Origin of the sequence: Streptomyces sp. NPDC048211, assembly GCF_043202315.1 — a bacterium.
In the GTDB taxonomy this organism is placed as follows: domain Bacteria; phylum Actinomycetota; class Actinomycetes; order Streptomycetales; family Streptomycetaceae; genus Streptomyces.
Map to the genome: position 1 here is coordinate 568,799 of NZ_JBIDAD010000004.1, position 57,671 is coordinate 626,469.

Annotated in this window: 46 protein-coding genes (2 of these 46 running past the window's edge); 21 read left to right on the plus strand and 25 right to left on the minus strand. The window is 72.1% G+C overall.

Going from position 1 to position 57,671, the window contains the following annotated elements; genetic code table 11:
- From ACGFZA_RS18850 to ACGFZA_RS18860, 3 genes are all read left to right on the plus strand, one after another.
- A protein-coding gene (locus ACGFZA_RS18850; protein ID WP_393680332.1) for a hypothetical protein crosses the window boundary here: on the plus strand, positions 1-1,042 show its 3' end. Its footprint begins 1,640 nt before the window's first position; the window shows 1,042 of its 2,682 coding nt (coding positions 1,641-2,682); its start codon lies beyond the left edge, outside the window; its stop codon occupies positions 1,040-1,042.
- Between the two features lie 152 nt (positions 1,043-1,194).
- Positions 1,195-2,121, plus strand: coding sequence for a hypothetical protein (locus ACGFZA_RS18855; protein WP_393680334.1), 927 nt, complete (start codon positions 1,195-1,197; stop codon positions 2,119-2,121).
- Positions 2,118-4,634 carry a hypothetical protein gene (locus ACGFZA_RS18860; protein ID WP_393680336.1) on the plus strand — a complete coding sequence of 839 codons (2,517 nt, stop codon included), beginning with the start codon at positions 2,118-2,120 and terminating at the stop codon, positions 4,632-4,634. Before ACGFZA_RS18855 ends, ACGFZA_RS18860 begins: the two co-directional genes overlap by 4 nt.
- Positions 4,635-4,701: 67 nt before the next feature.
- Here the strand turns inward: ACGFZA_RS18860 and ACGFZA_RS18865 are convergent, their stop codons facing one another.
- Positions 4,702-5,493 (minus strand): hypothetical protein, encoded by a 792-nt coding sequence (locus ACGFZA_RS18865; protein WP_393680338.1) that lies wholly within the window; start codon positions 5,491-5,493, stop codon positions 4,702-4,704.
- A 5-nt stretch (positions 5,494-5,498) separates the two neighbouring features.
- On the minus strand, positions 5,499-5,891 hold the full coding sequence (locus tag ACGFZA_RS18870) for a hypothetical protein (RefSeq protein WP_393680340.1): 393 nt from the start codon (positions 5,889-5,891) through the stop codon (positions 5,499-5,501).
- A gap of 95 nt (positions 5,892-5,986) precedes the next feature.
- On the opposite strand from ACGFZA_RS18870, the gene ACGFZA_RS18875 reads away from it, so the two are divergent.
- From ACGFZA_RS18875 to ACGFZA_RS18900, 6 genes are all read left to right on the plus strand, one after another.
- Positions 5,987-10,495, plus strand: coding sequence for a CHAT domain-containing protein (locus tag ACGFZA_RS18875; RefSeq protein ID WP_393680342.1), 4,509 nt, complete (start codon positions 5,987-5,989; stop codon positions 10,493-10,495).
- A gap of 526 nt (positions 10,496-11,021) precedes the next feature.
- A complete protein-coding gene (locus tag ACGFZA_RS18880; RefSeq protein ID WP_385280379.1) occupies positions 11,022-12,743 on the plus strand; it encodes a carbohydrate-binding module family 20 domain-containing protein in 1,722 nt (573 codons plus the stop codon).
- A gap of 86 nt (positions 12,744-12,829) precedes the next feature.
- Positions 12,830-18,142, plus strand: a complete 5,313-nt coding sequence (gene pulA, locus ACGFZA_RS18885) for a pullulanase-type alpha-1,6-glucosidase (RefSeq protein WP_393680345.1) — start codon at positions 12,830-12,832, stop codon at positions 18,140-18,142.
- A 174-nt stretch (positions 18,143-18,316) separates the two neighbouring features.
- Complete coding sequence (locus ACGFZA_RS18890; RefSeq protein WP_393680347.1) at positions 18,317-20,353, plus strand: ATP-binding protein; 2,037 nt, start codon at positions 18,317-18,319, stop codon at positions 20,351-20,353.
- A gap of 104 nt (positions 20,354-20,457) precedes the next feature.
- On the plus strand, positions 20,458-20,808 hold the full coding sequence (locus ACGFZA_RS18895; RefSeq protein ID WP_385280371.1) for a 5-carboxymethyl-2-hydroxymuconate Delta-isomerase: 351 nt from the start codon (positions 20,458-20,460) through the stop codon (positions 20,806-20,808).
- A gap of 81 nt (positions 20,809-20,889) precedes the next feature.
- Entirely contained in the window at positions 20,890-22,164 is a 1,275-nt protein-coding gene (locus tag ACGFZA_RS18900; protein ID WP_393680350.1) for a hypothetical protein, read from the plus strand.
- Between the two features lie 63 nt (positions 22,165-22,227).
- Here the strand turns inward: ACGFZA_RS18900 and ACGFZA_RS18905 are convergent, their stop codons facing one another.
- From ACGFZA_RS18905 to ACGFZA_RS18920, 4 genes are all read right to left on the minus strand, one after another.
- The gene (locus ACGFZA_RS18905; protein WP_385280365.1) at positions 22,228-22,950 is read right to left on the minus strand and encodes a TetR/AcrR family transcriptional regulator; all 723 of its coding nucleotides are present in this window, start codon (positions 22,948-22,950) and stop codon (positions 22,228-22,230) included.
- 37 nt (positions 22,951-22,987) lie between these two features.
- Entirely contained in the window at positions 22,988-24,070 is a 1,083-nt protein-coding gene (locus ACGFZA_RS18910; protein ID WP_385280362.1) for a PDR/VanB family oxidoreductase, read from the minus strand.
- A gap of 2 nt (positions 24,071-24,072) precedes the next feature.
- A complete protein-coding gene (locus ACGFZA_RS18915; RefSeq protein ID WP_393680353.1) occupies positions 24,073-24,978 on the minus strand; it encodes a metal-dependent hydrolase in 906 nt (301 codons plus the stop codon).
- 117 nt (positions 24,979-25,095) lie between these two features.
- Positions 25,096-27,045, minus strand: a complete 1,950-nt coding sequence (locus ACGFZA_RS18920; RefSeq protein ID WP_393680355.1) for a hypothetical protein — start codon at positions 27,043-27,045, stop codon at positions 25,096-25,098.
- Positions 27,046-27,339: 294 nt separating this feature from the next.
- Here ACGFZA_RS18920 and ACGFZA_RS18925 point away from each other — a divergent pair, with 294 nt between their 5' ends.
- Positions 27,340-27,723, plus strand: a complete 384-nt coding sequence (locus ACGFZA_RS18925) for a hypothetical protein (RefSeq protein WP_393680528.1) — start codon at positions 27,340-27,342, stop codon at positions 27,721-27,723.
- Positions 27,724-27,765: 42 nt separating this feature from the next.
- Here ACGFZA_RS18925 and ACGFZA_RS18930 read toward each other — a convergent pair whose 3' ends face one another.
- Together ACGFZA_RS18930 and ACGFZA_RS18935 are read right to left on the minus strand one after the other, a co-directional pair.
- On the minus strand, positions 27,766-29,277 hold the full coding sequence (locus tag ACGFZA_RS18930) for a DUF1996 domain-containing protein (protein ID WP_385280351.1): 1,512 nt from the start codon (positions 29,275-29,277) through the stop codon (positions 27,766-27,768).
- Between the two features lie 106 nt (positions 29,278-29,383).
- Entirely contained in the window at positions 29,384-29,929 is a 546-nt protein-coding gene (locus tag ACGFZA_RS18935) for a carboxymuconolactone decarboxylase family protein (protein ID WP_393680357.1), read from the minus strand.
- A 69-nt stretch (positions 29,930-29,998) separates the two neighbouring features.
- Here ACGFZA_RS18935 and ACGFZA_RS18940 point away from each other — a divergent pair, with 69 nt between their 5' ends.
- Positions 29,999-30,490: a MarR family winged helix-turn-helix transcriptional regulator gene (locus ACGFZA_RS18940; protein ID WP_385280347.1), complete on the plus strand. Its 492-nt coding sequence runs from the start codon at positions 29,999-30,001 to the stop codon at positions 30,488-30,490.
- Positions 30,491-30,634: 144 nt separating this feature from the next.
- Positions 30,635-32,308, plus strand: a complete 1,674-nt coding sequence (locus ACGFZA_RS18945) for an alpha-L-fucosidase (protein WP_393680359.1) — start codon at positions 30,635-30,637, stop codon at positions 32,306-32,308.
- Between the two features lie 99 nt (positions 32,309-32,407).
- Here ACGFZA_RS18945 and ACGFZA_RS18950 read toward each other — a convergent pair whose 3' ends face one another.
- Complete coding sequence (locus ACGFZA_RS18950; protein WP_393680360.1) at positions 32,408-33,055, minus strand: LuxR C-terminal-related transcriptional regulator; 648 nt, start codon at positions 33,053-33,055, stop codon at positions 32,408-32,410.
- Positions 33,040-34,308 (minus strand): sensor histidine kinase, encoded by a 1,269-nt coding sequence (locus ACGFZA_RS18955; RefSeq protein WP_385280340.1) that lies wholly within the window; start codon positions 34,306-34,308, stop codon positions 33,040-33,042. The genes ACGFZA_RS18950 and ACGFZA_RS18955 overlap by 16 nt, the downstream gene beginning before the upstream one ends.
- 237 nt (positions 34,309-34,545) lie before the next feature.
- On the opposite strand from ACGFZA_RS18955, the gene ACGFZA_RS18960 reads away from it, so the two are divergent.
- A complete protein-coding gene (locus ACGFZA_RS18960; RefSeq protein WP_393680361.1) occupies positions 34,546-36,675 on the plus strand; it encodes an MMPL family transporter in 2,130 nt (709 codons plus the stop codon).
- 67 nt (positions 36,676-36,742) lie between these two features.
- On the opposite strand, the gene ACGFZA_RS18965 is transcribed toward ACGFZA_RS18960, so the two are convergent.
- The 3 genes from ACGFZA_RS18965 to glnII all read right to left on the minus strand — a co-directional run bounded on the left by ACGFZA_RS18965 (position 36,743) and on the right by glnII (position 39,767).
- The gene (locus tag ACGFZA_RS18965) at positions 36,743-37,351 is read right to left on the minus strand and encodes a winged helix-turn-helix domain-containing protein (protein WP_385288947.1); all 609 of its coding nucleotides are present in this window, start codon (positions 37,349-37,351) and stop codon (positions 36,743-36,745) included.
- A 318-nt stretch (positions 37,352-37,669) separates the two neighbouring features.
- Positions 37,670-38,581: a DUF6891 domain-containing protein gene (locus ACGFZA_RS18970; RefSeq protein ID WP_393680363.1), complete on the minus strand. Its 912-nt coding sequence runs from the start codon at positions 38,579-38,581 to the stop codon at positions 37,670-37,672.
- A 151-nt stretch (positions 38,582-38,732) separates the two neighbouring features.
- On the minus strand, positions 38,733-39,767 hold the full coding sequence (glnII, locus tag ACGFZA_RS18975; RefSeq protein WP_385288953.1) for a glutamine synthetase: 1,035 nt from the start codon (positions 39,765-39,767) through the stop codon (positions 38,733-38,735).
- Positions 39,768-40,085: 318 nt separating this feature from the next.
- On the opposite strand from glnII, the gene ACGFZA_RS18980 reads away from it, so the two are divergent.
- Entirely contained in the window at positions 40,086-40,994 is a 909-nt protein-coding gene (locus tag ACGFZA_RS18980) for a Gfo/Idh/MocA family protein (RefSeq protein WP_393680365.1), read from the plus strand.
- A 35-nt stretch (positions 40,995-41,029) separates the two neighbouring features.
- Here the strand turns inward: ACGFZA_RS18980 and ACGFZA_RS18985 are convergent, their stop codons facing one another.
- Entirely contained in the window at positions 41,030-41,506 is a 477-nt protein-coding gene (locus ACGFZA_RS18985) for a MarR family winged helix-turn-helix transcriptional regulator (protein ID WP_393680367.1), read from the minus strand.
- A gap of 69 nt (positions 41,507-41,575) precedes the next feature.
- Here ACGFZA_RS18985 and ACGFZA_RS18990 point away from each other — a divergent pair, with 69 nt between their 5' ends.
- Positions 41,576-42,451, plus strand: coding sequence for an alpha/beta fold hydrolase (locus ACGFZA_RS18990; protein ID WP_385288962.1), 876 nt, complete (start codon positions 41,576-41,578; stop codon positions 42,449-42,451).
- A 43-nt stretch (positions 42,452-42,494) separates the two neighbouring features.
- On the opposite strand, the gene ACGFZA_RS18995 is transcribed toward ACGFZA_RS18990, so the two are convergent.
- Positions 42,495-42,854, minus strand: coding sequence for an arsenate reductase family protein (locus tag ACGFZA_RS18995; RefSeq protein WP_385288964.1), 360 nt, complete (start codon positions 42,852-42,854; stop codon positions 42,495-42,497).
- A gap of 119 nt (positions 42,855-42,973) precedes the next feature.
- Between ACGFZA_RS18995 and ACGFZA_RS19000 the strand changes: the two genes are divergently transcribed.
- A complete protein-coding gene (locus ACGFZA_RS19000) occupies positions 42,974-43,243 on the plus strand; it encodes a hypothetical protein (protein ID WP_385288967.1) in 270 nt (89 codons plus the stop codon).
- A 55-nt stretch (positions 43,244-43,298) separates the two neighbouring features.
- Here ACGFZA_RS19000 and ACGFZA_RS19005 read toward each other — a convergent pair whose 3' ends face one another.
- Positions 43,299-43,742, minus strand: coding sequence for a hypothetical protein (locus tag ACGFZA_RS19005; protein WP_393680370.1), 444 nt, complete (start codon positions 43,740-43,742; stop codon positions 43,299-43,301).
- Between the two features lie 136 nt (positions 43,743-43,878).
- On the opposite strand from ACGFZA_RS19005, the gene ACGFZA_RS19010 reads away from it, so the two are divergent.
- The gene (locus ACGFZA_RS19010) at positions 43,879-44,364 is read left to right on the plus strand and encodes a hypothetical protein (protein ID WP_385288973.1); all 486 of its coding nucleotides are present in this window, start codon (positions 43,879-43,881) and stop codon (positions 44,362-44,364) included.
- Between the two features lie 83 nt (positions 44,365-44,447).
- On the plus strand, positions 44,448-44,834 hold the full coding sequence (locus ACGFZA_RS19015; RefSeq protein WP_385288976.1) for a VOC family protein: 387 nt from the start codon (positions 44,448-44,450) through the stop codon (positions 44,832-44,834).
- 146 nt (positions 44,835-44,980) lie between these two features.
- On the opposite strand, the gene glnA is transcribed toward ACGFZA_RS19015, so the two are convergent.
- Positions 44,981-46,390, minus strand: coding sequence for a type I glutamate--ammonia ligase (gene glnA / locus ACGFZA_RS19020; protein WP_326735800.1), 1,410 nt, complete (start codon positions 46,388-46,390; stop codon positions 44,981-44,983).
- 276 nt (positions 46,391-46,666) lie between these two features.
- On the opposite strand from glnA, the gene ACGFZA_RS19025 reads away from it, so the two are divergent.
- Positions 46,667-47,134, plus strand: coding sequence for an RDD family protein (locus ACGFZA_RS19025; protein ID WP_385289203.1), 468 nt, complete (start codon positions 46,667-46,669; stop codon positions 47,132-47,134).
- 195 nt (positions 47,135-47,329) lie between these two features.
- On the opposite strand, the gene ACGFZA_RS19030 is transcribed toward ACGFZA_RS19025, so the two are convergent.
- From ACGFZA_RS19030 to lipB, 4 genes are all read right to left on the minus strand, one after another.
- Positions 47,330-48,040, minus strand: a complete 711-nt coding sequence (locus ACGFZA_RS19030; protein WP_385287975.1) for a DUF4191 domain-containing protein — start codon at positions 48,038-48,040, stop codon at positions 47,330-47,332.
- Positions 48,041-48,059: 19 nt separating this feature from the next.
- Entirely contained in the window at positions 48,060-48,260 is a 201-nt protein-coding gene (locus ACGFZA_RS19035; protein ID WP_136330099.1) for a hypothetical protein, read from the minus strand.
- A gap of 367 nt (positions 48,261-48,627) precedes the next feature.
- Complete coding sequence (gene lipA / locus ACGFZA_RS19040; RefSeq protein ID WP_385287977.1) at positions 48,628-49,593, minus strand: lipoyl synthase; 966 nt, start codon at positions 49,591-49,593, stop codon at positions 48,628-48,630.
- A 132-nt stretch (positions 49,594-49,725) separates the two neighbouring features.
- The gene (lipB, locus tag ACGFZA_RS19045; protein ID WP_385287978.1) at positions 49,726-50,538 is read right to left on the minus strand and encodes a lipoyl(octanoyl) transferase LipB; all 813 of its coding nucleotides are present in this window, start codon (positions 50,536-50,538) and stop codon (positions 49,726-49,728) included.
- A 315-nt stretch (positions 50,539-50,853) separates the two neighbouring features.
- On the opposite strand from lipB, the gene ACGFZA_RS19050 reads away from it, so the two are divergent.
- Positions 50,854-52,548, plus strand: a complete 1,695-nt coding sequence (locus ACGFZA_RS19050) for a regulator (protein WP_385287980.1) — start codon at positions 50,854-50,856, stop codon at positions 52,546-52,548.
- 221 nt (positions 52,549-52,769) lie between these two features.
- Here ACGFZA_RS19050 and ACGFZA_RS19055 read toward each other — a convergent pair whose 3' ends face one another.
- Both ACGFZA_RS19055 and ACGFZA_RS19060 read right to left on the minus strand, forming a co-directional pair.
- Positions 52,770-54,119, minus strand: coding sequence for an NAD(P)/FAD-dependent oxidoreductase (locus ACGFZA_RS19055; protein WP_393680376.1), 1,350 nt, complete (start codon positions 54,117-54,119; stop codon positions 52,770-52,772).
- A gap of 191 nt (positions 54,120-54,310) precedes the next feature.
- Positions 54,311-55,210, minus strand: a complete 900-nt coding sequence (locus ACGFZA_RS19060; protein ID WP_393680378.1) for a TIGR01777 family oxidoreductase — start codon at positions 55,208-55,210, stop codon at positions 54,311-54,313.
- Between the two features lie 55 nt (positions 55,211-55,265).
- Between ACGFZA_RS19060 and ACGFZA_RS19065 the strand changes: the two genes are divergently transcribed.
- Complete coding sequence (locus tag ACGFZA_RS19065) at positions 55,266-55,793, plus strand: GNAT family N-acetyltransferase (RefSeq protein WP_385287986.1); 528 nt, start codon at positions 55,266-55,268, stop codon at positions 55,791-55,793.
- Between the two features lie 21 nt (positions 55,794-55,814).
- Here the strand turns inward: ACGFZA_RS19065 and ACGFZA_RS19070 are convergent, their stop codons facing one another.
- A complete protein-coding gene (locus ACGFZA_RS19070; protein ID WP_385288021.1) occupies positions 55,815-56,336 on the minus strand; it encodes a DUF4240 domain-containing protein in 522 nt (173 codons plus the stop codon).
- A 257-nt stretch (positions 56,337-56,593) separates the two neighbouring features.
- Positions 56,594-57,671 carry the end of a pyruvate dehydrogenase (acetyl-transferring), homodimeric type gene (gene aceE / locus ACGFZA_RS19075; protein ID WP_385287989.1) on the minus strand. Its footprint extends 1,592 nt past the window's final position, so 1,078 of the gene's 2,670 nt are visible here — the last part of the coding sequence; the start codon falls outside the window, past its right edge; its stop codon occupies positions 56,594-56,596.

The window sequence follows — 57,671 nt, forward strand, 5'->3', positions numbered from 1 at the left end:
CAACGGCGTCGCCCACCGCTACCTGGTCCAGGTGCTCTACCTCGAGGACGACGGCACGGTGTCGGCGTCCGAGGGCAGCTGGCTGACCGCGACCCCGCTCGGCCCGCCCGAGCCGGTCACCGACCTCGCGATCATTGCCGTACCCGAGGAACGGTCGCTGTTCGAGGCCCGGTTCGAGCCGCCGCAGGGCGAGGTCCGGCTCTACGCCTTCGACGGGCCGCCACCCTGGCCCGTGGGGCAGCGCCTGCGTCCCCCGGAGCTCGATGTCCAGGGCGTCAGGCTCAGGGCCCGTCCCTTCAGCGGCGGCCTGCGCTTTCGGCCGCCGCACCACAGCAGTGTCGTCCTCGCAGCCACCGTCGCGGGCGACCGGGCCGTGGCCGGTGCGCGCGAACTGGTGGTGGCGGTCCCGGAGCTGAGTGAGGTCACGGCGGCCCGGGGCCCGGGCGAGGCCGTGGTCCACTTCGGCTGGCCGCCGGACGGGCCGACCGAGGTGGAGTTCACCTGGACCGCCGCCGACGGCGCACCGCGTCGGCACGTCGTCACCCGACTCGGCTACCTGCACATGGGCGGGGCCCGGCTCCCGGTCCCCGACGGTGCGGCCGTCGAGATCGAAGTGCGCCCGGTCGGCAGGGTGCGTGGCCTGCGCGCGGTGGGCGCACCGCTGCGGCTCGACCTGCCCGCGCGCATCGAGATCGGCTACACGCTCGCCCTCCGGAGGCTGCCGGGACGGTCGTCGGTGCGGGCGGTCTTCACGTCCACCGCCCCCGTGCGGGTGCCAGGACTGCTGCTCGTCGGCTCGCAGGGCCCTTCCTGGCCGCTCGCCGCCGGCGACGGCGAGACCCTGGCCGAACTCGGCGCCGTGGAGCTGGGACCCGGCACGGCGGCCGTACTCACGGCCAGGCTGCCGCGGGGGCACACCTCCTGGCTGCGCTGCTTCGCCGTCGGCGAGGAGCCCGGCGAGGAGGCGGTCCTCGTCGATCCGCCCACGAGCCGGCTACGGATCGCGGCCGGGCGGGCGGAGCGCAACCGATGGCGATCCTGAACCGCGGCGCGGACAGCTGGGTGTGCCCGTCGTGCCTGCGGCGGATCACTCGCGCCGACCTAGGATTCCGGTGCGTCCGCGGTGGCTGCGGCGGCGGCCGGTCCGCTGCCGGTCCGCTCCTGTCGGCGGGGCTCTGCGACACCTGTGGCCGTATGACCTCACGGCCCCACTGCGGGCGGTGCGGAGAGCGGCTGCCCGAGGGCTACCTCCAGGACCGCGCTCGCGTCGTGGTCCTCGCCGGCCCGGCGGGCAGCGGACTCAGTACCTTCACCGCCGTCGCGCTGCACGAGCTGCGCCACCGCCTCGGCGAGGAACTGGGCATGGCGCTGCTGCCCTGCGACGACCGTACGGCCACCGATGTGCGGCGGTACGAGCAGCCGCTCTACGAGGACGCGCACCTGCTTCCCGCAGCCCTCCCGTCCGGGGCGTCACGCCCGCTCGTCCACCGCCTGAGCCGTCGCACCGGCCGGCGCGAGCGGGCTCTGACGTTCGTGCTGCTGGAGACGTCGGAACGGTGGTCCGCGGGCGGCGATCCGGCCGAGGGCGTGCAGCGGAGCCTGGCCGGGGCGGACGCGATCGTGCTGCTGCTCGACCCGCGGGATCTGACCGGCGCCGTGTCCCGGCCGGCCGGACGGCCGCCGACAGCGGACTCCGCACAGGTGGTGGAACGGGTGCTCGACCGGTTGCGGACGGCGGGAGCCGGGCACCCGGACGGCGGGCGGATTGCTATCCCGGTCGCCGTCGCGGTGGCGAAACTTGACCTGGTCGCCCCGCAACTGCCGCCCAACTCGCCTCTGCACCGGCGGCGTTCCCCCGGCCCCGGGTTCGATGGCGTCGACCGTTCGGCGGTGGACACGGAGCTGCGGGCGCTGCTGACACTGTGGCAGAGCGACGGCATCGACCAGCGGTTGCGTGAAGGCTGCGCGGACTACCAGCTCTTCGCCTTCTCGGCGTTGGGCCGCGCGCCCCGCGGCGATGCGGCACCGCCCGGTGGACCGAGGCCGCACCGGGTCGAGGACCCGCTGCTGTGGCTGCTGTACCGGTTCGGCCTGCTCGATCACGCGGGACGCGAACGGTGAGGAGGCCCGAGCTGCCCGAGCGCGTGCGCGGGACGGCGGCGGGGCTGCGTGCCAAGGCCCGGAAGGCGGGTGAGTGGATCGAGACCGCCCTCGGGGTCCTGGTCATGCCTCTCGCCCTCTTCGCGGTCTGCGTCATGATGCTCCTGTTCCCGGCCCTGGGTTTCGCCTTCTACTACGTCTGCGGAGTGCTGCCGCGACTGATCTGGCGTCATTTCCGCTCCGTGTGGAGGCTGTCCGAGGGCGGCCCGCCCGGAGCGGCGGTCACGGGTGGCGAGCCGGCCGGGGTCCCGTACCTGCACCGGGCCGGCCCGCGAGTGTTCCGGGCTCTGTGGCAGGACGCACGGGAGGAGTACGCCAAGGAAGCGGTGAGCGCGCTCAAGCGCGACTACCAGATGTTCACTGCGAAGGACCGCCCTCGCAGACGCCTCGAGGTCTTCGGAGACCAGTGCCTCGGCCTTCTCGGTTGCATTTATCGCGGCTTCTGGACCCTGGTGGTCGTGCTGGTGACGGCCGTTCTCTTCCTGTCTGCGCTGCTGCTCCACCTCCTGGTCTGGGTTGTGCTGACGGCCGGCTTTCGGGCCTTCTGCGGGCTCTGTCTGGCGGCCGACCGGGCCGGCCGACGGCTGACCGGCACCGCCACCGTGTGCCCGCACCCCGAATGCGGGCGGTTCGTGGCCCTGCCCGTGAGGCTCTGCCCCGGCTGCGGCGCGCGGCACCGGCGGCTCGGGCCCGACCGGAACGGCGCCCTGCACCGCACCTGCCGCTGCGGCATGCGGCTGCCCGCGGCCATCGTGTCCGGCGTCCGGCGGCTGGACGCCCGGTGCCCGCACTGCTCTCGTCCGATGCTGCGGGGGGACGGCCGAACCCATCTGGTCCTGATCGCGGGGGCACCCAATTCCGGGCGCAGCGTCCTGGTCCGCAGCGGTCTGGTGCAACTGGCCCGGCGGGTGAGGTCGCTGGGCGGAAGCGTCGGCGGCGGGGTGCCGGGTGCCGCCGCGACCGGCCTGTTCGGGCTGCGCGGCGGACGCCGTTCCCTCGTCCTGCTCGATCCGCCGGGGTCCGCCTTCGCCGAGCAGTCGCAGGTGGATGCCGTGGACGGTCTGCGCCACGCCCATGGCCTGGTGCTGGTGATCGACGGGCCGGCACTCTCCGCCGTACGGCGTGCCTCGACCGGCGAGGACCGGGAGCGGATCTCCTCGGTGCCGAGGGCCGCACAGGAACCGGGCGAGACCGCCGAACGCGTGCTGCGTAACGTCGCTTCCCTTCCCGCGGACCGCCGCCCGCGGCGCATCGCCGTCGTTCTGACGAAGACGGCCGCGCTCCGCCGTACCTCGGCAGGTGCCGGGCTCGCGGACGGCGACGACGCCGTCCGGCAGTGGCTGGTGAACGCGGGGGCCGGGAACCTGGTCCGTCTGGTGGAGGAGTCCGCGGTCCCCGTACGGTTTCTGGCCGACGAAGCGGGAGCGGACGGGGAGACGGATCTCGGCGGACTGCTGCTGTGGACGGCCGGTGTCCCCAAGGGTTCCCGGCGGCGGCGGGTCGTGCCACGGCTGCGCCTGCCGCGGCCGGTTCGCGGGCGCCGCCCCGCCGCGGCCCGGACCGGGCGCGCACGCTACACGCTGCTGCTCTCTCACGTCGCCGGCTTCGTGGCTCTCCCGTTGACGCTTGTCCTGCTGCAGACCGCGGCTCTTCCGGCCACCGCGCTCTTCGGTCTGCCCGCGGCCTACGACCGGTGGGCCGATCCCTTGCCCGGATTCACTCGCGACCATGACCTGACGGAAATTCACCAAGGCGTCAAATGGCCGACGTTCACGGCCAGCTATGCGGCAGAGGGCACCTCGCCGGCCGGACCGCGGACGGGGGTCATCGGACTCTGGTCGACGGTCGGCAGCCTCAATGCCTCGGACTGGCTGGGGGTCGACTTCGGCTTCCCGCTCCCGGTCTCGCGCGTCGAGCTGGTGCTCGGCGGGGTGGACCCCGGCAGACTGGAGATCCAAACGCCGGACGCCGCCGGCAAGTGGGTGGCGCGGACCGTTGAGCACCATGTCACCGAGCTCGTCCCACGTCTGGCCCAGGACGAGATCGAGGTCGGGCTGACCGCGTCGGCGATCAGGATCGTCGTTCCGGAGACCGACGATCCCACAGGGGTGAGCATCAGCACGCTGCGCGTCTGGTCGCCCTCCAGCCGACTGCTCCGGCTGCGGCCCAGCGGGTCCGGCCTGCTGCTCACCAGCACGGTGAACCGGGCGGTGGCCGTCGACGTCCGCCCGCCGGTGCTGCCACCCGGCTGGCGCGCCGCGTCCGCCGGTGCTCCGCCGCGCCGAGTCCCCGCCGGGGCCACCGTCTCCGCCGGCCCGCGCCTGATCGCCGAAGCCGACGCGCGCGCCGGTCCGGTGCGGTACGCGGTGCGCATCACCGAGGACGGGCACACGGCCACGGCCGTCTGCGTGGCGTGGGTGACTCCGGCGGCCTCGGGGCCGAGGGCGGAGCCGATCGTCTGCGACGGCGGCTGACGCCGCCCGATGGGGCGGTCGGCGGGACGAGCACCGGTGACCGGGCCGCCACCGCACACCGGCCCGCTCAGGCGTTCCGGGCGCGCACGACGGCCTCCGTGGTGCTCCCGAGTACGTCACCCGCGTGCCGCAGCCACCGCCAGGAGGCCAGCCAGGCCAGGGCGCCCACGACCGCGGCGGGCCACCAGCACACGCTCAGGGCCAGGTAGGCAAGGCTCCAGACCATCGCCTCGCACGCGCCGTCGTAACCTTCGCGCGCTTCGACGAGGGCGGCGCGGGATGAATCCGACAGGTCCAGCAACAGGTCGACCCACGATGTCTCGACGTCCAGGCCGCGCAGCTCGCGCACCCGGTCCGCGGTGGACCGAAGCCGGTCGCCCGTCCACGTGGGGGTCTTCGGGGCGATCCTCGCGCTCGCCGCCGCGCGCGCCTCCAGCCTGGCGGCCCGCAGGACCTCCCCGCGGCCCCGGCTGCGAAGGGCGTCGTCGCGCAGCTCGTCCGGCGACCGCCAGCGCCGCACGCGCAGTGCCCGGACGCGCTCGCTCAGGGGCGCGAGCCACCACGGCCACGCACCTGCGGCCAGGACGCTCACGACCTGCGCCGCCACGGGGACGGCGAACGCGCCCGCGGCCACCGTGATCGCGTAGAGCAGCAGGGCCGTCGTGGTGTGCGCCGGGGCGCCGCCCTCCGTGCCGAGGTACCGCTCCAGCCTGCGGGCGGCGAGCCCGGCGTCGTACCAACGGGACTGGCCGAGTCCGCCGACGAGATACGCGACCGCGACGAAGAGGGCGGACGGCAGCAGCCGTCTGAGGAACCAGCGGTCCGGGATACGGCTCTGGAGTGCGAGCAGCAGGCCCATGCCGCTCAGTCCGTCACGAAGCGCATCGCCCGTCCCAGCAGAGCGCACTCCGGGGCGGGCGGCTGTTCGCCGCCTCCCTCGAAGCGCTGCACGCGTGAGCAGGAGTGGTCGGGGCACACCCAGCCGGTGACGCGGCGCCCGGTGACCGGCCACTCCTGGGCGCCCATGGGTGTGGTCAGGCCGAGGCCGCCGGGGATGCCCGCTTCCTCGACGGCCTCGTGCAGGAGCCGGACGGCGGCGTACCAGCTCTCCGTGTGCGGTTCACCGGAGGTGACCGACTCGACCGCCCGCGCCCAGTCCGGGCCGCCGAGGTGTTCGTCCAAGGAGGCGAACTCGACGCACAGGTACTCGACCGCGTCCTCGTAGGCCTGGCGCCGCCGGCGCTCCTGTTTGCTCACCTGCCACGCCCCGCCGTGAGCACGCCGTGCCCCCTGATCCCGAACTCCACTGGAAAATCACTCCTCTGAGGAATCGTCAGAATATGATACGTGCCATGTCCGACGACGAGCTGGCCGAGTTGGCAGGTCGGGTGGGCTCCCGGCTCAGCGAGGCCGAGCAGGCACAGGACCTCGGAGTACTGCTGGGTGAAGACGCCGCAACTGATGCGCTGAGACTGCTCGCCGGGGCGGCACCCGCACCTGACGTGGAGGTCCCCTTCGGCCCCCTCCTGCTCGTCTGCTGGACGTACTGGTACCGGGCGAGCGCCGGTGACCGGAATCCGGCGGCGGACGAGGAAGCGGTGTTCGCCCTCGCTCTGCGCAACCTCCTGCGTCCGCTGCTGCCCGATCCGAGTGTGCTGCCGGATCTGCCCCCGGAGATCGCGGAGTCGGAGGCCGACAGGTTCGTACGCCTGTCAGGTTTCGCCTGCATCATGGGCTCCGTCTGCGGCGGCCTGGCCCTGCGGGCGATGGAGGACGGCGGCGCGGCCGCGGCCACCCCGCTGTTCGATCAGGCGCTTGCCTGGCTGTTCGACGCGCTCGTCGTCATGCCCCCTGACCACGAGGGCTTCGGCGACGTCTCCATCACGCTCGTCGTCGTACGCATGCAGCGCTTCGAGGCGCTGGCCGAGCCCGATTCGCTCACGGCCGCTGCACGGACCGCCGCCAAGGCGTGCGTTCTGGTGCCGGCCGGTCATCCCCGCCAGGGCGGCATGCTGCCGCTCATGCTCGATGTGGTCGTCCGGGCCGCGGTACTGCTCGGCGAGCCGTCCCCGGGCCGGGTCGAGGAGCTGTGGCGTACGTGCGGGATCACGCCGACATCCGAAACAGTCGAAAGAATGGAGCAGTTGAGGGAACTGTGGCGCGCCGCCCGGCATGACCCCGCGGAGCTGCACGCCGGGACCGGGCTGCTGCTCAGCGTGGCGGCCACCGAGAGCGGCGAACTGTCCACCCTGGCCTGCGCGGCCGTCCGTGTCCGGGCCGCGCTCGCCACGCTGCCGCCGGACCACTCGTCGCGCGGCGCGTTGGCCGCGACGCTGCACACGGTCCTCGGCCGGCTCGGGCAGGATGCCGAGGGGGCTCCCGGGCCTGCCGCGCAGGTACGGGAGCGGATCGAGTCGGCGATCCTGCGGTACTTCGGCCTGCAGAGCAGGGAGGAAGGTCACCGGGCCGGTGAGATGAACGCGCTGCTCAACCGGATCCTTCCGCTGGCGGAGGAGTTGGCCCTCGACCACGGCCTGCCCGGCCTGCCCGCCGACCTCCACGCTGCCATCGCCTTCGCGGACTGCCTCGGCGACCCGGCCGCCGACGACCCCACGGACCAGCCGCTGGAACGCCTCGGCCGTTACCGCCGCGCATTCGACGCGCTCGCACCGGACGACGCGGCACGCCCCGTGTACGGGGTCGTCCTGGCGGCCGCGGCCCGGGGCTGCGCCGGGACCATGGGGGATGACTCGGCGCAGGAAGCGGCACAGTTGGGTGCGCTGGCCACCGCGGTCACCGCGGAAACGGCGGCCTGCGCACCGGTCGGCTTCGAACCCCTCTCCTGGCTTCGGGCCGGGCAGTTGACCGAGGCGGCGGTGGGCGCGCTGTGCACGCTGACGGAGCCGGTGTGGTCGGCGGAGGCGGAGCACGCGCTGGACCTCATGGGCTGCGAGGCGCTGCGGGGGCTGGCCGATTTGCTCACGCAGGCCGGGGCATGGATCAGGCAGGAGCTGGGGGGCGACCTCGCGGGAATCAGGGCGATGGTCAACCTCGTGGGACCGGAGGGCAGCGAGCAGCCCGGCCTGGACTCGATGGTCCAGGACCTCCGGACCGCGTTCGACCGGCTGGGCGGGGACAAGGACCTGCGCGAGGCGGGGGGCGACCTGCTGAGCGCGACCCTGGGCACGGTCAGCCCGGACGACGTGGACGTGCGGACCCTCACGGAGGCGGTCGGACTGCTGCGGCAGGTCTACGAGCAGTCGGACCGGCCCTCTGCGGCAGTGGCCACCCGGCTGCGCGAACTGCTCACGCTGCTGGGTCTGGTGACCAGCGATCCGGACCTCGTCATGGAAGCGGCGGCCATCCAGGAGGACATGGCGCAGTCCGGACGGGGCAGTGAGCCGGGGAGTGCCGAGGAGACCTTCAGGGCCGCGTATTTCACGGCGCTGAACGGACTCATCGGCTATGTCCTCAGCCATGATCAGGATCAGCTGGAACGTGTCCGGGAGCTGCTTCCGGACCTCATCGAGCTGGGCGAACGGGCGGACGCCTGCCAGGAACCCGGCATGGGCGAGCAGCGTATCCAGGCCGAGAGCCTGAGGGACCTGATCGGACTGGTCGGCCCGGGCGGCGGCCCCGCGACCGGCACCACGGACGAGGAGGTCGAGCAGTGCCGCCGGAGCCTCTCCGCGGCTCCTCCGGGGCAGCGCAGGGGGTTCGCGGGAATGACGCTGGTCAGAGCGCTGATCCAGCGGTCCATGGCCGTGCGTGCCGACGACCCGGACCGTGGCACCCGGCTCGTCGACGAAGCCGACACCGTCATCGGGATGATCACGGGCGAAGTGGAGGCGAACATGATCGCGCTGATGCGCGTGATGATCGCCCTGCAGCGCATCCGGCCCGGCGACCCGATCGACCTCGGTGATCTTCCGCCGGTACCCGATACCGGCCGAGAGCGCTCCGGGACGCTGTCCGACCTGATGGAGGACGTCGTGTCCCCCCTGCTGGGCTCCCTCCGTACCGAGGACCGGCTGGAACGGAACATCGAGACGCTGCGCAGTCCGCTCCAATCGGTCTGGATACGTGCTCACGCCGGCATCGCCGCCGCGGTGAGGTGCGCCGACACGGTCACGTCGGACGTCGATCTCGCTCTGTCGCTGGGGGCGGAGACCGTGGGTCTGCTGGAACGGGTGACCGACCGGGGCGGTCCGCGGCCCGCGGCCGAGCACGGCCTCCTGGGATTCGACGGCGATGTACGCGGACTCACCGCGATGATCGCGGCCAATCTCCTGCACCGCCGCGGCACGGCCCAGCTGGAAGTGCTGCGAAGGCGACTGCGAGAGGCGGCGGAGCGCGCCGGTCGCGGCGGCGCGGACGAGGGCGGGAGCAGGCGTGACGGCGACACCGTGGATGACAGCGGGAGTGGGGACGACGAGGACGCCCTCCTGGCGGGGTTTCCGGCCGGGGGGCTCATCCGTACCGTCCGCGGCCCCCGCATCGACGCGGCCGTCGCGCTGCACGAACGCGGCCGCGGCCTGCTGCTTGCCCGCCGGCTCGAATCCCGTACGGACATCGGCGCACTTGCCGAGGCGCATCCCGCTCTCGCCTCCCGGTTCACCCAGCTGACCGCGCAGTTGGAGGAGGGCGCCCCCAGTGGGGCCGGCCGGGCCCGTCTGGCGGGCCGGCGGGCCTCGGCGGAACTGGACCGGCTCATCGAGCGGATCCGGACGGAACCGGGGTTCGAGGACTTCCTGGGGCCACTCCCGCCGGACCGCCTGCGCGAGCTCACGGCCGAGGGGCCGGTCGTCGTCCTCAACCACGCGCGCGGCCTGTCGTGCATCGCGTTCGTCGTCACTCCCCAAGGGGCGACCGCCCTTCGTCTCGATGCCACGGCGCAGGAGGTCACCGACGCGGCGGAGCAGTTCCGCGCGGCGATCGAGTCGGTCTACGCACGGGGCAGCCGGCGGCTGCCGCCGTCTCAGTTGATCGCGGCCCGGGACACGGTCCACCGCCTCCTCGGATGGATCTGGCACTCCGTGGTGGAACCCGTACTCGACGTCCTGCGCCGCGACAGGGCGGCGGGGCCCGACGAGGCCGGCCCCCCGCGCATCTGGTGGGTGCCGACCGGGCCGTTCACGGCGCTCCCGTTGCATGCGGCACAGTGCCTCTCCGGGGACTGCGAGAAGGGCCGCTGCGGCAGCGCGCTCGACACGGTGGTGTCCTCCTACATCCCGGGATTCCAGACGCTGGCCCACGCCCGTTCCCGGGCCGCCCGGCGCCAGGGCTCGGGGGCGGAGCACGCGCTGATCGTCGCGGAATCGGACGAGGTGCTGCCCGGCTCCGTGGCCGCCGCACGCCTCACGGCGGATGCGCTCGACCGTCCCAACCTGCTCATCGGAGAGGCCGCCACCCGCACCGACGTCCTCGCCGCCCTGGAGAGTGCGCAGTGGGTGCAGTTCGGCTGTCACGCCCACAGCCCTCCCGAGGAACCGACGGGCAGCTGGATCCAGTTGCCGTCGGGGGAGGCATTGTCGGTGGTGGACATCTGCCGTATCCGGCCCGGGTCCACCCGGCTCGCCGTGCTCACCGCCTGCGGCACGGCACGTAGCTCGACCCGGCTCACCGATGAGGCCGTGCAGGTCTCCAGCGCGTTTCTGCTGGCCGGATACCCCGAGGCCGTCGGCACCCTGTGGGAGGTGGAGAGCACTCGGATCGGTGCGTTCCTGAGCGCCTTCTACGGCCGGGCGCCGGCCGGAGGACCGACCGCCGCCCACGCGGTGCACTATGCGGTCAGGGAGCTCCGCGACCTTGCGCCGGACCGGCCGTACGAGTGGGCCGCGTACATCCACGCGGGAGCCTGAGCGCCGAAGCCGCCGGTTGCCCTGTGGGCGGCGAGGCTCTCGTCCCCTGCGGTCCATCGGCGCACGTCGCCGCCCCGGTGTCCACCGGATGCTGCAGGAGGGGCACCAGGAGTCGGCCCGGACGGGCCGGCGGGGAGGTGACTCCTGGTGCCCCTCTTGTCGGTGACCGGCCCGGCCGGCCGGGCGCGTGGGGCCCGTGGGTGACGGGACCCCCGGCCGACCGGACCGGAGTCGGGAGAAACGTAACAGCGCTGCAATGTCTTGCGTAAGACCTTGCAGGAAGAAATCTCCAGTATTTCGCGGATGTGAGCAGCTCATGTCCAAAGGGTTGACCGGAACCTGACGGGCTCGTACGGTCTCCCCGCGGCAAGGTTTGCATTCTTGCAGCAAGAACATTCAGGAGCCTTGAGGGCAGGGCGCGTTGCCGTATGAGGCTGCGAGGTTTCGGCTCACCCGGCCGCCCGGCCGGAGGCAGTCCGAGGCCTCGGTACCGTCACCCGCATTTCCCCCACCGCAGGAGGAAACAATGGCCAGCAGACCCCTGTCTGCCGCGCTCGCCCTGATAGCGGGCGCCGCCGCACTCGTGGTCCCCGCCACGGACGCACAGGCCTCCGCCCCGGGCACCAAGGACGTCACCGCCGTTCTCTTCGAGTGGAAGTTCGACTCCGTCGCCAAGGCGTGTACCGACTCCCTCGGCCCGGCCGGCTACGGCTTCGTACAGGTCTCGCCGCCCCAGGAGCACATCCAGGGCGGGCAGTGGTGGACCTCGTACCAGCCGGTCAGCTACAGGATCGCCGGACGGCTCGGCGACCGCACCTCCTTCGCCAACATGGTCAGCACCTGCCACAGCGCGGGCGTCAAGGTCGTGGCGGACTCGGTCATCAACCACATGTCGTCCGGCTCCGGCACGGGGACCGGAGGGTCCTCGTACACCAAGTACGACTACCCCGGCCTGTACTCGGTCAACGACATGAACGACTGCCAGGCGCAGATCAGCAACTACGGCGACCGCGCCAACGTCCAGAACTGCGAGCTCGTGGGCCTCGCCGACCTGGACACCGGTGAGGACTACGTCCGCGGCAAGATCGCCGGCTATCTGAACGACCTGCTCTCGCTCGGCGTCGACGGGTTCCGCATCGACGCGGCCAAGCACATGCCCGCCGCCGACCTCGCCAACATCAAGTCCCGGCTGACCAACTCCGGCGCCTACTGGAAGCAGGAGGCGATCTACGGCGCGGGCGAGGCCGTCTCGCCCGACGAGTACGCCGGCACCGGGGACGTCCAGGAGTTCCGCTACGCCCGCAGCCTCAAGCAGGTCTTCAACAACGAGAACCTCGCCAACCTGAAGAACTTCGGCGAGGGCTGGGGCTTCATGTCCTCCTCGAAGGCCGCCGTCTTCGTCGACAACCACGACACCGAGCGCAACGGCGAGACGCTGAACTACAAGGACGGCGCCAACTACACGCTCGCCAGCGTGTTCATGCTGGCCTGGCCCTACGGCTCGCCCGACGTCCACTCCGGCTACGAGTGGTCCGACAAGGACGCAGGTCCGCCGAACGGCGGCACGGTGAACGCCTGCTACAGCGACGGCTGGAAGTGCCAGCACGCCTGGCGCGAGATCTCCTCCATGGTCGGCTTCCGCAACACCGCGCGCGGTGAGTCCGTCACCAACTGGTGGGACAACGGCGGCGACCAGATCGCCTTCGGCCGCGGTTCCAAGGCCTACGTGGCGATCAACCACGAGGGCTCCTCGCTGACCCGTACGTTCCAGACCTCGCTGCCCGCCGGCGACTACTGCGACATCCAGTCCGGCAACGGCGTCACGGTCAACGGCTCCGGCCAGTTCACCGCCACCCTCGGCGCCAACACCGCCCTCGCCCTCCAGACCGGCGCCCGCACCTGCACCGGCGGCGGCACCGGCCCGACGGACCCGACCGATCCCGGCACGGGCACGTCCGGCGCCTCCTTCGGCGTCAACGCCACCACCGTGCCCGGCCAGAACATCTACGTCACCGGCAACCAGTCCGCCCTCGGCAACTGGGACCCGGCGTCCGCACCGAAGCTCGACCCCGCCACGTACCCCGTCTGGAAGCTCGATGTGAGCCTGCCCGCCGGTACGTCGTTCGAGTACAAGTACGTCCGCAAGGACGCGAGCGGCAACGTCACCTGGGAGAGCGGTGCCAACCGCACGGCCACGGTGCCGTCCTCCGGCAAGGTCGCCCTGACCGCCGACGTCTGGCGCAGCTGACCCCTTCCTCCCGTCCGTGTGCCGCGCCGGAGCTCCCGGCGCGGCACACGGTGCACCCCCGTCCCTCATCCAAGGAGACCCCGCCCGTGTTCCGTTCCACCCTGAGACGGGGAGCCGTCGCCGCGTTGTGCACGGCGCTGCTCCCGCTCGTCCCGGCGGCCTCCGCGTCCGCCGCGCCCAGGCCGCCGAGCCCGCCGTCGGACGCCCAGCTGGCGGCTCAGCCCGCGCGCCAGGACCTGACGCGCGAGCAGTTCTACTTCGTCATGCCCGACCGCTTCGCCAACGGCGACACCGGCAACGACAGGGGCGGGCTGACCGGCTCGCGGCTGGAGACCGGGTACGACCCCACCGACAAGGGGTTCTACCAGGGCGGCGACCTCAAGGGGATGACCAGCCGCCTCGACTACATCAAGGGGCTCGGCACCACCGCCATCTGGCTCGCCCCGATCTTCAAGAACCGGCCCGTCCAAGGCGCCGGCAAGGACGCGTCGGCCGGCTACCACGGCTACTGGATCACCGACTTCACCCAGGTCGACCCGCACTTCGGCACCAACGCCGACCTGACGAAGCTGATCGAACAGGCCCACCGCAAGGGCATGAAGGTCTTCTTCGACGTCATCACCAACCACACCGCCGACACCGTCGACTACGCGGAGAAGACCTACGGCTACAAGCCCAAGGGCGCCTACCCGTACCTCGACCGCAACGGCCGGCCGTTCGACGACGCCGCCGGCATGGCGAAGACGGACGCGGACTCGTTCCCGTACAAGCCGGTCACCACCGGCGGCAAGACGCCGTCCTGGCTCAACGACCCCACGATGTACCACAACCGCGGTGACTCGACCTATGCCGGCGAGTCCACCACGTACGGCGACTTCTCCGGGCTCGACGACCTGTGGACCGAGCGGCCCGAGGTCGTCTCCGGCATGGAGAAGATCTACGAGAAGTGGGTCCGCGACTTCGACATCGACGGCTTCCGGATCGACACCGTCAAACACGTCGACCTGGACTTCTGGACCCAGTGGGCGACCGCGCTCGACGCGTACGCCGCCCGGCACGGCCGCAAGGACTTCTTCATGTTCGGCGAGGTCTACTCCGCCGACACCGCGATCACCTCGCCCTACGTCACCCGGGGCAGGCTGGACGCGACGCTCGACTTCCCCTTCCAGGAGGCGGCCCGCCAGTACGCCTCGCAGGGAGCCCCGGCCTCGAAGCTCGCCGCCGTCTTCGGCGACGACTACCGGTACACCACCGACAAGGCCAACGCCTACGAGCAGGTGACCTTCCTCGGCAACCACGACATGGGCCGCATCGGCACCTTCCTGAAGCAGGACAACCCGAAGGCCGATGACGCCGAGCTGGTCAAGCGCGCCGAGCTCGCCAACGAGCTGATGTTCCTCAGCCGCGGCAACCCCGTCGTCTACTACGGCGACGAGCAGGGCTTCACGGGCGCCGGCGGCGACAAGGACGCCCGGCAGACCATGTTCGCCTCGAAGACCGCGGACTACCTCGACGACGACGAACTGGGCACGGACCGCACGCACGCCTCCGACGCGTACGACACGAGCCACCCGCTCTACCGGTCCATCGCCGCGCTCTCCGAGCTGACGGCGAAGAACCCGGCGCTGCGCGACGGCGTCCAGACCGAGCGCTACGCCGAGGGCTCCGTCTACGCCTTCTCCCGTACGGACCCCGAGCGCGGCAACGAGTACGTCGTCGCCACGAACAACGGCACCGCGGCGAAGACCGTCGAGCTGTCCACCGAGTCCGCCGGCATGGACTTCCGCACGCTGTACGGCGGTTCCGGCACCGTCCGCAGCGGCGCCGACAAGAAGATCACCGTCACCGTCCCGGCGCTGTCCAGCATCGTGCTCCGCGCCGCGAAGACGCTGACCACCCACGCGGCCGAGCCCTCGGTCACGCTGAAGGCTCCGGCCGCCGGCGCCACCGGCACCGTCGAGCTCACCGCCGACGTCGACGGCGGCTCCCTCAACCGGGTCGTCTTCGCCGCCCAGACCGGCAACGGCAGGTGGACCACCCTCGGCACCGCCGACCACGCCCCGTACAAGGTCACCCAGACCATCGCCGACGCGACCGCCGCCGGAACGCCGCTGCGCTACAAGGCCGTCGTCGTCGACCGCACCGGACGCACGGCGAGCACCGTCGCCGCGTCGACCGCCGGCCAGGCACCGGCCCCGGCGAAGCCCGTCGCCGTCGAACGCGACTACGCCGTCATCCACTACAAGCGTGCCGACGGCGACTACGACGGCTGGCAGGCCGGATCCGGCGACACCACCGCCGCCTTCACCGGACGGGACGCCTACGGCGCCTTCGCCTGGATCAAGGTGCCGGAGGGCGCCTCCTCGGTCCCGTACACCGTCGAGAAGTCCGGCACCGCCGACGGGCCCGAGCGCACCGTCGACCTCGCGAAGACCGGACAGGTCTGGATCGAACAGGGCAAGGACGGCCAGGCCGACACCGCCCCCGACGGCGCCTACCCCGCCCCGGACACCACCAAGGCGGTCCTGCACTACTACCGCGCCGACGGCGACTACGACGGCTGGGGCCTGCACACCTGGACCGGCGCCAAGGAGCCGACCGACTGGTCCAAGCCGCTCCAGCCGGTGAAGAAGGACGCCTCCGGCCTCACCTTCGAGGTCCCGCTCGCCGACGGGGCCACCTCGCTCAGCTACATCCTGCACCGCGGCGACGAGAAGGACCTGCCCAGCGACCAGTCGCTCGACATCGCGAGCTACGGCCACGAGGTCTGGATGCTCGGCGGGACGGCCGGCTACCTTCTGCCGCAGACCGGTGGCGTGCCCACTCCCGACCTCACCAAGGCCGAGGCCCAGTGGATCGACTCCGACACCGTCGTCTGGAAGGTGAAGGCCACCGACGCCACCAGCCAGCAGCTCGTCTACGCGGCGAACGGCGGCATCTCCGTCCTCGACGGTGCTCTGAGTGATGAGGGCCAGTGGCTGAGGCTCACCCCGTCCGCGCTGAGCGACGCGCAGAAGGCGAAGTACCCGCACCTCAAGGACTACCCGGCCTTCACCGTCGACGCTCGTGACCGGGACAGGATCCGCGAGGCCCTGCGCGGCCAGCTGATCGCCACCCAGCGCGCCGCCAACGGCGCCCTCCTCTCCGCCACCGGCGTCCAGAGCGCCGGGGTGCTCGACGACCTGTACGGGACCAGGGCGAGCGGCGCCTCGCTCGGCCCGGTCTTCCACCGCGGCACGCCCACCCTCTCGGTCTGGGCGCCCACCGCCCGTACCGTCGCGCTCGAACTCGACGGGAAGACCGTTCCGATGCGGCGCGACGACCGCACCGGCGTCTGGTCCGTCACCGGGAAGCGGAGCTGGAACGGCAAGCCGTACCGCTACGCCGTGAACGTCTGGGCGCCCACCGTCCAGAAGCTCGTCACCAACAAGGTCACCGACCCCTACTCCACCGCCCTGACCGCCGACTCCGCCCGGAGCCTCGTGGTCGACCTCGACGACAGCGGGCTCGCGCCCAAGGGCTGGAGCACCCTGGCCAAGCCCGCCGCCGTGCCGCTGCGCGACGCGCAGATCCAGGAACTCCAGATCCGCGACTTCTCGATCGCGGACCCCACGTCCAGGCACCCCGGCGAGTACCTCGCCTTCACCGACACCCGCTCGGACGGGATGAAGCACCTCAAGGAGCTCGCCGGCTCGGGCACCAACTACGTCCACCTGCTGCCCGCCTTCGACATCGGCACCATCCCCGAGAAGAAGAAGGACCAGCAGAAGCCGGCCTGCGACCTGTCCGTCTACGCCCCCGACTCCGAGGAGCAGCAGGCCTGCGTGGCGAAGGCCGCCGCGAAGGACGCCTTCAACTGGGGCTACGACCCGCTGCACTACACCGTCCCCGAAGGCAGCTACGCCTCAGACCCCGACGGCACGAAGCGCACGGTCGAGTTCCGGCAGATGGTGCAGGGCCTGAACGGGGCCGGACTGCGGACCGTCATGGACGTCGTCTACAACCACACCGTCGCCTCCGGCCAGGACGACAAGTCCGTCCTCGACCGGATCGTGCCCGGCTACTACCAGCGCCTCCTGGAGGACGGCACCGTCGCCACCTCCACCTGCTGCGCCAACACCGCGCCCGAGAACACCATGATGGGCAAGCTCGTCGTGGACTCGATCGTCACCTGGGCCAAGGAGTACAAGGTCGACGGCTTCCGCTTCGACCTGATGGGCCACCACCCCAAGGCCAACATCCTGGCCGTGCGCAAGGCGCTCGACGCGCTGACCGTGGCCAAGGACGGCGTCGACGGGAAGAAGATCATCCTGTACGGGGAGGGCTGGAACTTCGGTGAGATCGCCGACGACGCCCGCTTCGTCCAGGCCACCCAGAAGAACATGGCCGGCACCGGCATCGCCACCTTCTCCGACCGGGCCCGCGACGCCGTGCGCGGCGGCTCCCCGTTCGACGAGGACCCCGGCGTGCAGGGCTTCGCCACCGGCCTCTACACCGACCCCAACACCTCCACCCACAACGGCACCGAGGCCGAGCAGAAGGCACGGCTGCTCCACTACCAGGACCTGATCAAGGTCGGACTCACCGGCAACCTCGCCGACTACACCTTCACCGACACCAACGGCACCACGGTCAAGGGCTCGGGCGTCGACTACAACGGCGCCCCGGCCGGCTACGCCGCCGCCCCCGGTGACGCCCTCGCCTACGCCGACGCCCACGACAACGAGACCCTGTACGACGCGCTCGCCTTCAAGCTCCCGGCGGGCACCTCGGCAGCCGACCGGGCCCGCATGCAGGTCCTGGCCATGGCGACGGCCACCCTCTCCCAGGGCCCTTCGCTCTCCCAGGCCGGCACGGACCTGCTGCGCTCCAAGTCGCTGGACCGCAACTCCTTCGACAGCGGTGACTGGTTCAACGCCCTGCACTGGGACTGCCGCGCGGGCAACGGCTTCGGCCGCGGACTGCCGCCGGCGGCCGACAACGCGGCCAAGTGGTCCTACGCCGGGCCGCTGCTCGCCAACGCGGCGATCAGCCCCGGCTGCGCACAGATCGACGGCGCCTCGGCCGCGTACCAGGACCTGCTCACCATCCGGTCCACGGAGAAGGACTTCGACCTCTCCACCGCCGGACAGGTGCAGTCCACGCTCTCCTTCCCGCTCTCCGGCAAGGACGAGACGCCCGGTGTGATCACCATGCGGCTCGGCAAGCTGGTCGTCGTCCTCAACGCGGCACCCGGCACCACCACCCAGAAGGTCGCGGCCCTGGCCGGAAAGAACTACGCCCTGCACCCCGTGCAGGCGGCGGGCGCGGATTCTACCGTCAAGAAGGCTGCGTACGAGCGGAGTTCGGGCAGCTTCACCGTTCCGGGACGCACGGTGGCGGTGTTCTCGCTGCGCTGACCTACCGTATGGGCAGCCGCCGGGGAGAGCCGCAGCACCACGCTCCCGGGCGCGCCCTTCCACTCCACCCGGCCGGTCCTGGCCCCCTCCCGTACGCATCGGCGTCCTCACCCGCCGGTGCGCACGGGGCCGGGGGCCGGGACCGGCCGCTCCACCTGGTCAGCGACGGTGACGATGGCGAGCAACATTCCCGAGGAGACCACGAGTTTCGTCGGACGCGAGGCGGAACTCGACCGGATCGAACGCTCCCTCGCCACCGGCCGGCTGACCACCCTCACCGGCACCGGCGGAGTCGGCAAGACCCGCCTGGCCCTCCGCGCGGCCGGACGTGCGGAGTCCCGGTACCGCGACGGCGTCCGGTGGGCCGACCTCTCGCCGCTCCAGGGCGACGAACTGCTCCTGGCCACCGTCTCCGACGCGGTCGGGCTGATCTACCACACCCTGCGGATGCCCACCGACGTGCTGTGCGAATGGCTCGCCGACAAAGAGCTCCTGCTCGTCCTGGACTCCTGCGAACACCTGCGCCCCGCCTGCGCGCACCTCCTCGGCGAGATCCTCACCACCTCGCCCGGCCTCACCGTCCTCGCGACCAGCAGACAGCCCCTGAACATCAAGGGCGAGCGGACCGTGGACGTGGAACCGCTGCCCGTCGACGGTACGGCCGACGCCCTCACCCTGTTCCGGGAGCGCGCGGCGGCCGCCGCCCCCGGCACCTGCCTCGACGAGCCCGGCACCGTCGCGGCAGCCGACGAGATCTGCCGGCGCCTCGACGGCATCCCCCTCGCCATCGAACTCGCCGCCGCGGGCATCGGACGCCAGAGCGCCCAGGAGATCGCCGGCCGGCTCGCCTCCCGCCTCGACGCGTTCGCCGACGCCACGCTCAGACCGCAGCGCCACCGCACCCTGCGCACCACCATCGGCTGGTCCCACGAACTGTGCACCCCGCTGGAACGGCTTCTCTGGGCCCGGCTGGCCGTGCTGCGCGGCGACTTCGACGAGGAGACGGCCGTCGCCGTCTGCGCCGGGGGACCGCTCACCGCGGACGCGGTACCGGCCGCCCTGCGCGCCCTCGTCGCCCAGTCCGTCGTCGCCCGCGACGGCGAACGCCACCGCATGCTCGACACCCTGCGCGAGTACGGCCGGATGTGGCTCGCCGAACTCGGCGAGGAGCGCGCCGGCGCCGACCGGCACGCCGCCCGCTTCCTGCAACTGGCCCGCGGCGCCCACGCGGGCTGGACCGGCGACGACCAGATCCTCTGGTACCACCGCATCGCCGAATCGCACGCCGACCTGTGCGCCGCACTCGACCACCTGCTCGCCCACGACCCCGCCGCCGCCCAGGAGATGGCCGGCCGGATCGGCTTCTTCTGGTGCTGCTGCGGCCACCTCCCGCAGAACCGGGGCTATGCCCAGCGGGCCCTGGACGCCGGCCCGGCCACCGGCCCCCATCGCACCCGGGTCCTGTGGGTGCTCGGCATCTGCGTCCTGCTCCAGGGCGACTACGCGGCCGCCGAGCGGATCGGCGAGGAGTGCGTACGGGCGGCGGCGGACGACGGCACCGACGAGGGGATCCTCGCCGCCGCCTATCTGCGCGGCCTCACCCATCTGATGACGGGCGAACCGGAGAAGGGACTGCGCGAGGCGGACCGGGTCCTGCGCACCACCGGAATCGACACTCCGCTGGAAACCGCCTACCGGCTGCGCTGCCACCTGATCACCGTCTTCGCCCTGACCGGCCTCGGCCGTCTGGACGAGGCAGCCGAGGCCGCCGTCGTCCTGCGCGCGGCCTGCCTGGCCAGGGACGAGTGCTGGACCCTGAGCTACGTCGACTACCAACTCGCCCTGATCGCGCTGCTCCAGGGTCGCGCCGAGACCGCCGCCGCGCACGCCCGGTCCATGCTCGCGGGCAAGCACCGCCTCCGTGACAGCTTCGGCATCGCGCTCGGCCTGGACCTCCTGGCCGCCGCGTTCGCCGCCCAGGGCGAGGGCGCCCGCGCCGCCCGGGTGTACGGCACGGGACAGGTCTACTGGCGGATGGTCGGCCACCCCCAGCGCGGCACTCCGGAACTGGGCCCCCTGCGCGAGGCCTGCGAACGCCAGGCCCGCGCGGCCGTGGGCGACGCCGCCTATCTGCGTGCCTTTGAGCGGGGCCGCTCCGACAGCGCGGAGGCGGGTCTGGCCCAGGCGCTCCACGGCGAGTTGCTCAGATAGTGAATCCGGCTTGTGCGGCCTCCCCGGGCCGGGGAAAGCTGGGGGCAGCCCCCCAGGGGTGATCTCTTCCGTATCCCTCGTCCCGCGCCAGCCAGGAGTCCGCCATGCCGCAGATCACCGTCGACTACTCCGCCGAACTCGACGACACCTTCGACCGCACCGGCTTCACGGGGGCACTGCACCCGCTGATCGCCGAGACGGTCAGCACCAAGATCGCCGCCTGCAAGACCCGCTTCCGGCGGATCAGCGAGACCGTGGTGGCCGACGCACCCGGCGGCGACGCGATCGTGCACATCGACATCTCGCTGCTGCGCGGCCGTACCCCCGAGGTCAAGGCCCTGCTCACGGAGTCCGTACTGCAACTGCTGGCCGGCCACGTCCGGCCGGCCGGCGAGCTGACCCTGCACCTCTCGGTCGAGGCGCGCGACCTCGACGGCTCCTACCGGAAGATCTGACGCGGCAGAATCACGCAGGGCCGCAACCTGCCGCGGGGACCGAGGCACTTACCGGGTGAGACCGTCTCCGGAAGGAACCCTGTGCCGAAGTCCAGCCGTCGTCGTTCACTGCTCCGGGCCGCCGTGGCCACGGCTGCCCTGTCCGTGGCCCTGTCCCTCTCCTGGCCGGCGTCCGCGCTGGACGGGACCGCCGGCCCCGCGCGCACCTGGGCGAGCGAGGCGGTGCCGTTCAGCGACGCCAATCTCGTGGACGCCGTGCACATGGGAGGGGGGAGGACCTGGGCAGCGGGATTCGCCCTGCACAGCGAGGGCAAGGTGACCCGCTTCCAGCCCGTCGTCGCCGAGCGCCCCGGGCCCGGCGGGGCGTGGACGCCCGTGACCTCGGCCATGGCTGCCGCCGGAGAGGTGAGCAGCCGGGTCAACGCCGTCGACGCGAACGGCAGCCACGATGTGTGGCTCGTGGGCGACGACGCCTCCGCCCTCGACGGCCGGGTCTACACCCAGCACTTCGACGGCACGCGGTGGCAGGTCGTGCCGGCGGAGCTGCCGGAGAAGGCACAGGCGGCGTCCCTGCTGGACGTGGACGCACGTCCGGGAGGCGCCTGGGCCGTGGGAGCTGCACAGATCGAGGTCTCGCGCACCTGGAACGAGGAGAAGGGGATCTGGGTCATCGAGTCCCGGCAGGCCGGGATCGCCCGGCACTTCGACGGGACCGCGTGGCGTGACGTACCGCTCCCGGAGGTTCCCGGTGACTTCTGGTACCTGAACTCGGTACGCGCCGTCTCCGCCGATGACGTCTGGGCTGCCGGTTTCGACGGCGGCAGCCCGCTGCTGATGCACTACGACGGCTCCTCCTGGAAGCGGGTCGGCGCTCCCGGCGTCACGGACCTGCCCGGACAGGCACAGAAGCTCGCCGTGACCGAGGCGGGCGACGTGTGGGCGGTGGGCGAGGACTGGTCCCCGGAGGACGGGTCCACCCGCGCCCTGGTCGCCCGCCACGACGGCACGGGGTGGCACAGGGGCGCGGTACCGGACGTGCCCGCGCGGCTCTTCGGCCTGACCGTGCGGCCGGGTGGCGGGATCGCCGTCGTGGGCCAGACACTCGGCGCGCGGCGGGACGCGCTGGCCTGGGCGTGGAAGCCGCTGGACCCGGACGCCACCGGTACCGGTGCGGTTCGGGGACGCTGGAAGGACCTGGGGCTCCCGCAGCCCACGCCGGCCGATCCCCCGGTGCCGGTGGAGGGAGCGGCGAGCGGGGTGATCGGCGGCCGCGACGGTCTGACGGTGCTCGGAACCTCGACCGCCGGGGGCGCCGAGCCCCAGCCGTTCGTGTCCGTGCGGACCGGCGGGCACTGAGTCGCGTGGGGTCTCCGGCACATCCGCCGTGCCGGAGACCCGGCGGATCGAGCGCCGCTGCCGCTATCGCAACCGCTGCACGGGCACGGCCGGCACGGCGGGCGCCAGCGAGGAGAGCCGCACCAGCAGTTCCCCGAACGGCCCGTCGGCCGGCTCCTGCGCGAGGACACGCAGCACGACGCCCGCCATCTCCTCGTTGTACGCGGCGCTCACGGCGGCCAGCGCGGCGAAGTCGTGCACCAGTTGCAACTCCAGCTCCGCACGCGGAATCCTCCGGCCGTCCAGCCAGATCAGGGCCGTCGACTCGGCGAGAGAGACCCAGGACCGGACGATCAACTCCAGCCGGGGCGGCGGGTCCTCGACGCCCAGATGGGCCAGGATCTGCGCGCAGGCCTCCTGGCGGACCTCGTCGATCATCGCGTTCGCCGTCGAGGAACCCACCGCCGGGCCGCCCCGCATCAGCGCCGCGAACCCGGGACCGTGGTCGTCGACGAAGTCGAAGAACCGCCCCATCACCCGCAACAGCCGTGCGCCCAGGGGGCCTTCGCGGGGTTCCTGGAACCGGTTCGCCAGCTCGTCGGCCGCCCGCCGCAGCGCCGCCTCGTACAGGCTCTGCTTGCCCGGGAAGTAGTGGTAGACCAGCGGCCGGGAGATCCCGGCGGCTGCGGCGATCTCGTCGATCGACACCTCGTCCGGGGACCGGTGACTGAACAACTCCAGCGCGACACCGATCAACTGCTGTCTGCGCTCCTCGACGCCCATCCTGCGCCGTACCCCGGTCGTCATGGAGGACAGCGTACCGACCGGCGGTTCAGACATGCCGCTACAGGTCCAGCACCAGCCGCCCGCCCCGGCACCGGGAGACGCAGATCAGCATCGAATCGCTCCGCTCCGCGTCCGTCAGCAGGTCGTCCCGGTGCTCGACGTCGCCCTCCAGGACGCGCTGTCGGCATGTCCCGCAGAACCCCTGCTCGCAGGAGTACGTGACGTACGGCAGCTCGGCCCGTACGGCGGCCAGCACCGACTGCCCGGCCGCGACCGGCACGGTGCGGCCCGAGCGGCGCAGCTCCACCTCGAACGGGGCCGACCCGGTGGCGTCCGCGCCCGACGCGGAGAACCGCTCCAGGTGCAGGGCGCAGCCAGCCGGGAGCGCGGCCGCGACCACGTCCATGAGGGGCTCCGGTCCGCAGCAGTAGACCGCGGTGCCCTCGGCCGCGTCCGCGAGAGCCGCGGCGACGTCCGGGTGGCCCGCCTCGTCCTGCGGGACGACGGTGACCCGGTCGCCGTCGGCGCCCAGCTCCTCGACCTCCGCCAGGAACGGCATCGTCGCCCGGCTGCGACCCCCGTACAGCAGGCGCCAGTTCGCTCCGGAAGCGGCGAGCGCACGCAGCATCGGCAGGACCGGCGTGATGCCGATGCCACCCGCCACGAAGACGTACGCGGGGGCGTCGGCCAGCGGAAAACGGTTGCGCGGGCCGCGGATCTCGACCTCCTGGCCCTCGTGGAGCACGGCGTGCACCTCGCGGGAACCGCCGCGCCCGTCCTCGGCCAGCCGGGTCGCCACGGTGTACGCGCCGACCTCGGCCGGGTCGCCGCACAGCGAGTACTGGCGGACCAGCCCGGACGGCAGCACCAGGTCCACATGCGCGCCGGGCTGCCAGGGCGGCAGGTCCGGGCCCTCCAGGCGGAGCTGCACGACACCCTTCGCGGGGGTGGTCCGCTCGGTGATCAGCAGCCGCCTGCCGGTGGTGGAACGGCGCTGCGCACGGCCGGATACCGGCTCCTCCAGCGCGGGCAGCGGCCACAGCGGCGACTTCTCGATGCGGCGGCGCATCGCCCGCCTGGCGAGCACCGCGGCACCGGCCACCACGGCGACGGTACGCAGACGGGGGAGGGGGAGGGGCATCGTCAGCCGGCTTCCGTCGTACGGGCCTCGGCCGCGACCGCGGCGGGCGAGTGGGCGAGATAGTCGACGGCCTGAGCCGTGCTGCCCTCCTGCGAGGGGTGGTACGTACGGCTCAGATAACGCGGGATGGACCGCAGCATCGCGGGGGTGCTGGGCAGCGTGCCGTGCCGGCCGCTGCGGTAGAACTGGCCGAAGGACGCCTTGCCGTGCAGCAGGCTCGGGTCGTTCTCCATGAAGAACCGCGTGCCGCGCTGCCAGAGGAAGAGCAGAGCGGAGAAGGCGGTCGCCCAGGTCCGCACCCGCCGCCGGTAACCGCCGTCGACGTGCATGAACACATCGAAGGCGACCGAGCGGTGCTCGACCTCCTCCGCGCCGTGCCAGCGCAGCAGGTCCAGCATGGTGGGATCGGCGCCGCGCCGGTCCAGCTCGTCGGCGTTCAGGATCCAGTCGCCGAGGAACGCGGTGTAGTGCTCGATCGCCGCGATCGTCGCCACCCGCTCCATCAGCCACCACCTGCGTGCCCGGCCCGGCGGCAGCGTCCGGTCGCCGAGCAACTTCTCGAAGAGCCAGTCGACCTGTGCGGTGTACGGGGTCGGGTCGAGCCCGAGCGCCTTCAGATGCGGGAGCACGTCGTCATGGGCCTGGGAGTGCATCGACTCCTGGCCGATGAACCCGATGACGTCCTGGCGCAGCTGCTCGTCGTGGATGTACGGGAGCACCTGGCGGTACACGTGGATGAACCAGCGCTCCCCGGCCGGGAGCAGCAGATGGAGCACGTTGATGGTGTGCGTGGTGAACGGATCGCCCGGCAACCAGTGCAGGGGCGTTTTGTCCCAGGCGAAGGAGACCCGGCGGGCCTTGAGCGGTATTCGCTCCGACGCGACCGCCGCTGGCTGCGTGTTAGACATGTTGTCAATGTACTGAGGGGTAGGCCCGGGGAACAGAGGCGTGCGGCGAATTCCTGAGCCCGTGCCGGGCCGGGGCCGTGCCGATCCCGTGCCGGGCCGGGCCCCGCCCCGGCCTGCTCAGCGCAGCGACCCGGCCTGGCTGCCGTCCGCCAGCCGTCCGGTCAGCCGCGCCCGGTCGCCCGCCCCGGCCGGTACCGCGAGCAGCCGCCCCCGCGCCTGCCCCGTCACTCCGCCGGACGTGGTCAGCGAGGTGAACTGCGCGCTGCCCGCGGCGAGTACGTACCACCGGCCGCCGCGCGACTTCCACAGCACGCCCGCCAGCACCCGCGGGGAACGCGTCCCGCACTCCGGTGAATCCTCGGCGCGCGCCGCGACCACCCCGGGCGGCCTGCTTCCCGGCGGCCGGCCGGACGGGGCCTGGAACTGGGCGAGGACCCTGCTCCCGGTACCCCGCCAGGTCTCCGCCCGGGTGCACAGCCACTGGGCCCTGCCGTTCCCCTCGGGCAGCGACTGCGTCGCGTACCCCCACGAGTTCACCGCGCGCACCCCGTGCGAGCGCACGGCCGGCAGCAGACAGGCGGTCCGCGCCCAGCTCGCGTACTCCGCGCGCCCCGAGACGTCGCGCGGCCGCCCCGGCGGGCCCGAGGTCAGCCGGGCCGGGGCCAGTTCACCGAGGTCCGTCACCAGCCGGACCGCCGCGTCGTCGGCCAGCTCGACGGCCGGCCAGGACCGGCAGCCGGGTGCGGCCGCCGGCCCGGCCACCGGGTCGGTCACCCCGTCGGCCGAGCGGTGCAGCGCGCGGGGCGCCCGGTCCGGCGCGAGCAGCTCCCGGACCCGCGCCTGCCGTACCCAGGGCGCCGTCAGATAGCGGACCCCGCCCCTCGTCCGTTGCACGACGAGAGCGCCCGCCGACGTCACGTCCGCCCCGTCGACCCGGGCGAAATCGAGCGCCGCGCCCTCGGACGGATCGGCGTCGCGGGGCTCCGCGTACCGCACGACACGCAGTCCGTCGTAGAACAGCACGACCGCGGACGTGCCCACCTCGCCCGCGTACAGCAGCTGCGCCGCCCCCATCGGCGGCCCCTGCGGCGTCCGCGGCGTCGCCGACGTCCGCACGCCGCCGCCCGGCCGTGCCCACACCCGCAGCGCCCGCCGCAGCAGCCGGGTGTCCTCGGTGCGATCGCCGCGGGTGGGCCAGGCCGTGAAGTCGGTACGCGGTGAGCGCTGCCAGAACCTCGCGGGCACCCTCCTCAACGCCCCCGGATCCAGAGCCGCTTCGGCTGCCGGGTTGCGCGCGTACAACGGCGCGGACAGGGTGCCACGCCCCCAGCCCTCGCCCGGCAGGCCCAGCAGAGCCCCGCACACCAGCAGAGCGGCGGTACCCGCCAGCGCCGCCCGGACGTATCTGCGGCGGCGCGGCAGATCGGGCGGCCGGGCCTGGAGGGAGCAGGGGTCGAACCCGGGCGACGCCAGCAGCGCGTGGGGGGCCGACACCCCGTCCGCCTCCATCAGCGCGGCATGCGGATCGGCCACCCCCGCGGCGCACAGCACCCGCCGGACCTCACCGTCCGCCAGCTCCTCCAGACCGCGCAGGACGAACGCGGCCCGCGCCGCGCCGCTCACCCCCGACAGCCTCTCCTCCAGGGCCAGTTCATCGGCGCCGCCCGAGTGCGGAAACAGCCGCAGCCCCCAGGTCAACGGGAGGAGGGGCGGGAACTGGGCGCGGCGCGGCAGGCGCCGCAGACGCAACGGGCTGCCCGCCGCCAGCGCGCCCCGCAGCACCTGCCTGCGGAGGTACGCGTAACCCGGATCGACGGCCTCCGCGCGGTCGGGCCGGCGCGGCGGCGGGACGGCGCCGGCGTCCGGGGGCCCGGCTCCGCGCGCCGCCTGAAGGGCCCGCTGGGTCAGCGCGTGGGCCGTGCGCACCCGCCGGTCACGGCTCAGTGAGTGCGGCAGGACGAGATAGCCGAGCCGGGTCAGCCGCGGGTAGTGCTCGACGAGCGCGGCCTCGGACTGCCCCGCATCGAACCGGGCGGCGGCTGACGGTACCTCTGGCAGTGGGCGCACGTTCAGCAGAACGAGCGAATCGTGCGATGGTCACTCCGGGGAGCGGGCCGCCTGCCCCGGGCGGGAGGAGCGGGGTCACCCCGTTCCGCTCCGGGAGGCGCGGGGCCGCTTGCCCCACTCCGGGAGGAACGGGGCCGTGCCGCTGCGGACCGGTGCGCCCGGCCTTCCTCCGTTCGCCTGCCGCGAGATGCCGCGAACCGGCACCATGGCCGGATGACGAAGCGGCGCATTACGTCAGGGGTGCGGGAGGTGCGGCGCCCGGCCGCCTTCGTGGCCGGCTGCGCGGCGCTGGCCATGCTCGCGGCATGCGGCGGTGGCGGCGACGGGGCCGTGCCGCCGACCGCCACCGGCACGCTGGAGGAGCTCGCCGCCAAGGCGCACTGCGAGCCGAGGATCCAGACCGACGCCCAGGAGCTGCGACAGGCCAACTGCACGACAGAGGACGGGCGTTATGTGCTGGCCACCTTCGCCACCGACCGCGGCCAGCGGGAGTGGATCAACGAGGCGAACGACTACGGCGGCTCGTATCTGGTCGGCCGCAGATGGGTGGCCGTCTCGGACGCCACAGTGATCGCGGCACTGCGCGGCCGGCTCGGGGGGACGGTGGAGACCACCTCGTCGCACCACTCGGGAGGTGGGCGGAGCGAGGCCGGGCACTCCGGTCACCGCACGAGCTGACCGCGCAGGCGGGCGGGGGACGACGGGCCGCGACCGTGGGGCTCAGCGGCACGTGCGCCCGCCGTTGACGCAGCTCACCACCTTCCGCATCAGCTTGGCGTCGAAGACGTTGATGAAGTCGCCGTGGTCGGTCACGGGCTTGTGCAGTTGCTCCGGGAAGGAGTCGACGGCGAACCCGGGCCCCGGCGGCACGTCGTACACGATCCGCTGGACCAGCTGCGGAATGGCCCGGAAGCCGGACGGGCACCTCCCGTCGTCCTGCGTGAAGGCCACATGGGTGCGGTGGTTCGCACTGTCGGTGTTCCGGCCGTCCCAGCAGCTCTGGAAGGCGAAGGAGCGGACGACCTGGCTGCCCTCCGGGCAGATCGGATACGCGTCCCTGAGCTGCCGGTCCTCGAATCCGGTGCAGCTCCAGGAGGCGTTGGCGTTGGCGTCGCCGTTGGTGAACGCCTTGGCGTCACCGGTGATGATGCGCAGGAAGCGCGGCATGGCCGTGACCCTGCCGGTCGGATTCCCGACGAACTTCAGCGTGACCTGGGACGGGGTCTGGATCTCCCCGGTGTTTTGGTCCTTGCCCCCGCCGTCCGCCTCGGCGTCGTTCTCGTCCGCCCCGTTCTGCAGGCGGAGCACCGGCCAGTAGTACGTGGACCGGTCGCCCTGATTGCGGCAGGTGGTGTCGCCGGCCGCGAGGTCGTCGTCGCCGGAGAAGGCGTCCGTGGCCTGGTTTCCGACGTAGTCGTGCATGTGGTGGGCCCCGTTGCTCACACCGGGGGCGGCGATGACGTTGTCCGGATTGAACTTCCCGTTCCGGTTGCGGCCGCACTCGGTGGTGAAGGTGCCGCGCGAGGCGCCCCGGAGCCGGGCCGGCTTCTTGACGTCGGGCCGCACGGACCGGATGTCGACGAAGTCGGAGTCCGCGGGGCCGTTGCCGCTCTGCCCCTGACCTTGCTCCTGGCCCTGGTCCTGCTCCTGGCCGCCTTCGTCGTCGCCGGAACCGTCGCCGGTGGGCTCGTTCGTGGGGGCGTCCGTGGCCTCGTTCGCCGGATCGCCCGCGGGTGCGTTCTCCTCGCCGCCCCCTTCGTCGTCCGCGCGCAGACCGCACGGGGCCAGCGAGCCGAGCCCCTCCGGACGCACCGTCTGCCGCCCGATGGCGGTCGCGATGCGGTCGATGCTGGCGGTGCGCCGGGCCTTCAGCGGGCCGAGCACGGCGTTCTCGGCGAGATCCGGATCCCGGGCCATTCTGTCCCGGAGGTCGGCGAACTCCCGGTAGGCATCGGTGATCTGGGTGTCCATGGCGGCCAGTTCGCGGTCGACCTCGGCCCGGGCCGGACCGGGCACCTCCGGGATCTCGTTGACCACCTCGGGGCAGTCGATGGTCGAGGCCTGGCGGACCGGCTGCCAGTTCCGGCCGTGGGACGGGCCGGACGAGCCCTCGCCCGCAGAGGCGTAGACGTTGACCGCGGCCAGCCCACCCCCGCCCAGGATCAGTGCGGCCGAGGCGATGATCGCCCGGTTGGCCAGGGTGGATCGTTTCTTGCGCGATGTGCGTCCCATGGAACTCCTCGGACTCCTCAGGCTTCGCGGGGGAGAAGCGTGACGTTCCATACGGCGCCGGCGCGCGGCCCGTTCAACGGGCGGAGGGATTCCTGTGGGCCGGATGTCAGGCGAACCGGGCCAGTTGGGGATCGACCGGGGCCGCGGTCATCCGGTTGGCCAGGGTCGACATGGTGTAGGCGCCGATCCCCAGGACCACCTCCAGCGCGTTGCGGGAGGTGTATCCGTGCGACAGGAAGGACTGGAGCGTGTCGTCGTCGACGGCGCCGGACGTCTCGACCGCGGCCAGGGTGAACTGCCGCACCGCCTCCAGCCGTTCGTCCGGCAGGAGGCTGCCGTCCCGCAGTGCCGCGATGACGCCGGCGTCGGCCCCGAGTGCGGTGAGCTTCGCGGTGTGCATGGCCACGCAGAGGTGACAGCCGTTGCGGTCGGCCATCGTCATGATCACGGTCTCCCGGGACAGCGGGTCCAGGGTCGTCGTCTCGAAGAGCGCGCTCATCTTCAGGAAGCCGTTGAGCAGCTCGGGGGACTGGGCGAGCCGGGCGACGGCGGTCGGCAGGTAGCCCTGCTTCTTCGCCACGGCCGCCATGGTGGGGCGGGCCGCGGCGGGGGCGGATTCGAGGGTGTGGTCGGGGAACGCGGACGCGGACATGGGTGACCTCTCGCGGTAAACTCGACAACGTGATTGACGAAAAGGTAAATCAGGTTGTCGAGTTTCGCAATGGCTGAGCGTGCGGGCGGTGCCCCCGCCGGGGACGGGACGGGCTTTGAGCTGCCCGTGCTCCTGTTCGCCGGATTCCGGTCGATCATCGACGAGCTGCATCGTGAACTGGCCGAGCAGGGTCACCCCGAGATGAGGGCCGCGTACGGCTACGCGCTCCAGGCCGTGGGTCGCGACGGGGCGACGGCCAGCGAGATCGGCCGGCGGCTGGGGGTCTCCAAGCAGGCCGCCGGGAAGACCGTCGAGAAGCTGGAAAGCCTCGGTTACGTCGAGCGCGCCGACGATCCGCAGGACGGTCGCCGCAAGCTGGTCCGGCTGGCCCCGCGCGGGATCGACGTCCTCGTGCGGTCCGCCGAGGGCTTCGACCGGGTGCGGGCCGAGTGGGTCCGGATGCTGGGGGCCGAGCGGGTCCGGGCCCTGGAGTCCGATCTGCGCGCCATGGCTCCCGCGGACGCGTTCCGGCTCGACATGGCGGCCTGGTTCAACGGCTGAACGACCGGGTGAGGCTTGGACTTTGCGGACGAGAGATAGGACGTATGTAGCGCGCACCCTTCCCGGGGGTCACTTCTTGCGGCACCATGCACGCGTCGGCACCCGAGAGATCCGACCACTTGTGGTCGCGAATGGGAGGGAACCATGGCACGACGTACCCATGTGCTCAGCGCGCTCGCACTGGCGGCAGCCGCCGCGCTCATCCCCGTACAGGCCACCGCGCAGCAGTCCGTACCCCAGCCTTCCGCCACGCCCGCCGCCCCGTGCGGTACGCCCGTGAGACCCGCGTCGCAGATGACGGTCGAGGCGTGTGACAGCCCCGAGCGGATCATCGAGAAGGCGGCGAACGTGGTCCCCACGGCGGGACAGCTGGCCTGGCAGCAGCGGGAGGTCACCGCCTTCACGCACTTCGGGATGAACACCTTCACCGACCGTGAGTGGGGGTCCGGTACGGAGGACGAGAAGCTCTTCGCGCCGAAGAGCATCGACGCCGACCAGTGGATGCGCGCCTACAAGGCGGCCGGTGTCGAGCAGGTCATGCTCACGGTCAAGCACCACGACGGCTTCGTCCTGTACCCGAGCCGGTACACGGATCACTCGGTCGCCCTCAGCCCCGGCAGCCCCGACGTCGTCGCCGCCTACGTCAAGGCCGCCCGCAAGGCCGGTCTCAAGGTCGGTCTCTACCTCTCGCCCTCCGACGGTGCCGAACTCCCGCATGCCTGGCACGCCGAGTGGGTCGAGCAGATCCGCGCCAAACAGGCCGAGGGCAAACCCCTGAGCCTGCCCGAGCGGATGGCGCTGGAGGACGGCGACCGCGCCCCGGCCGGTCAGGGCCGCTTCGGCAACGGCAGCGCCGTCACCGAGCGCACGATTCCCACCCTCGTCCCCGGCGACGACCGCGCCGCCCGCGTGAAGAGCGGCAAGCTGCCCACCTTCGAGGTGAAGGCCGACGACTACGACGCGTACTACCTCAACCAGCTGTACGAGATCTTCACCCAGTACGGTCCGGTCGAGGAGCTCTGGCTCGACGGCGCCAACCCCTGGTCGGGCTCCGGCATCACGCAGAAGTACGACGTCAAGCAGTGGTTCGACATGGTCAAGGCGCTCTCGCCGAACACCGTCGTCTTCCAGGGCCCGCAGGGCGTCCGCTGGGTCGGCAACGAGTCCGGCACCGCCCGCGAGACCGAGTGGAGCGTCACCCCGCACGCCACCGACCCGTGGACCGGACTCGGCAGCCTCCCCAACGACTCGACCGACCCCGACATCGGCTCCCGCGCGAGGCTCCTCGACCCGGCCGTCAAATACCTCCAGTGGTACCCGGCCGAGGCCGATGTCTCCAACCGGCCAGGATGGTTCTACCACGCGGACGAACAGCCCAAGACCGCCGCGCAGTTGATGAACCTGTACGAGAAGAGCGTGGGCCGCAACGCCTCGCTCCTGCTCAACGTCCCGCCCGCGCCCGACGGCCGGATCGACGAGGCGGACGTCGCGTCACTGACCGCCTTCGGCAACGACGTGCGCCGGATCTACGGTTCCGGCGCACGCACCCGGGGGCCGGGTCCGTACACCTTCGACCGCGTGGCCGTCCGCGAGGACATCCGGCACGGTCAGCGGGTCGAGAAGTTCGCCGTGGAGGCCCGGATCGACGGGGCCTGGCAGCGGATCGCCGAGGGCACCACGATCGGCCACGAGCGCATCCTGCCCCTGGCGGAGGCCGTCACCGCCACCGCGGTCCGCGTCACGGTGCTGGAATCCAGGGCGAAGCCGTACCTGGGCGCCACGACCCTGCACCTGACCACGGCGGCCGCCGGGCACTGACGGCCGACGAGGGTCCTGGGGCCTCTCGTCAGGATCACGCCGTGCTCGTCGGATCCGGCCCGATCCGACGGAAGGCCCCACGGGAGGACGGGACAGCCCTCAGCCCCGGTCCAGATAGGCGAGCACCGCAAGAACGCGGCGGTTGTCGTCGTCGGAGGGCGGCAGGCCGAGCTTCCCGAAGATGTTCGAGGTGTGCTTGGCCACCGCCCGCTCCGTGATCACCATCTGCGAGGCGATCGCCGCGTTCGAACGGCCCTGGGCCATCAGCTCCATGACCTCCCGCTCCCGCGGCGTCAGCCCGCCGATCGGCTTGTCCTGCGCACGCCGCGACAGCAACTGCGAGATCACCTGAGGGTCCATCGCCGTGCCGCCCGCGGCGACCCGGCGTACCGCGTCGATGAACTGGTCGGCGTCGAACACCCGGTCCTTGAGCAGATAGCCGATGGCCCCGGCGCCGTCCGCCAGCAGCTCGCGCGCGTACAACTGCTCGACGTGCTGGGAGAGGACGAGCACCGGCAGCCCCGGCCTCGCCCGCCGTGCCGCGAGCGCGCACTGCAGCCCCTCGTCCGTGTGGGACGGCGGAAGCCGGACGTCGACGACAGCGACGTCCGGCTCCAACTCGGCTAGGGCCCGCGTGAGTTCGGGCCCGGTCTCGACGGCGGCCGCGATCTCGAAGTCGTACGCCTCCAGCATGCGCACCAGGCCGTCGCGCAACAGGAAGAGATCTTCGGCTAGGACAACTCGCAAGGGATCTCCATGGTCACCATGGTGGGACCGCCCGCGGGGCTGCTGACGGCCATGATGCCGTCGAATGTACCGAGTCGGCGTTCGATGCCGCTCAGGCCGGAGCCCCCCGCGGCCACCGCACCGCCCTTCCCGTTGTCCGTGACCGAGATCCTCAGCATGCCGTCGGCATGGTGCAGGTCCACCCAGATCCGGTCCGCACCCGAGTGCTTCGCCGCGTTCGTCAGAACCTCACTGACCGCGAAGTACGCCGCGGACTCGACCGGCGCCCCGGCCCGGCCCTTCAGCTCCACGTCCACCTCCGACGGGATCGGCAGCCGCAGCGCCAGCGCCCTGACCGCGTCCCCGAGCCCCCGCTCGGCGAGGACCGGCGGGTGGATGCCCCGCACGAGATCGCGCAGCTCCGTGAGCGCCTCGGCCGACGACGCGCGGGCCGTCGCCAGGAGCTGCTTCGCCTGCGCGGGGTCCTTCTCGATCAGCGCCTCGATGGTGCCGAGGTTCATGCCCATGGCGACCAGCCGGGCCTGCGCCCCGTCATGCAGATCCCGCTCGATGCGGCGCAGCTCCGAGGCGGCCGTGTCGACCGCCTCGTGCCGCGTCTCGGTCAGCCGGTCGATGCGCAGGGCCAGTTCCTGCTCGTGGGTGGGGGCCAGCACCGAGCGGGCGATCACGAAGTGGGCGCGCAGCAGCCGCTCGCTCAGCGCCACACCGGTCGCGAACAGCGCCACACCGAGCGCGGCGGCGGCGAAAGCCGTCGCCTGGCTGTCCACGGGCACGAACCCGTACCAGTACCGGTCGTCCGTGAAGACCCGCCACAGCCCCGCCGCCAGGACGAACCCCTCCACCGGGTAGATCATCAGCGCCGCCGCCAGGACCGCCACGACGTAGCCGGCCGTCATGTCGACCAGCATCCACTGGATGTCCCGCCACGTCGCCGGGTCCTTCAGCATCAGCGTGGTCCGCTCCACCTGCCCGGTGAACCCGCTGCGCACGTCCTTCGGCAGCGGCCGGTACGGGACCGGGATACGGACGTCCGACCAGGTGACCGCCAGCAGCCGGCGCTGATTGGCGTGCTTGCGCACCGCCGCCAGCACGTACGGGGTGGTGACGAGGCCGATCCCCAGCGGGATGAAGGCGATCGAGAGCACCGTCAGCACGAACAGCGTGACCGACCCCACGATCGAGGCGAACGACAGCACCAGCCCGCGCCCAGCGGCCAGCAGCGCGGCCCTTGTCCGTCCGGTCGGCCTCTTCATAACGGTCCCTCTTCCCTCGCCGGTCACCCGTGGCAGCCCCGGTTGCGCACCAGTCTGACCTTCCGGCAGCCGGGGCGTCAGCCGTTCCGCCACCCGGTGGGGGTGTACCTACCACCACCCCCGTGACCTCGCCCTACGTCACGCGGAGAGGGGGTCCGGGCGGCTGGGGAGGCGGGAGCTGAATTCCTAGATTCAGAGGTGCCAGGTCCGACACTCACCCCAGGGGGCGAACACGCCATGAGGCTCAATCTCGCGGCACGTATCGGTGTGTGGAGCGCACACCATCGCAAGACTGCCGTTCTCGGCTGGCTTCTCTTCGTCGTCCTGGCCGCGGGCATCGGCGGCGCGTCGGGCATGGTCGAGATGACGAACGCGGAGAACGGCGCCGGCGACTCGGCCCGCGCCGAGCAGATCCTGTCCGACGCCGGCCTCAGCCACCGGGCGGGCGAACTCGTCATGGTGTCCTCGAAGGAGCCCGACGGCTGGCGGACGGCGGCGCGGGAGCTCTCCGCGGCCATCGCCAGGACCGGCGAGGTGACCGACCTCGCACCGCCGGTCGCCTCCGAGGACGGCAGGGACGCACTGATCACCTTCGGGATGAAGGGCGACGCGGCCACCTCCGCCGACCGGGTGCAGCCCGTCCTGGACGCCGTGACCGGGGTCCAGGAGAAGCGGACGGACGTCACGGTCCACCAGTTCGGCGAGGCCAGTGCCGGGAAGTGGCTCGGTGACCTGCTCTCCGAGGACTTCAAGAAGGCCGAGTTCACCGCCGTACCCCTCGCCCTCGGCATCCTGCTGGTCGCCTTCGGGGCCGTCGTCGCGGCCCTGCTGCCCGTAGGACTCGCGCTCACCGCGTGCATGGCGGCCTTCGGACTGCTCTCGCTCGCCAGCCACCAACTGCACCTGTTCCAGACCACGTACTCCGTGATGTTCCTGATGGGCTTCGCCGTCGGCGTCGACTACTGCCTCTTCTACCTGCGCCGCGAACGCGACGAGCGGGCTGCGGGACGCGACGCCGAGACGGCGCTGCGCATCGCCGCGGCGACCAGCGGCCGGTCGGTGCTCGTGTCGGGGCTGACCGTCATGGTCGCGATGGCCGGCATGTTCCTGTCCGGACTCCTGCTGTTCAAGGGTTTCGCCCTCGCCACGATCCTCGTCGTCTTCATCGCCATGATGGGCTCCGTGACGGTCCTGCCCGCGCTGCTGTCCTGGCTGGGCGACCGGATCGACGCCGGACGGGTGCCGCTGCTGAACCGACGCGACAAGAGGGGCAAGAAGGAGAGCGGCAGGATCGCCGGCAAGCTGCTGCGGCCCGTCCTGGCCAAGCCGAAGTTCTTCGCCGCCGCCTCGGTCGTCGTCCTGCTGGTGCTCGCCGCGCCCGCCCTCGGCATGAAGACCGAGTCGCTGGGCCTGGAGAAGCAGTTCGGATCGGACTCCCGGCTTTCGGTCGCCTACCGCCACATCAGCGAGACGTTCCCCGGCGGCCCCGCACCCGCCCAGGTGGTCGTCGAGGCGGACGACATCGAGGCACCGGCCGTGCGCAAGGCGCTCGCCGGCTTCGACAAGGTGACCGTCCACCGGGCGCGGAACGTCGCGGAGATCGAGGTACCGCTGCCCGGCGGCGAGGCCGGCCTGTCCGCACTGAGGGAGGACCGGCTGCCGGCCGCGTTCGACGGCACCGGTGCCCACGCCTACGTCACCGGTGAGGTGGCCGGGTCGGTGGACTTCAACGACCAGCTGAAGCGCGGCATCGCGCCCGTCTTCCTCTTCATCACCGCGGTGACCTTCCTGCTGATGCTGTTCTGCTTCCGCAGTTACGTCATCGCCGTGACGTCGATCCTGCTCAACCTGCTCTCGGTGGCCGCCGCCTACGGTGTGATGACCGCCGTGTTCCAGCACGGCTGGGGCGCCACGCTGATCGGTTCGGAGGGGGTCGGCGCGATCGAGTCCTGGATGCCGCTGTTCGTCCTCGTCGTCCTGTTCGGGCTCTCGATGGACTACCACGTCTTCGTGGTGTCCCGGATCCGCGAGGCCCATGGCCGGGGGCTCTCCACCCGGGCCGCGATCGACGAGGGCATCCGGCGCACGGCCGGTGCGGTGACCGGTGCGGCCGTGATCATGGTGGCGGTGTTCTCGGTCTTCGGGACGCTGTCCATGCAGGACATGCAGCAGATGGGCGTCGGCCTGGCCGTCGCGGTCCTGCTGGACGCCACGATCGTACGGATGGTGCTGCTGCCCTCCGTGATGGCGCTGCTGGGCGAGCGGAACTGGCGCACCCCGCGCGGTCTGCGCCGGCTGCCGAGCCCGGACCACGGCGAGCCGGAGCCGGAGCGTGCACCCGCGGCGGCCCCGGTGACGCACGGCTGATCCCGTACGAACGCACGTGGGCCCCGGCTGCGGTACGTACCGCAGCCGGGGCCCGCTCCGTGTGCGGTCAGGGCGTGTACTTGTAGCCGACGCGCCGCACCGTCTGGATCGACCGGCGGTGTTCGGCGCCCAGCTTGCGGCGCAGCCGGGCGATGTGGACGTCGACGGTGCGGCCGTCGCCCACATGACCGTAACCCCAGACCGTGGTCACCAACTGGTCGCGGGTGTGCACCCGGTGGGGGTGCGCCACCAGATGGGCGAGGAGCTCGAACTCCAGGTAGGTGAGGTCGAGCGTGTTCCCGTTCACCGCGGCGGTGCGCTGGACGGAGTCGATCCGCACCGGCCCGGCTCCCGAGTCCTCCAGGACCTCGGGGACCACGTACTGGGCGGCCGCGGCCGCGATGGCCGGCTGCTGGTCGGCGGGGACGAGCACCAGATATCCGACCATCGGCGGCCGGCCCGGCAGTGCGGGCAGGGTGTGCTGCGGTGCGGGCAGCCAGGTCGCGCCCGGAGTCAGGAACGCGGAGACGTCGGCCGGCCGGACGACCTCGTCCGGAGCGACGGCGCGCAGCCGGTGACGGTTGGGGGAGGGGGGACGGGAAGGGGCGGTCGCAGCGGTCGCCGACGGCGCTGCGGTGGCAGCGAGTGCGGCGGAGAAGGTACGAGTGTTCGCCATGAGGGTCAGCTCTTTCGCGCGAGGGAGTCGTCTGTGGACGGACTTGCTTCGTGCGCGCGGACCGAAGACCGGGGTGAGCGGTGTTAGAGGGCCTGCGCGTTCCACGCGCGGCAACACACCCGGTCGAAGTCGTGATGCTGACGGGAAGGCCAGAACGGCTCGAGGTCGCTGCGACCTGTCGAGGTGTGCTGGATGCTGGCCATACCCCCATTGAACCAGAGAACGGGCCGGGGGAGCAGACCTCTCTCACCCGTCGATACGGACCCTTTGCGTTACCTTCCTCACCCGTGCCGGACGGAAGGCTGGCCGGGGCGGTCCTCAGCCCACCAGCCGCTTGCGCCAGTCCAGTCCGGTCAGTTCGATCGCCCGGTCCGGCGAACCGTCCCACTCCACCGTCAGTCCGGCTTCCCCCAGCACGGCCGCCACCTCCCGGCCCACCGCCGCGGACGTCTCCGCGGACCCGTCGAACCCGCCGTAGTACAGGGTCAGTCCGTGCCCGGCCGTGGCGCTCTCCGTACCCTGCAAGTGGAAGAAGACGAAGCCCCGCGCGTCGCCCCGACCTTCGGCGTGGATCTCCCCGAGTCCGCACGACCGACAGCAGGTGAAGTGCTCCCGAGCGGTGATTCCGCGCCCGTCCAGCACGGCGAAGGCCCGCTCCAGCCGGTCCGGGTCGGTCACGTCCGTCCACCGCTGCTGCTCCTCGACCCGCTCCAGCCACAACCGCTCCACCAACTGGCGTGCCTGCGCGAGGGATACCGGATGCACGCCGTCCTTCACGAGGTAGTCCTCGGCGGACTCGGCGAGGTCCGCCACGGTGCCGTACCCGCAGCGGAGCAACTCCCGTACGCGCGCCTCCAACTGCTCGCGGATGCCGGCCGCGATCTCCGGTACCGGCTCCGGTTCCGGCAGTCCGGCGCTCTCCCAGCCGATCCCCGCGTCCCACCCGGGCTCCCGGCGGGCCCAGCGCGCCATCAGGGCGGCGACCTCCCCGGGTGTCTCGACCAGGGCGCGGACATGAGTGGCGGCGCCGCCGGCGCGGTGCTCCACGTCGTACGCCCCGCCGGCCTCGTGCCACACCTGGATGAACGTGCCCGGGATGTCCGGTATCCGCTGCACGACCAGGAAGCGGTCCCCGGTCATGCCGATCCGGTGCACCAGGTCGCCGAGCTCCTGGTCCGAAAGGCGGGTGTGGTGCTGCTGGTTCTCGGTCGCGACCTTGATGTCGAGCATGCGAGCAGCCTGGCACACGGCACTGACAGTGCCCGGGGTGCGGCAGCGGCAGCGTCGGGGGAGGCGGCATCGAGAGGGGCCGGGGACGCGAAAGGGCGCCCGACGGATGACCGTCGGGCGCCCTTCGTGCGGACCGTTGCCGCGGCGGGACTCAGACCTGGTCGGCCTTCTCCAGCGCGGTGCAGCAGGTGTCGACGATCAGCCGCGTGACGACGTACGGGTCGACGTTCGCGTTCGGACGACGGTCCTCGATGTAGCCCTTCCGGTCCTGCTCGACCTGCCACGGGATACGGACCGAGGCGCCGCGGTTGGAGACGCCGTAGCTGTACTCGTTCCACGGGGCGGTCTCGTGCAGGCCCGTCAGCCGGTCGTCGATGCCCGCGCCGTAGTTCTTGACGTGGTCCATCGGCTTCGAGCCCTCGCCCAGCGACTCGCACGCGGTGATGATCGCGTCGTAACCCTCGCGCATCGCCTTGGTGGAGAAGTTGGTGTGCGCGCCGGCGCCGTTCCAGTCGCCCTTGACCGGCTTCGGGTCGAGGGTCGCGGAGACGTTGAAGTCCTCGGCGGTGCGGTAGAGCAGCCAGCGGGCGATCCACAGGTGGTCGGAGACCTCCAGCGGGGAGACCGGTCCGACCTGGAACTCCCACTGGCCGGGCATGACCTCGGCGTTGATGCCGGAGATGGCCAGGCCGGCCTTCAGGCAGTTGTCGAGGTGCTTCTCGACGATCTCCCGGCCGAAGATCTCGTCCGCGCCGACGCCGCAGTAGTAGCCGCCCTGCGCGGCCGGGAAGCCGCCCTCGGGGAAGCCGAGCGGCCGGTGGCCGTCGAAGAAGGTGTACTCCTGCTCGATGCCGAAGATCGGCTCCTGGCCGGCGAACTGCTCCGCGACCGGCCGCAGTACGGCCCGCGTGTTGGTCTCGTGCGGGGTCATGTCGATGTGGAAGACCTCGCACAGGACCAGGACGTCGTCACCGCCGCGGATCGGGTCGGGGCAGGTGAAGACCGGCTTCAGCACCCGGTCGGAGGCGTGGCCCTCGGCCTGGTTGGTGCTCGACCCGTCGAAGCCCCAGATGGGGAGCTCCGCGACGTCGGACGAGGGGGTACCGGGCATGATCTTGGTCTTGGAACGGAGCTTGGCGGTCGGCTCGGTGCCGTCGATCCAGATGTACTCAGCCTTGAACGTCACGGAAGCCATCCTTTGGGGGTGCTGCGGTCTATGCAGCGCAGCTTCGCAAGGCGCGATTTCCCGACCGTTGCCCTCGTGTGAACCCCGTGTTACCGAGGTTTCCTGCGTAAGACGGGAGCGCCGTGGGGTGCCGTCCGCCGGCCGCGGTGCCCTGGCGGCGAGCGGAAGCCGGCGCCCCGGATTCCGGCTGCCGGTGCGCCCGAGGACAGCCGTCGGAGGCCGGTCCCGGCCCCGTCGTATACAGGTCCCGGGGGGCTCCTCCTCGTCCCGGGAGGGCCGGTTGCCCGGGCCGGCCGGGAGCACCGGCACACTGGTCCCATGACGACACCCGAGACCCCTCTGCGTATCGGCCTGGTCGGTACGGGCCCCTGGGCCCGCATCACCCAGGCCCCCGCCCTCGCCGCCCACCCCGGCGTCGTGCTGAGCGGGGTGTGGGGGCGGCGGGCCGAGGCGGCCGGGGAACTGGCCGGTGCGCACGGCACCACCGCGTACACCGGTGACGCGGGGCTCGACGAGCTCTTCGCCGCGAGTGACGCGATCGCCTTCGCCCTGCCGCCCGATGTCCAGGCCCCGCTGGCGGCCCGCGCCGCGGCGGCCGGCTGCCATCTGCTGATGGACAAGCCGGTGGCCACGACCGTCGAGGGTGCGCGTGAGGTGGCCGAGGCCGCAGAGCAGGCCCGGGTCGCCTCGATCGTCTTCTGCACCCTGCGGTTCGCGCCGGAGACGGCGGCCTGGATCGCCGAACACGGCGCGACGGGCGGCTGGTTCACCGCTCACGCCGAGTGGATCGGAGCCCTGTGGGCACCGGGTGCGGAGAGCGAGTTCGGAGCGTCCCCCTGGCGCCGGGAGAAGGGCGGCCTGTGGGACGTCGGCCCGCACGCGCTCTCGGTCCTCATCCCGGTGCTCGGCGACGTCACCGCCCTGACCGCGGCCCGCGGCCCGGCCGGCACCCACCACCTCGTCCTGAACCATGCCTCCGGTGCCTCCAGCACGGTGACGCTCACGCTGGCGGCGCCGCTGGCGGCGGCCGGGGTGGACATCCAGCTCAGGGGCGAGCACGGCATCGTCGGCCTGCCCCGGTGGGAGGGCGCCGTCGGGGCGTTCGGGGCGGCGGTCGACGCGCTGATCGCATCGGTGCGTACGGGGGAGGCGCACCCCTGCGACGTACGGTTCGGGCTCCGGCTGACGGAGCTGCTGGCGGACGCCGAGGCGCAGGCAGGCGCCTGAGCGGAAGCGGCCGGCCGGGGCCGGCGCGACACCCCTCATGGGCGATCCGCGCCGCCTCTTGGGCCCGGTCGCGCCGACACCGCGGCGTGGAAACCGAGCAGAAACCGCCGTACCGCGGCGACCTCGGCCTCGTCGAACTCCCGCAGCAGCGCCTCGGCGCTCCCGATCATCGGTCCGAACGCCGCCCATCCCAGCTCCACGGCCTGCGGGGTCACGGACAGCAGCACCCGCCGCCGGTCCCGGGCATCGCGGGTGCGCGTCAGATGCCCCAGGCGCTCCAGCCGGTCGATGAGCGAGGTGGTGCCCGCCGAGTTGAGTCCGAGCTCGGCGCCGAGCCGGCCGGCCGTGGCGTCGGTCCCGTTCCGCTCGGCGTCGAGAAGACAGACCAGGGCTCGTACGTCCGTCGGATGCATGCCGTTCCGGGCGGCGAATTCGGCCTGACGCAGTCCGAATTCGACTGTGACCCTACGCAGGAGATGGACGATCTCCCGCTCGGCTCCCTGCTCGCCCATGTGCGGCTCCTCGCTCCATTATCTCGCTCGGCGAGATAATATCCCCGTGACGGAGTCCAGGGAGCAGCCATGACACCCACCACGTCCGCAACCGGCACGGCGGCGTTCCTCGCGGCCTACGACGAGGTTCTGGCTGCCCTGTGGCCCGACGGAACCGCCTCCACGCAGATCCTCACCCCGTACGGCACGACCCACCTCAACAGTTACGGTCCCGAGGACGCCCCGCCCCTGCTCCTGCTGCCCGGCGGCGGCGCGACCTCCACCGTCTGGTACTCCCAGGCGGCCGCACTCGGCCGCACCCACCGGGTCCACGCCGTCGACCTCGTCGGCGAGCCGGGCCGCAGCACGGTGGGGGAGCGCCGGATCCGCACCGTCGAGGATCTGCAGAGCTGGCTCGACGCGGTGCTGGACGCCCTGGGGGCCGGACCGGCCGCGCTCTGCGGTCATTCGTACGGCGGCTGGATCGCCCTCCACTACGCCCTGCGCGCACCCCACCGCGTCCGGAGCCTGACCCTCGTCGACCCGACCGGCTGCTTCGCCGGCTTCCGCCCCGGTTACCTTCTGCGCGTGCTCCCGATGCTGCTGCGCCCCGACGCCGCACGGACGCGCGCCTTCCTCGCCTGGGAGACGGGCCACGCCCCGCTGGACCCCGTCTGGCTGAGGATGAGAGAAGCGGCGGCGGGTCTCCCCTGGGCCCGCCCGGTCACCGGGCCGCGCCCCTCGCCCGAGGCCGTGCACGGACTCGGTGTACCGGCCCTGGTCCTCCTCGCCGGGCAGGGGCGTGCCCAGGACGCGGCGCGGGTGGCCGCTGCCGTCGACCGGCTGCTGCCGCAGGCCGGGACCGCCGTTCTGCGCGGCGCCTCCCACCACGCACTGCCGCTGTACGGGCCGGTGGCGGCCGAACTCAACCACAGGATGGCGGAGTTCCTCGCAGCCGCCCGGTAGTTCCGCCGCCCGGCAGTTCCGGCGCACGCGCTCCGGCGCGCGTTCAGCGACCCAGTGCGTCCCGGACCGCCTCGTCCGTGCGCGCCACCACGGCCGTGCCGTCCTGCGCCGTGATGATCGGCCGCTGGATCAGCTTCGGGTGCTCGGCGAGGGCGGTGATCCAGCGCTCCCGGGTGTCCGCCTCGCGTGGCCACTCCTTGAGACCCAGCTCCTTCGCGTCCGCCTCCTGCGTCCGCGTGATGTCCCACGGCTCCAGCCCCAGGCGGTCCAGCACGGCCCGGATCTCGTCCGGCGACGGCACGTCCTCCAGGTACCGGCGGACGGTGTAGTCGGCACCTTCGGCATCGAGCAGCGTCAGTGCACCGCGGCACTTGGAACAGGCGGGATTGATCCAGATCTCCATGGGGCCAAAGGTACGCGATGGACCCCCGAAAACCCCTCTGGCCAGGGGCGATTGTCAGTGGGGGGCAGTAAAATGGGGGTAGTTCGTGAGGGTTCCACCACCGCTCCAGGAGGTTGCCAATGGCCGTAGCCGCAGTCACGACCAAGCCGCTCCACACACCCCTGAAGAAGAAGTCGCTCCCCGCCGGCCGTCCCCGTGAGTGGTACGTCTCCCACAACCGCCGGCTGAAGGCGATGCGCCTGGCGATCGCCCTGCTCGACACCGGCGTCTACCACCCGTCGAGCGCGAGCAACGCCCGGATACGCACGGCGGCCGAGCGCCTCGCCATCCACCCGCCGTCCGACACCACCTGCCGCATGGTCCGCGCGCTGATCCGCTACGGCCGCTGAGACCGGCCGCCCGCCGAGGAACGCGCCCCCGGGAGCCCGGGGGCGCGTTCGTGTCTCAGAACCCGTTGCACGCGGCGGTGGCGAAGGATCCTGAGGCCCTGGCCGTGCGACGGGTGCCGTCGTCCACCGTCACCGAACAGGCCACGTCGCCGCCCGACTTCCCGAGGGTGACGACGAACGAACCACCGCTCATGAATCCCCTGGTGTCCAGCTCCCCGGCCCAGGGCAGGCTCCGCAGGGTCAGCCGCCCGGTCGACAGCTCATCGCCCTTCCAGGTGCTGTAGGTCAGTGTCACGTCCTCGGCGGCGCCGGTGACCTCGTACCGGATGTGCACGGTGCGCGAGCCCTCCGCCGAGACCTCGCGGGCCAGCACCGCGGAGACGGCGCCGACGCCGAGGGCGAGCAGCACGAGGATCATCAACAGCACCCACGGCCACAGCCGCCGCCGCCGCTGCGGAGGCGGCGGGGCCGGTGCGCCGGGACCGGTCTGCTCGCTCATCCCCCCAGCCTCGGTGGTCCGGGCCCCGTCCGCGACCCCACCGCCCCCGCCGGCTCACCCGTCCGGCCTACACCGCATGCGCCCCCATCTGCCGCCCCCTTGACTTGGGGGCGACGGACGAGTGCTGGGAGGCACGATGACGAGGCGAGGCGTACGGGGTGCGAGTGCGGTCCTGGTGGCGATGACGGTGGCGTTCACGGCATCGGCGTGCTCGGACGACGGGGACAGCGCGTCCAGCACGGTGTCCAAGGCGGCGTCGGCGGCCTCGTCCGTCGCCTCCCAGGGGGCCGACGTGGTCGCCTCGGCGACCGCCGCCGCCGGGGACAAGCTGAACAGCTTCAAGGACGGTGTGAACGCGGGCGGCGACGTGAAGGCGGGCGCACCCGCCACCGACGAGGACGGCCGCGTCACCTCGAAGATCACGGTGAAGAACGGCACCGGCTCGTCACAGTCGTACGCCGTGCAGATCAACTTCAAGGACCCGAGCGGCAATCTGCTCGACACGGTCGTGGTGACGGTCGACGATGTGGCCTCCAAGGGGACCAAGGACGCCACCGCCCGCAGCAACCGCAAGCTCGACGGGGACGTGAAGGTCGAGGTGGGCCAGGCGCTGCGGCACTGAGCCCGGGCGACGGCCGCGGACGGAGCGGCGGCGCCCGCCCCGGCACGCCGCCGTACCCGCACCGACTCACGGGAGAACACCTCATGAGGATCCATCTGACCAGCGTCTTCGTCGACGACCAGGCCAAGGCCCTGCGCTTCTACACGGACGTGCTGGGCTTCGTGAAGAAGGCCGATGTCCCGGTGGGCCGCGACCGCTGGCTGACGGTGGTCTCACCGCAGGCCCCGGACGGGACCGAACTCCTGCTTGAGCCCGACGGCCATCCCGCGGTGAAGCCGTACATGACGGCCCTGGTCAAGGACGGCATCCCGGCCGCTTCCTTCGCCGTGGACGACGTCCCCGCGGAGTTCGCCCGCCTGCGCGGACTGGGGGTGCGCTTCACCCAGGAGCCGCTGGAGATGGGCCCGGTGACGGTCGCGGTGCTGGACGACACCTGCGGCAACCTGATCCAGATCGTGCACAGCGCGTGAGGGCGGGTACGACGCGGTAGTCCCGGACCGGGTCCGGATACGCCGACGAGGGCTCCACCCCGTACTGCGGGGTGGAGCCCTCGTCGTTCTGTCCGCGTCACCTCAGGGCACGGGCCGGGCGGTGCGCACCGGCCGGGCCCCGCCGCCTAGAGGTCGAAGTACAGCTCGAACTCGTGCGGGTGCGGGCGCAGCTGGATCGGGGCGATCTCGTTCGTCCGCTTGAAGTCGATCCACGTCTCGATCAGGTCGGACGTGAAGACGCCGCCCGCCAGCAGGTACTCGTGGTCCGCCTCCAGGGCGTCGAGCACGGCCGGGAGGGAGGTCGGGACCTGCTGGACGTTGGCGTGCTCCTCGGGAGCCAGCTCGTACAGGTCCTTGTCGATCGGCTCCGGCGGCTCGATCTTGTTCTTGACGCCGTCCAGGCCGGCCATCAGGAGCGCCGAGAAGGCGAGGTACGGGTTGGACGACGGGTCCGGGGCGCGGAACTCGACGCGCTTGGCCTTCGGGTTGGAGCCCGTGATCGGGATGCGCATCGCGGCGGAGCGGTTGCGCTGCGAGTACACCATGTTGACCGGGGCCTCGAAGCCGGGGACCAGGCGGTGGTAGGAGTTCACCGTCGGGTTGGTGAAGGCCAGCAGCGACGGGGCGTGCTTCAGGATGCCGCCGATGTAGTAGCGCGCCATGTCCGAGAGGCCCGCGTAGCCCTGCTCGTCGTAGAACAGCGGGTCGCCGCCGGCCCACAGGGACTGGTGGACGTGCATGCCCGAGCCGTTGTCACCGAAGATCGGCTTCGGCATGAAGGTCGCGGTCTTGCCGTTGCGCCAGGCGACGTTCTTCACGATGTACTTGAAGAGCATCAGGTCGTCGGCCGCGGCGAGCAGCGTGTTGAACTTGTAGTTGATCTCAGCCTGGCCGGCGGTGCCGACCTCGTGGTGCTGGCGCTCGACCTGGAGGCCGTTCTTGTCCAGCTCCATGGAGATCTCGGCACGCAGGTCGGCGAAGTGGTCGACCGGCGGGGTCGGGAAGTAGCCGCCCTTGTACCGGACCTTGTAGCCGCGGTTGTTGTCCTCCGAGCCGGTGTTCCAGGCGCCCGCTTCGGAGTCGATGTGGTAGAAGGACTCGTTCGCCGAGGTCTGGAAGCGGACGTTGTCGAACACGTAGAACTCGGCCTCGGGGCCGAAGAACGCGGTGTCGGCAATGCCGGTGGAGGCGAGGTAGGCCTCGGCCTTCTTGGCCACGTTCCGCGGGTCACGGCTGTACTGCTCGCCCGTGATCGGGTCGTGGATGAAGAAGTTGATGTTGACGGTCTTGTCGCGGCGGAACGGGTCGACACGGGCGGTCGACAGGTCTGCGCGCAGCGCCATGTCGGACTCGTGGATGGCCTGGAAGCCGCGGATCGAGGAGCCGTCGAAGGCGAGCTCCTCGTTCGGGTCGAAGACGGCTGCCGGGATGGTGAAGTGCTGCATCACACCGGGCAGGTCGCAGAACCGGACGTCGATGAACTTGACGTCTTCGTCGGCGATGTACTTCTTCACGTCGTCGGCGTTCTGGAACATCCAACTCCTCCTACTCCCGGCCCGGGAGGGACGGGGTTGCAGCTCGTTGTGTGGCCAGTGCGGTGGCACACGCTGGACCCGACCATAGGCAGACCGGATTTCTCAAGCATGACCCATTTGTTTCGCCGAAGTTAACCGGGCCGGGTGTGAGCGGCACCTCGTGTCCGGCGCGACGGCCGGTTCCGGGCGCGTTCCGGGCCGGTTTCGGCGCGATGTCCGGGGCCGTGGCGGCCCCCGCCCGGCAGGGGCCGCGGGCGGGCGCAGTACCGTGGTCGGGTGGACAATAGGCAAGCAATCGGATCGTGGCTCTCCGGGCCGCGCGCGGCCGCCGAGGAGATGGGCGCCGACTTCGGGTACCGGGGCAAGCGGCTCGGGCTTCCCGAACAGGGGCCGGGCGCCGTCGCCCCGCTCGGCCGGCGCTTCGGCGCGGTCTTCGTCGACTGGGCGCTGTGCATGCTGATCGCATACGGGCTGTTCGCTCGCGGTGACCAGCAGGCGGCCGGGAACTGGGCGCTCGGCATCTTCCTCGTACTGAGTGTGCTCACCGTCGGCACCATCGGCTGTACGCCCGGCAAGCGCCTGCTGGGCATCAAGGTCGTCGCCGAGGACGGCGGGCGCCTCGGGCTCGGGCGGGTGCTGGTGCGCAGCGTGCTGCTGTGCCTGGTGATCCCGGCCCTGGTCTGGGACCGCGACGGCCGCGGACTGCACGACCGGCTGGCCCGCGCCGTTCAGATCCGTATCTGAGCGACGGCGAAGGCCGTCCCTCCCCGAGGAAGCGGGTCACCGGGGCCCTTCCCGCGAGGGGGCAGGGTAGCCAGGCCCCTCCACGAGGAACAGGCCACCGAGCCCCTCCCCGACGAGCACAGCACCGACGACAGAGGGCGGGTCGCGAACCCGGTGGTTCGCGACCCGCCCTCTTCGTGCGTTCTCTCAGTCCGCTCAGCGCATCTTTCCGCCGCGCGGCATCCGCATGCCCTTCGGCATGGGGCCCTTCGGCAGCGGCATGTTGCTCATCAGGTCGCCCATCGCGCGCAGCCGGTCGTTGGCGGCCGTCACCTGCGGGCCGGACAGGACGCGCGGCAGCTTCAGCATCTTGGTGCGCACCTTCTTGAGCGGCACCTGGCCCTCGCCGTTGCCGACGATGATGTCGTGCACGGGTACGTCGACCACGATGCGGGCCATCTTCTTCTTCTCGGCCGCCAGCAGGCTCTTCACCCGGTTCGGGTTGCCCTCGGCCACCAGCACGATGCCCGCCTTGCCCACGGCACGGTGGACGACGTCCTGGCTGCGGTTCATCGCGACCGCCGGCGTCGTGGTCCAGCCACGGCCCACCCGGTCCAGCACGGCCGCCGCTGCGCCCGGCTGTCCCTCCATCTGCCCGAAGGCAGCCCGCTCGGCACGCCGCCCGAAGACGATCGCCATCGCGAGGAGGGCGAGCACGAAGCCCAGGATGCCCACGTAGATCGGGTGGTCGATCAAGAAACCGATCGCGAGGAGGACACCGAAGGTGACGATTCCCACACCCGCGACGACAAGACCGATCTTGGAGTCGGTCCGCCTGGTCATCTTGTAGGTCAGGGCGATCTGCTTGAGCCGCCCCGCGTTCTCGGCGCTGTCCGCGCCTTCAGTGGTTTTTGCCTTCCTCGCCATGCAATGAAGTTTACGTGGCCTAGGAACGGTGGTCGGCCACGGCCTCCAGTACGTACTCGGACTCGACCCGGTCCTTGGCCCGGCGGCGGTCCTCCAGGACGGCCGTCCAGGCGTTTCGGCGGGCGGTGCGCTGGCCGCTGCTCAGCAGCAGCGACTCGACGGCGCGGAGGGCATCGGTGACGGACGGAAGGGCGGTGGCGCGTACCGGCACGGCCTGCATCGTGGAAGTCCCCTCGGAACGGATGCCTCACCGGACGGTGCCCGGTGGGCGGAGTGTGCTGCGCGGACTGGATATGGGGCGCAGGGGCGGCAATGGCAGGCGGTGCCTCTCCCGGAAGTCTCCGCCCCCGTCGGGGCGGACGCTGCCGGTCACGGCGCCGGAGCCACTGCGCTGCGTGCATCCAGGGTCACTGCTTGGTGTTACCAGCGCATGACCGGTCGGTCAAACACCAATGAAACCTTGATATGGGCGCCGCGCACGCCGACGCGGCCCATACGCGCCTCCGACCTGCGAGGAGCGCATGGGCCGCGTCGAATCAGCCATTACTTCTCAGTAGCTTCTTGTGCCCGGATTCACACGGACCGCGTTACGCGGACGGCGCCGGGGCCACCGCACCGCGCCGCTCCATCGCCTGCTGGAACAGCCGGCCCGCGCGGTACGAGGAGCGCACCAGCGGACCGGACATCACGCCGGAGTAGCCGATCGCGTCGGCCTCCTCCTTGAGCTCCACGAACTCGTGGGGCTTCACCCAGCGCTCGACCGGGTGGTGGCGCGGGGTCGGCCGCAGGTACTGCGTGATCGTGATGAGCTCGCAACCCGCGTCGTGCAGGTCCCGGAGGGCCTGGCTGACTTCCTCGCGGGTCTCGCCCATGCCGAGGATGAGGTTGGACTTGGTCACCAGGCCGGCCTCGCGGGCGCGGGTGATGACCTCCAGGGAGCGCTCGTAGCGGAAGCCGGGGCGGATCCGCTTGAAGATCCGCGGCACCGTCTCCACGTTGTGGCCCAGCACCTCGGGGCGCGAGGAGAAGACCTCGGCGAGCTGCTCGGGCTCGGCGTTGAAGTCGGGGATCAGCAGCTCCACCTTGGTGTAGCCGCCCTCCCGCTCCGCCGTCTGCGCGTGGATCTGGCGCACGGTCTCGGCGTACAGCCAGGCGCCGCCGTCCTCCAGGTCGTCGCGTGCGACGCCGGTGATGGTGGCGTAGTTCAGGTCCATCGTGACGACCGACTCACCGACACGGCGGGGCTCGTCGCGGTCCAGCTCCTGCGGCTTGCCCGTGTCGATCTGGCAGAAGTCACAGCGCCGGGTGCACTGGTCACCGCCGATGAGGAACGTGGCCTCGCGGTCCTCCCAGCACTCGAAGATGTTGGGGCAGCCGGCCTCCTGGCACACCGTGTGCAGACCCTCGCTCTTCACGAGCTTCTGCAGCTGGTTGTACTCGGGGCCCATCTTCGCCCGGGTTTTGATCCACTCGGGCTTGCGCTCGATGGGGGTCTGGCTGTTCCGGACCTCAAGGCGCAGCATCTTGCGCCCGTCGGGTGCGACAGCGGACACTCCGGCACTCCCCTTTGCTTTCGCTGCATTGGATTCTTCGGCGAACACCAGGGTACGCCCGTAGTTCAAACGGCTTTACGTCTACCCAACCTGTAGCCGGCAGGGCCTATTCCCGGAGGGGTGCTCCGAGAGTCATGCCGTGGCCACGGCATCGTCCTTGCGCTCGACGGTACGCGGGGCGAGGTGGGCGTTCTCCAGGATGTCCCGGAGGTGCTTCTCGGCGACCGGGAGCACGTCGGCGATCGTGATCTCGCGGCCGAGTTCGTAACTGAGCGACGTGACGCCGGCGTCCCTGATGCCGCACGGCACGATCCGGTCGAACCAGGTGGTGTCCGGGTTCACGTTGAACGAGAAGCCGTGCATGGTGACGCCCTTGGCGACCCGGATGCCGATCGCGGCCAGCTTGCGGTCCTCGCGGCGCTGGCCGGCGTTGGAGGGGGCGTACTCGGGGCCGTTCAGCCGGGCGTCGAACTCCTCGTCCTGCAGCCGCGGGTCGAAGTCGAGCGAGAGACCGCCGATCGCCGGACGCTCCTCGACCGGGTCGCCGAGCACCCAGACACCGCTGCGGCCCTCGACCCGGCTGGTCTCCACGCCGAACTCGGCGGCGGTGCGGATCAGCGCGTCCTCCAGGCGGCGGACATGCGCGACGACGTCCACCGGGCGCGGCAGCTTCTGGATCGGGTAGCCGACCAGCTGGCCGGGACCGTGCCAGGTGATCTTGCCGCCGCGGTCCACGTCGATGACGGGGGTGCCGTCCAGGGGACGCTCGTTGTCGGCCGTGCGCCGGCCCGCCGTGTAGACGGGCGGGTGCTCCAGCAGCAGACAGGTGTCGGGGACGGTGTCCTCGAACCGTGCCGCGTGCACCTCGCGCTGCTTCTGCCAGGCCTCCTGGTAGTCGACGGCGTTCTCGCCGAATCCCAGACGGACGAACCGAAGCTCAGTCACGACAGCAGCCTCTCTACTTGCGGTGCCGGGCCCGGGGATGTCCCCGCCGTCACGTCACCATGCACCGAATCGCGCCTCCGGCCACTGTACGACCGGCGTCGGAGCGGGGGCCCGGCAGGTGGTTCCCGTCAGCGCCGCCCTCAATCCTCACACGATCGGATGAATGTGAAGCGAAGGTGGCCGGGGTCGCCCCGGGGGCCGCTAAATTCACGCCGTTCCCCAGGGCCTGCCCAGCACCGCGACGCCGCGGGGAAACGTCAGAGCAGGCCCCAGGGACTGCCCGCCCGGCCCCGAAGGCAGGAGACCGTACAGCTGATGTCGGAACGACCCCCGCAGCGCACCCCCAACCGCCGACTCGCCTCGCTCATCACCGAAGCCGGGTTCTCCAACGCCGGCCTCGCCCGCCGGGTGGACCAGCTCGGTCTCGAACACGGCCTCGACCTGCGGTACGACAAGACCTCCGTGACCCGCTGGCTGCGCGGGCAGCAGCCCCGGGGCACCACCCCCGCGCTGATCGCCGAGGTCTTCACCCGGCGGCTCGGCCGCCGGCTCTCCGCGCAGGACCTGGGCCTGGACGCCTGCGCCCCCGTCTATGCCGGCCTGGAGTTCGCGGCCACCCCGGCCGAGGCGGTCGACATCGTCAGCGGGCTGTGGCGCAAGGACTCCGGCAGCCATGCGGAGCTGCGGAAGATCGCCTTCACCCCGGCGGGGCTGGTCGTCCCCAGCCGGGACTGGCTGATCGGGCGGGCGGACGAGTGGGTGGGCCGGGCGGGCGAGGCCGGCGCGGTGGCGGGCGGTGCCGGGAGGGCGCACGGGAGCGCCCAGCCGCACGCCGGGCCGCGCCCGGCGTCCGGACCGCAAGCGGTGTACGGCAGCGCGGCGAACGGGCAGCACGGCGGCGTGAGCGGCCTCACCGGACCCGGCGGCGGGTTCGTGCCCGGGGTGCCCGAGCAGGGCGGCTCGCCCGGGCACGGCGTCCGGCACGGCCTCCGAGGGCCCGCCCCGTCCCGGCCCGCCGGCCCGCACGCTCCCGGCGGCGCCCCGCCGTCCCCGGGCGCCGGAGGCAGCGGCGTTCCCCGGCAGCGGCAGACCGAGCGGGGCTCCGGACAGCGGGTCGGCAGCGGTGACGTCGCCGCCCTGCGCTCGGTCGCCGAGCTCTTCCGCACCCTGGACAACGCCTACGGCGGCGGCCACGCCAGACAGGCCCTCGTCCGGTACCTGGAGCACGAGGCGGAGCCGATGCTGCGCGGTACATACGGCGAGGTCACCGGGCGGCGGCTCTTCGCGGCCGCCGCCGACCTGACCCGGCTGGCCGGCTGGACCTCGTACGACATCGCGGCCCACGGGCTCGCCCAGCGCTACTTCGTCCAGGCGTTACGGCTGGCCCAGGCCGCGGGCGACCGGGCCTACGGCAGCTTCGTCCTGATCACCATGAGCCGGCAGGCCGTCTACCTGGGCCACGGCCGCGAGGCGGTACAGCTGGCACGGGTGGCCCAGCAGGGCGTCGGCTCCGCCGCGCCCCACGCCGTCCTGGCCCTTCTGCACGCCGTCGAGGCGCGCGGTCACGGCGTTCTCGGCGAGGCCAAGGCGTGCGTGGCCTCGCTCGCGCGGGCGGAACGGGCGCTGGAGGCCTCCCGCCCCGGCGACGAGGTGCCGCACTGGGCGCGCTACTTCGACGAGGCCCAGCTCGCCGACGAGTTCGGGCACTGCCACCGCGACCTCCAGCAGTACCGGGCCGCCGCACAGCACGCCGAACGCTCGCTCCAGCTGCGCGCCCCGGCGTACGCCCGCAGCCGGCTGTTCTGCCGGGTGGTACTGGCCTCCGCCCGGCTCGGGCTCGGCGAGCTCGACCAGGCCTGCCGGCTGGGCGCGGAAGCCGCGCAGCAGGCCGCCGAGATGCGGTCGGTGCGCGCCACGGAGTACGTACGGGACTTCGAGCGGCGCCTCGAACCCTTCCGCGACGCCGCCGCGGTCCGCGGCTACCGCGAGCGGGTGGCCGCGCTGGGATGAGGCCGCGCCCGGCGGGCGCCGCCCCGGCCCGGTCCCGGCAGCGGCTCCGGATCGGGTGTCGAATGTCCCCTCCGGCTCGCGACGCCTGGCGCGGCCCCTCGCCGCGTTGCCGGGGCCGCCCGAGTACGCCCGGTACGCGGGCGGCCCTCCGCCTTGCGATGCACCTCACCGGACGTCGCGAGCCCGCCTCAGGGCGGACGACGCTCCTTCCGGAACACCCCCTACGCCGCCTCGGGGAGCGCCGTGGTGTTCTCTCCGGCGGGGCGCACCCCCAGGTCGGTGAGGATCGCCCCGGCTGCGCGACGACCGGAGGACAGGGCTCCCTGGACCGTGCCGGTGTCGCGGTGGTCGCCGCAGACGTACAGGCCGGCGAGCAGCCGGACCGGGCGCTGCGGGTCGTGCGGGGCCACCATCGCGGGCACCGCCTCCGGATCGTGGTGGGTGGCCAGCAGCTCCCAGTCGTCGGTGGGTGTGCCGTAGAGCGTCGCGAGGTGCGCGCGGACCGTGCGGTCCAGGTCGGCCGGCGGGGTACCGAGCACCGTCGAGCTGATCAGGACCCGGCCGTGCGGGGCGCGCGCCGGATCCACCTCGCTCATCACCGCGGTGTGCGTGACCGGCCCCGAGCGGTCGGCGTCCAGGAGCAGTGAGGCGCCGGTCGGCGGGGGAGCGGGGGCGGTGTGGTGGAGCACCGTCACCGGGTGGAAGGAGGGCACGTGCAGACCGGGCAGCAGTTCGGCCGAGGCGCTCGCACCGGTCGCGAGCAGCAGGGAGCGGCAGCCCAGTTCGCCGTGTTCCTTGGTGCGCACCGAGGTGATGTCCGCCGCAGTGACGTGCACGCCGGTCCGCACGGTGCCGGGCGGCAGCGTGGCCGCGAGCAGTCCGGGCAGCGTGGCCGAACCTCCCGACGGTACGCAGAGCCTGCCGCTCGCGTAGTCGCGCAGCGCGAGATCGGCGCACCGGCTCGACGTGATGAGTGCGGGGTCGCTGAGCAGGGCGGTGAGCAGGGGGCGCACGAAACCGTTGAGCGTTCTTGAGGACAGGCCCCGGCCGGACAGGGCGTCGAGCGCGGCCCGTTCCGGCCGGGCCAGGATGCGGGCCCGGGGGGTGGCCGCGAGCCGGGCCAGCGCCGCGCCGAGCCGGGCCTGGTCGATCGCCCCGCCCATGGCGCCGGTGAGGCTCCCGCCCAGGGGCGCCCGGGGGGCGCTTGCGAGGGCGCGCGCCGCTTTGAGTGCGCCCCGCGCGCTGCGTGCGCCCCGGGGGCCGCGTATCTCCCCGGTCCGGTAACGGCGGCCCTCGCTGTGGGCGAGTACGCCGGGATCGAAGTTCCGCAGGACGAGTCCGCCGAGCCCCGGTGTCGCGTACAGCTCCTGATGTGAGGTGGTGAGAAGCGGCCCGATGTGGTCGAGCCGGAAGCCGTCCACCTCGTCGGTCATCATCCGGCCGCCGACCCGGGGGCCGGCTTCCAGGACGCTGACGCTGACTCCCGCACTGGTCAGTAGGTGGGCCGCTGACAGGCCGGCGATCCCGGCCCCGATGATGACGACGTCCGCGTGCTGTGCCGTGCTGAGCACATGCCCCTCCCCGGGTCGGCGCAACTGGTGGGAGGCTCTTGCCCTCAACAGGCCACCGGAATGCGCGCGTTCGGCATGAGGCTAGGAGGGTGGCCGGATCGCGCGCAGTCGCGCGCGACCCAGGGCACCGGTGCATGGGGTCGCACATCCGTCTGAATTCGGCGACGGGGGGCGGCTCCTGGGGTGCGGGGTCAGCGCAGAGCAGCCCGGATGGCGGCGTCGATCCCGGGGAAGGCGAAGGCGAACCCCGAGTCCAGCAGCCGCCCCGGCAGCACCCGCTGACTGCCCAGCACGTCCTCGGAGAACTCACCCAGGGCGATCCGCAGCGCGGGCGCGGGAGCGGTGAACAGGGTGGGCCGGCGCAGCACCCGGCCCATCGCCGCCGTCACCTCGCCGTTGGTGACCGGGTCCGGACCCGTCAGATTCACGGGTCCGGACAGCTCCGGCGTGTCCAGCACATGCCGCAGCGCCGCGATGTGGTCGTGCAGCGCGATGAAGCTCCAGTACTGCCGTCCGTCGCCGAGCCGGCCGCCGAGACCTGCGCGGAACAGCGGGAAGAGCCGCCCCCAGGCGCCGCCCTCCCGGGCGACGACCAGTCCGGTGCGCGCGTGCACGGTCCGCACACCGGCCTCCTCCGCGGCGGCCGTTGCTTCCTCCCACTCCACGCACACCGACGGCAGGAAACCGTCACCGGGCGGTGCGCCCTCGTCGACCGCACGGTCCCCGGTGTCGCCGTAGAAGCCGATCGCCGACCCGGACAGCAGCACCTTGGGCGGTACGTCCAGCGAGGCCACGGCCTCGGCGATCGCGCCCGTCCCCAGCACCCGGCTGTCCCGGATCTCCCGCTTGTACGCGTCGGTCCAGCGGTGGTCGCCGACCCCGGCCCCGGCGAGATGGACGACTGCGTCGCAGCCCACCAGCCCGGCCACGTCCACGTAACCCCGTCTGGGGTCCCACTCGACCTCGTCGCCGGACCGCGCCGGGTGCCGGACCAGCCGGACCACCTCGTGTCCGTCGGCCCGCAGCGAGCGCACCAGCGCCGCTCCGATGAGTCCGGTCGATCCGGTGACAGCGATACGGGAGTGCGGCATGGAGCCCATCCTGCCCCATGGTTCACGCGACACGGGGCGTGGCACAGTGGCGCCCATGGCTGAGCCCTCCCTCTTCACCGCGTTGCCCGTCCGACACGCCGTTCCCGGGGACGGCCCCGCTCTCGGGGAGCTCGACCGCGGCACCTGGTCGACGCTGCACGAAGTGATGCCCCGTCCTCAGCCGCCGTACCAGCCGTTCTTCGACGACCGGCACCGGCCGCAGGACGTCCTGGTGGCCGAAGCGGTGAACCGGACGGGCGAGACGGTCATCGCCGGCTACGTCCGCGTGGTGCCGCCCACCCCGTTGGTCTGCAACGCGCATGTCCGGCAGATACAGGGACTCGCCGTGGCCGGCTGGGCGCGGGGCCGGGGCGTGGGACGCTCGCTGATACGGGCCGCGTGCGGCCACGCACGCGGCGAAGGAGCGAACAGGATCACCCTGCGGGTGCTGGGGCACAACAGCCCCGCCCGCGCGCTGTACGCCTCCGAGGGCTTCGCCGTCGAGGGCGTGCTGCGCGGCGAGTTCTTCCTGCACGGGCGATACGTGGACGACGTGCTGATGGGCCGCCCGCTCAGCCCGTGACCGGGCCGGAGCCCTCGTGACTCACGCGGCGCCGAACCGCTGCCACAGCGCGGGCAGCCGCGCCGCCAGGGCCGCGTCGTCCTCGAAGCCGAACGGAGTGCCCTCCGGCTCGGCGGCCTGGGGCGGCAGCCCGAGGTCCGGCGCGACCACCCCGGTGAGCTGCTCGTACGCCTCGTCGGCTGCGTAGCCCAGCTCCTCGGCGTCGCCGTCCAGTTCCTCGTCGAAGTCGTCGAGGAGCTCGGCCAGACTGTCCGGATCGTGCACCGCGCCCTCGAAGACCTCCCGGCCCTGGCCGATCAGCCAGCAGCGGAAGTAGTCGAAGGCGTCGTCGCTCGCTCCGCCGAGCAGCACACTGGCGGCGGCCCACAGGTCCCAGCGGTACGCGCGGTTGTAGCGGGCCTCGAAGTGCCGGGCGAAATCCAGCACGGAATCGGGATCGAGCTGCACCAGCCGTTCGACGAGCAGGTCGGCATGGTCCTCGGGGTCGCCGTCGGCGGCCTCGCGGGTGCTGTCGACCATCTCCCAGAATTCCGTCTCGTCCATCACGGGTCCAGCATCTGCCCCGGGGACGGCCGATGCACGCCCAGACGCCGAAATGAAGCCTTACGGCCTCACTCATCGGCCGGGCTCGAAAAGATGTCCTCACGTGCCCGCCGGGGCCGCTGACGGCGGCGGTGGCGAAGTCCGTGCAGCGGTGCGGGGCGAGCCCGCCCGGTGGACGGGGAGGAGCCGCTGCCGGAGCGGGGCACCCGCATGCGAAAGGCGGCGGCAGGGTGTCCCTGCCGCCGCCTTCGGGGCCGTCAGAGCCCGTAACGCTCGCGGGCCTCCTTGACCGCCGACGCGGGCACCTCGCCGCGGCGGGCCAGCTGGGCCAGGGCCGCGACCGCGATCGACTGGGCGTCGACGCCGAAGTGGCGGCGGGCCGCGTCACGGGTGTCGGAGATACCGAAACCGTCCGTGCCGAGCGAGGTCCAGTCCTGCTCCACCCACTGGCTGATCTGGTCCGGCACCTGGCGCATCCAGTCGCTGACCGCGAGGACCGGGCCCGGTGCGCCTTCCAGCGCCTGGGTCACGTACGGCACCCGCAGCTCACCGCGGAGCAGCGCCTCGTCGCACTCCAGCGCGTCCCGGCGCAGCTCGCCCCACGAGGTGGCGGACCAGACGTCGGCCGTGACACCCCAGTCCGCGGCCAGCAGTTCCTGGGCCTCCAGGGCCCAGTGGATCGCCGTACCCGAGGCCATCAGCTGCAGGCGCGGCGCGTCCGCCTTCGCGGGCGTGCCCTCCTTGAAGCGGTAGAGGCCCTTGAGGATGCCCTCCTCGACGCCTTCCGGCATCGCGGGCTGCGGCTTCGGCTCGTTGTAGACCGTCAGGTAGTAGAAGACGTTCTCGGCCTCGGGGCCGTACATCCTCCGCAGACCGTCCTGGACGATGACCGCTATCTCGTACGCGAACGCCGGGTCGTAGTTGAGCGACGCCGGGTTCGTGGACGCGATCAGGTGCGAGTGGCCGTCCGCGTGCTGGAGACCCTCACCGGTCAGCGTCGTACGGCCCGCCGTGGCGCCGACGACGAAGCCGCGGCCGAGCTGGTCGCCGAGCTGCCAGAACTGGTCGCCCGTGCGCTGCCAGCCGAACATCGAGTAGAAGATGTAGAACGGGATCATCGGCTCGCCGTGCGTCGCGTACGACGTGGAGGCGGCGATGAAGTCGGCCATGGCACCGGCCTCGGTGATGCCCTCGTTGAGGACCTGGCCGTCCTTGGCTTCCTTGTAGTACATCAGCTGGTCGCGGTCGACCGGGTCGTACGTCTGACCCAGCGGCGAGTAGATGCCGGCCGACGGGAACAGCGCCTCCATGCCGAAGGTGCGGGCTTCGTCGGGG

What these genes read in the sequence shown, in the direction of transcription:
- ACGFZA_RS18855 (WP_393680334.1), top strand. Translation starts at nt 1,195, where the DNA reads ATGACCTCACGGCCCCACTGCGGGCGGTGCGGAGAGCGGCTGCCCGAG.
- ACGFZA_RS18865 (WP_393680338.1), bottom strand. Translation starts at nt 5,493, where the DNA reads ATGGGCCTGCTGCTCGCACTCCAGAGCCGTATCCCGGACCGCTGGTTC.
- ACGFZA_RS18875 (WP_393680342.1), top strand. Translation starts at nt 5,987, where the DNA reads ATGTCCGACGACGAGCTGGCCGAGTTGGCAGGTCGGGTGGGCTCCCGG.
- ACGFZA_RS18880 (WP_385280379.1), top strand. Translation starts at nt 11,022, where the DNA reads ATGGCCAGCAGACCCCTGTCTGCCGCGCTCGCCCTGATAGCGGGCGCC.
- ACGFZA_RS18890 (WP_393680347.1), top strand. Translation starts at nt 18,317, where the DNA reads ATGGCGAGCAACATTCCCGAGGAGACCACGAGTTTCGTCGGACGCGAG.
- ACGFZA_RS18895 (WP_385280371.1), top strand. Translation starts at nt 20,458, where the DNA reads ATGCCGCAGATCACCGTCGACTACTCCGCCGAACTCGACGACACCTTC.
- ACGFZA_RS18905 (WP_385280365.1), bottom strand. Translation starts at nt 22,950, where the DNA reads ATGACGACCGGGGTACGGCGCAGGATGGGCGTCGAGGAGCGCAGACAG.
- ACGFZA_RS18910 (WP_385280362.1), bottom strand. Translation starts at nt 24,070, where the DNA reads ATGCCCCTCCCCCTCCCCCGTCTGCGTACCGTCGCCGTGGTGGCCGGT.
- ACGFZA_RS18915 (WP_393680353.1), bottom strand. Translation starts at nt 24,978, where the DNA reads ATGTCTAACACGCAGCCAGCGGCGGTCGCGTCGGAGCGAATACCGCTC.
- ACGFZA_RS18925 (WP_393680528.1), top strand. Translation starts at nt 27,340, where the DNA reads ATGCTCGCGGCATGCGGCGGTGGCGGCGACGGGGCCGTGCCGCCGACC.
- ACGFZA_RS18930 (WP_385280351.1), bottom strand. Translation starts at nt 29,277, where the DNA reads ATGGGACGCACATCGCGCAAGAAACGATCCACCCTGGCCAACCGGGCG.
- ACGFZA_RS18935 (WP_393680357.1), bottom strand. Translation starts at nt 29,929, where the DNA reads ATGTCCGCGTCCGCGTTCCCCGACCACACCCTCGAATCCGCCCCCGCC.
- ACGFZA_RS18940 (WP_385280347.1), top strand. Translation starts at nt 29,999, where the DNA reads ATGGCTGAGCGTGCGGGCGGTGCCCCCGCCGGGGACGGGACGGGCTTT.
- ACGFZA_RS18945 (WP_393680359.1), top strand. Translation starts at nt 30,635, where the DNA reads ATGGCACGACGTACCCATGTGCTCAGCGCGCTCGCACTGGCGGCAGCC.
- ACGFZA_RS18955 (WP_385280340.1), bottom strand. Translation starts at nt 34,308, where the DNA reads ATGAAGAGGCCGACCGGACGGACAAGGGCCGCGCTGCTGGCCGCTGGG.
- ACGFZA_RS18960 (WP_393680361.1), top strand. Translation starts at nt 34,546, where the DNA reads ATGAGGCTCAATCTCGCGGCACGTATCGGTGTGTGGAGCGCACACCAT.
- ACGFZA_RS18965 (WP_385288947.1), bottom strand. Translation starts at nt 37,351, where the DNA reads ATGGCGAACACTCGTACCTTCTCCGCCGCACTCGCTGCCACCGCAGCG.
- ACGFZA_RS18970 (WP_393680363.1), bottom strand. Translation starts at nt 38,581, where the DNA reads ATGCTCGACATCAAGGTCGCGACCGAGAACCAGCAGCACCACACCCGC.
- ACGFZA_RS18980 (WP_393680365.1), top strand. Translation starts at nt 40,086, where the DNA reads ATGACGACACCCGAGACCCCTCTGCGTATCGGCCTGGTCGGTACGGGC.
- ACGFZA_RS18985 (WP_393680367.1), bottom strand. Translation starts at nt 41,506, where the DNA reads ATGGGCGAGCAGGGAGCCGAGCGGGAGATCGTCCATCTCCTGCGTAGG.
- ACGFZA_RS18990 (WP_385288962.1), top strand. Translation starts at nt 41,576, where the DNA reads ATGACACCCACCACGTCCGCAACCGGCACGGCGGCGTTCCTCGCGGCC.
- ACGFZA_RS18995 (WP_385288964.1), bottom strand. Translation starts at nt 42,854, where the DNA reads ATGGAGATCTGGATCAATCCCGCCTGTTCCAAGTGCCGCGGTGCACTG.
- ACGFZA_RS19000 (WP_385288967.1), top strand. Translation starts at nt 42,974, where the DNA reads ATGGCCGTAGCCGCAGTCACGACCAAGCCGCTCCACACACCCCTGAAG.
- ACGFZA_RS19005 (WP_393680370.1), bottom strand. Translation starts at nt 43,742, where the DNA reads ATGAGCGAGCAGACCGGTCCCGGCGCACCGGCCCCGCCGCCTCCGCAG.
- ACGFZA_RS19010 (WP_385288973.1), top strand. Translation starts at nt 43,879, where the DNA reads ATGACGAGGCGAGGCGTACGGGGTGCGAGTGCGGTCCTGGTGGCGATG.
- ACGFZA_RS19015 (WP_385288976.1), top strand. Translation starts at nt 44,448, where the DNA reads ATGAGGATCCATCTGACCAGCGTCTTCGTCGACGACCAGGCCAAGGCC.
- glnA (WP_326735800.1), bottom strand. Translation starts at nt 46,390, where the DNA reads ATGTTCCAGAACGCCGACGACGTGAAGAAGTACATCGCCGACGAAGAC.
- ACGFZA_RS19030 (WP_385287975.1), bottom strand. Translation starts at nt 48,040, where the DNA reads ATGGCGAGGAAGGCAAAAACCACTGAAGGCGCGGACAGCGCCGAGAAC.
- ACGFZA_RS19035 (WP_136330099.1), bottom strand. Translation starts at nt 48,260, where the DNA reads ATGCAGGCCGTGCCGGTACGCGCCACCGCCCTTCCGTCCGTCACCGAT.
- ACGFZA_RS19050 (WP_385287980.1), top strand. Translation starts at nt 50,854, where the DNA reads ATGTCGGAACGACCCCCGCAGCGCACCCCCAACCGCCGACTCGCCTCG.
- ACGFZA_RS19060 (WP_393680378.1), bottom strand. Translation starts at nt 55,210, where the DNA reads ATGCCGCACTCCCGTATCGCTGTCACCGGATCGACCGGACTCATCGGA.
- ACGFZA_RS19065 (WP_385287986.1), top strand. Translation starts at nt 55,266, where the DNA reads ATGGCTGAGCCCTCCCTCTTCACCGCGTTGCCCGTCCGACACGCCGTT.
- ACGFZA_RS19070 (WP_385288021.1), bottom strand. Translation starts at nt 56,336, where the DNA reads ATGGACGAGACGGAATTCTGGGAGATGGTCGACAGCACCCGCGAGGCC.